General features: G+C 54.4%; 54 protein-coding genes and 2 pseudogenes (1 of these 56 cut by a window edge). 23 read left to right on the top strand and 33 right to left on the bottom strand.

Features of this window, described 5'->3' with window-relative positions; all coding sequences use genetic code 11:
- Positions 1–128 precede the first annotated feature (128 nt).
- Complete coding sequence (locus LH86_RS16090) at positions 129–509, top strand: hypothetical protein (protein WP_231562698.1); 381 nt, start codon at positions 129–131, stop codon at positions 507–509.
- Positions 510–559: 50 nt separating this feature from the next.
- Here LH86_RS16090 and LH86_RS16085 read toward each other — a convergent pair whose 3' ends face one another.
- The 3 genes and pseudogenes from LH86_RS16085 to LH86_RS16075 form a co-directional block, all read right to left on the bottom strand.
- On the bottom strand, positions 560–1,525 hold the full coding sequence (locus LH86_RS16085; RefSeq protein WP_039303342.1) for an acyltransferase: 966 nt from the start codon (positions 1,523–1,525) through the stop codon (positions 560–562).
- Positions 1,522–4,585: pseudogene (locus tag LH86_RS16080) on the bottom strand (efflux RND transporter permease subunit). Before LH86_RS16080 ends, LH86_RS16085 begins: the two are co-directional and overlap by 4 nt.
- A complete protein-coding gene (locus tag LH86_RS16075; RefSeq protein ID WP_071842841.1) occupies positions 4,585–5,670 on the bottom strand; it encodes an efflux RND transporter periplasmic adaptor subunit in 1,086 nt (361 codons plus the stop codon). The pseudogene LH86_RS16080 and the gene LH86_RS16075 overlap by 1 nt, the downstream one beginning before the upstream one ends.
- Positions 5,671–6,143: 473 nt before the next feature.
- Between LH86_RS16075 and LH86_RS16065 the strand changes: the two genes are divergently transcribed.
- The 3 genes from LH86_RS16065 (at position 6,144) to LH86_RS22725 (ending at position 9,970) form a co-directional block, all read left to right on the top strand.
- Complete coding sequence (locus tag LH86_RS16065) at positions 6,144–6,575, top strand: universal stress protein (protein ID WP_039303335.1); 432 nt, start codon at positions 6,144–6,146, stop codon at positions 6,573–6,575.
- A gap of 47 nt (positions 6,576–6,622) precedes the next feature.
- Entirely contained in the window at positions 6,623–9,316 is a 2,694-nt protein-coding gene (locus LH86_RS16060) for a cation-transporting P-type ATPase (protein ID WP_039303332.1), read from the top strand.
- Between the two features lie 108 nt (positions 9,317–9,424).
- On the top strand, positions 9,425–9,970 hold the full coding sequence (locus LH86_RS22725; RefSeq protein ID WP_071842840.1) for a hypothetical protein: 546 nt from the start codon (positions 9,425–9,427) through the stop codon (positions 9,968–9,970).
- Here the strand turns inward: LH86_RS22725 and LH86_RS22615 are convergent.
- From LH86_RS22615 to LH86_RS16030, 5 genes are all read right to left on the bottom strand, one after another.
- Positions 9,898–10,581, bottom strand: a complete 684-nt coding sequence (locus LH86_RS22615; RefSeq protein WP_052045601.1) for a hypothetical protein — start codon at positions 10,579–10,581, stop codon at positions 9,898–9,900. The genes LH86_RS22725 and LH86_RS22615 overlap by 73 nt on opposite strands.
- A 181-nt stretch (positions 10,582–10,762) precedes the next feature.
- Positions 10,763–10,957, bottom strand: a complete 195-nt coding sequence (locus LH86_RS16045) for a hypothetical protein (protein WP_039303328.1) — start codon at positions 10,955–10,957, stop codon at positions 10,763–10,765.
- Positions 10,958–11,271: 314 nt separating this feature from the next.
- A complete protein-coding gene (locus LH86_RS16040; protein ID WP_039306274.1) occupies positions 11,272–11,586 on the bottom strand; it encodes a hypothetical protein in 315 nt (104 codons plus the stop codon).
- 548 nt (positions 11,587–12,134) lie between these two features.
- A complete protein-coding gene (gene metQ, locus LH86_RS16035; protein ID WP_039303324.1) occupies positions 12,135–12,959 on the bottom strand; it encodes a methionine ABC transporter substrate-binding lipoprotein MetQ in 825 nt (274 codons plus the stop codon).
- 174 nt (positions 12,960–13,133) lie between these two features.
- Positions 13,134–13,856: a CDP-diacylglycerol diphosphatase gene (locus LH86_RS16030; protein WP_052045599.1), complete on the bottom strand. Its 723-nt coding sequence runs from the start codon at positions 13,854–13,856 to the stop codon at positions 13,134–13,136.
- Positions 13,857–14,299: 443 nt separating this feature from the next.
- Here LH86_RS16030 and LH86_RS16025 point away from each other — a divergent pair, with 443 nt between their 5' ends.
- Positions 14,300–14,572: a hypothetical protein gene (locus LH86_RS16025; RefSeq protein ID WP_039303319.1), complete on the top strand. Its 273-nt coding sequence runs from the start codon at positions 14,300–14,302 to the stop codon at positions 14,570–14,572.
- Positions 14,573–14,641: 69 nt separating this feature from the next.
- On the opposite strand, the gene LH86_RS16020 is transcribed toward LH86_RS16025, so the two are convergent.
- Genes LH86_RS16020 through leuC form a run of 4 tightly spaced genes read right to left on the bottom strand, consistent with a single transcriptional unit; the run spans position 14,642 to position 18,560 of the window.
- The gene (locus LH86_RS16020) at positions 14,642–15,571 is read right to left on the bottom strand and encodes a LysR substrate-binding domain-containing protein (protein ID WP_039303316.1); all 930 of its coding nucleotides are present in this window, start codon (positions 15,569–15,571) and stop codon (positions 14,642–14,644) included.
- Positions 15,572–15,590: 19 nt separating this feature from the next.
- Positions 15,591–16,514: an alpha/beta fold hydrolase gene (locus LH86_RS16015; protein ID WP_052045598.1), complete on the bottom strand. Its 924-nt coding sequence runs from the start codon at positions 16,512–16,514 to the stop codon at positions 15,591–15,593.
- Positions 16,515–16,520: 6 nt separating this feature from the next.
- Positions 16,521–17,135 carry a 3-isopropylmalate dehydratase small subunit gene (leuD, locus tag LH86_RS16010; RefSeq protein ID WP_039303313.1) on the bottom strand — a complete coding sequence of 205 codons (615 nt, stop codon included), beginning with the start codon at positions 17,133–17,135 and terminating at the stop codon, positions 16,521–16,523.
- Positions 17,136–18,560 (bottom strand): 3-isopropylmalate dehydratase large subunit, encoded by a 1,425-nt coding sequence (leuC, locus tag LH86_RS16005; protein ID WP_039303311.1) that lies wholly within the window; start codon positions 18,558–18,560, stop codon positions 17,136–17,138.
- A gap of 303 nt (positions 18,561–18,863) precedes the next feature.
- On the opposite strand from leuC, the gene LH86_RS16000 reads away from it, so the two are divergent.
- Positions 18,864–20,189 (top strand): glycoside hydrolase family 10 protein, encoded by a 1,326-nt coding sequence (locus LH86_RS16000; RefSeq protein ID WP_156107071.1) that lies wholly within the window; start codon positions 18,864–18,866, stop codon positions 20,187–20,189.
- A 50-nt stretch (positions 20,190–20,239) separates the two neighbouring features.
- Here the strand turns inward: LH86_RS16000 and LH86_RS15995 are convergent, their stop codons facing one another.
- From LH86_RS15995 to LH86_RS15985, 3 genes are all read right to left on the bottom strand, one after another.
- Positions 20,240–20,800: an RNA polymerase sigma factor gene (locus LH86_RS15995; RefSeq protein WP_039306268.1), complete on the bottom strand. Its 561-nt coding sequence runs from the start codon at positions 20,798–20,800 to the stop codon at positions 20,240–20,242.
- Between the two features lie 5 nt (positions 20,801–20,805).
- A complete protein-coding gene (locus tag LH86_RS15990; protein ID WP_039303305.1) occupies positions 20,806–21,270 on the bottom strand; it encodes a hypothetical protein in 465 nt (154 codons plus the stop codon).
- A 90-nt stretch (positions 21,271–21,360) separates the two neighbouring features.
- Positions 21,361–21,915, bottom strand: coding sequence for an NAD(P)H-dependent oxidoreductase (locus tag LH86_RS15985; RefSeq protein WP_039303303.1), 555 nt, complete (start codon positions 21,913–21,915; stop codon positions 21,361–21,363).
- Positions 21,916–22,015: 100 nt separating this feature from the next.
- On the opposite strand from LH86_RS15985, the gene LH86_RS15980 reads away from it, so the two are divergent.
- On the top strand, positions 22,016–22,891 hold the full coding sequence (locus tag LH86_RS15980; protein WP_231562697.1) for a LysR family transcriptional regulator: 876 nt from the start codon (positions 22,016–22,018) through the stop codon (positions 22,889–22,891).
- A 7-nt stretch (positions 22,892–22,898) separates the two neighbouring features.
- Here LH86_RS15980 and LH86_RS15975 read toward each other — a convergent pair whose 3' ends face one another.
- Positions 22,899–23,954 carry an NAD(P)H-dependent flavin oxidoreductase gene (locus tag LH86_RS15975; RefSeq protein WP_039303296.1) on the bottom strand — a complete coding sequence of 352 codons (1,056 nt, stop codon included), beginning with the start codon at positions 23,952–23,954 and terminating at the stop codon, positions 22,899–22,901.
- Between the two features lie 91 nt (positions 23,955–24,045).
- On the opposite strand from LH86_RS15975, the gene LH86_RS15970 reads away from it, so the two are divergent.
- The gene (locus LH86_RS15970; protein WP_039306265.1) at positions 24,046–24,894 is read left to right on the top strand and encodes a LysR family transcriptional regulator; all 849 of its coding nucleotides are present in this window, start codon (positions 24,046–24,048) and stop codon (positions 24,892–24,894) included.
- Here the strand turns inward: LH86_RS15970 and LH86_RS15965 are convergent.
- Together LH86_RS15965 and LH86_RS15960 are read right to left on the bottom strand one after the other, a co-directional pair.
- The gene (locus LH86_RS15965) at positions 24,877–26,052 is read right to left on the bottom strand and encodes a YbfB/YjiJ family MFS transporter (RefSeq protein ID WP_081943022.1); all 1,176 of its coding nucleotides are present in this window, start codon (positions 26,050–26,052) and stop codon (positions 24,877–24,879) included. The genes LH86_RS15970 and LH86_RS15965 overlap by 18 nt on opposite strands.
- A gap of 122 nt (positions 26,053–26,174) precedes the next feature.
- The gene (locus tag LH86_RS15960) at positions 26,175–28,859 is read right to left on the bottom strand and encodes an ATP-binding protein (RefSeq protein ID WP_081943021.1); all 2,685 of its coding nucleotides are present in this window, start codon (positions 28,857–28,859) and stop codon (positions 26,175–26,177) included.
- A gap of 108 nt (positions 28,860–28,967) precedes the next feature.
- On the opposite strand from LH86_RS15960, the gene LH86_RS15955 reads away from it, so the two are divergent.
- Entirely contained in the window at positions 28,968–30,179 is a 1,212-nt protein-coding gene (locus tag LH86_RS15955) for an MFS transporter (RefSeq protein WP_039303286.1), read from the top strand.
- A 48-nt stretch (positions 30,180–30,227) separates the two neighbouring features.
- On the opposite strand, the gene LH86_RS15950 is transcribed toward LH86_RS15955, so the two are convergent.
- Positions 30,228–31,211, bottom strand: a complete 984-nt coding sequence (locus LH86_RS15950) for a Ppx/GppA phosphatase family protein (RefSeq protein WP_039306261.1) — start codon at positions 31,209–31,211, stop codon at positions 30,228–30,230.
- 213 nt (positions 31,212–31,424) lie between these two features.
- On the opposite strand from LH86_RS15950, the gene LH86_RS15945 reads away from it, so the two are divergent.
- The gene (locus LH86_RS15945) at positions 31,425–32,231 is read left to right on the top strand and encodes a 5'-nucleotidase, lipoprotein e(P4) family (protein WP_039306259.1); all 807 of its coding nucleotides are present in this window, start codon (positions 31,425–31,427) and stop codon (positions 32,229–32,231) included.
- Positions 32,232–32,263: 32 nt separating this feature from the next.
- On the opposite strand, the gene LH86_RS15940 is transcribed toward LH86_RS15945, so the two are convergent.
- Positions 32,264–33,169: a LysR family transcriptional regulator gene (locus LH86_RS15940; RefSeq protein WP_039303283.1), complete on the bottom strand. Its 906-nt coding sequence runs from the start codon at positions 33,167–33,169 to the stop codon at positions 32,264–32,266.
- Positions 33,170–33,264: 95 nt separating this feature from the next.
- Between LH86_RS15940 and LH86_RS15935 the strand changes: the two genes are divergently transcribed.
- Positions 33,265–34,161 (top strand): MBL fold metallo-hydrolase, encoded by an 897-nt coding sequence (locus tag LH86_RS15935; RefSeq protein ID WP_039303280.1) that lies wholly within the window; start codon positions 33,265–33,267, stop codon positions 34,159–34,161.
- Positions 34,158–35,111 carry an alpha/beta hydrolase gene (locus tag LH86_RS15930; protein WP_039303277.1) on the top strand — a complete coding sequence of 318 codons (954 nt, stop codon included), beginning with the start codon at positions 34,158–34,160 and terminating at the stop codon, positions 35,109–35,111. The genes LH86_RS15935 and LH86_RS15930 overlap by 4 nt, the downstream gene beginning before the upstream one ends.
- Before the next feature lie 112 nt (positions 35,112–35,223).
- On the opposite strand, the gene LH86_RS15925 is transcribed toward LH86_RS15930, so the two are convergent.
- Positions 35,224–35,859, bottom strand: coding sequence for a DUF421 domain-containing protein (locus tag LH86_RS15925; protein ID WP_039303274.1), 636 nt, complete (start codon positions 35,857–35,859; stop codon positions 35,224–35,226).
- A 9-nt stretch (positions 35,860–35,868) separates the two neighbouring features.
- The gene (locus LH86_RS15920) at positions 35,869–36,315 is read right to left on the bottom strand and encodes a DUF3290 domain-containing protein (protein WP_039303271.1); all 447 of its coding nucleotides are present in this window, start codon (positions 36,313–36,315) and stop codon (positions 35,869–35,871) included.
- 208 nt (positions 36,316–36,523) lie between these two features.
- Between LH86_RS15920 and LH86_RS15915 the strand changes: the two genes are divergently transcribed.
- From LH86_RS15915 to LH86_RS15900, 4 genes are all read left to right on the top strand, one after another.
- On the top strand, positions 36,524–36,913 hold the full coding sequence (locus LH86_RS15915; RefSeq protein WP_039303268.1) for a RidA family protein: 390 nt from the start codon (positions 36,524–36,526) through the stop codon (positions 36,911–36,913).
- Positions 36,914–36,936: 23 nt separating this feature from the next.
- A complete protein-coding gene (locus LH86_RS15910; protein ID WP_039303265.1) occupies positions 36,937–37,911 on the top strand; it encodes a threo-3-hydroxy-L-aspartate ammonia-lyase in 975 nt (324 codons plus the stop codon).
- A 17-nt stretch (positions 37,912–37,928) separates the two neighbouring features.
- The gene (locus tag LH86_RS15905) at positions 37,929–38,576 is read left to right on the top strand and encodes a helix-turn-helix transcriptional regulator (RefSeq protein WP_039303262.1); all 648 of its coding nucleotides are present in this window, start codon (positions 37,929–37,931) and stop codon (positions 38,574–38,576) included.
- 101 nt (positions 38,577–38,677) lie between these two features.
- Positions 38,678–39,553: a dienelactone hydrolase family protein gene (locus LH86_RS15900; protein ID WP_039303259.1), complete on the top strand. Its 876-nt coding sequence runs from the start codon at positions 38,678–38,680 to the stop codon at positions 39,551–39,553.
- Here LH86_RS15900 and LH86_RS15895 read toward each other — a convergent pair.
- Positions 39,514–40,266: a BPL-N domain-containing protein gene (locus tag LH86_RS15895; protein ID WP_052045597.1), complete on the bottom strand. Its 753-nt coding sequence runs from the start codon at positions 40,264–40,266 to the stop codon at positions 39,514–39,516. The two genes, LH86_RS15900 and LH86_RS15895, sit on opposite strands and share 40 nt — an antisense overlap.
- A 96-nt stretch (positions 40,267–40,362) precedes the next feature.
- Positions 40,363–41,277, bottom strand: a complete 915-nt coding sequence (locus tag LH86_RS15890) for a LysR family transcriptional regulator (protein ID WP_039303253.1) — start codon at positions 41,275–41,277, stop codon at positions 40,363–40,365.
- Between the two features lie 121 nt (positions 41,278–41,398).
- Here LH86_RS15890 and LH86_RS15885 point away from each other — a divergent pair, with 121 nt between their 5' ends.
- From LH86_RS15885 to LH86_RS15875, 3 genes are read left to right on the top strand one after another with little or no spacing between them, the layout of a single operon-like run.
- Positions 41,399–42,136: an SDR family oxidoreductase gene (locus tag LH86_RS15885; protein WP_039303250.1), complete on the top strand. Its 738-nt coding sequence runs from the start codon at positions 41,399–41,401 to the stop codon at positions 42,134–42,136.
- Between the two features lie 25 nt (positions 42,137–42,161).
- Positions 42,162–43,058, top strand: coding sequence for an SDR family NAD(P)-dependent oxidoreductase (locus tag LH86_RS15880; protein WP_039303247.1), 897 nt, complete (start codon positions 42,162–42,164; stop codon positions 43,056–43,058).
- 60 nt (positions 43,059–43,118) lie between these two features.
- Positions 43,119–43,379 carry a hypothetical protein gene (locus LH86_RS15875; protein WP_039303243.1) on the top strand — a complete coding sequence of 87 codons (261 nt, stop codon included), beginning with the start codon at positions 43,119–43,121 and terminating at the stop codon, positions 43,377–43,379.
- 8 nt (positions 43,380–43,387) lie between these two features.
- Here LH86_RS15875 and LH86_RS22610 read toward each other — a convergent pair whose 3' ends face one another.
- The 3 genes from LH86_RS22610 to LH86_RS15865 form a co-directional block, all read right to left on the bottom strand.
- The gene (locus LH86_RS22610) at positions 43,388–43,534 is read right to left on the bottom strand and encodes a hypothetical protein (protein ID WP_156107031.1); all 147 of its coding nucleotides are present in this window, start codon (positions 43,532–43,534) and stop codon (positions 43,388–43,390) included.
- A 307-nt stretch (positions 43,535–43,841) separates the two neighbouring features.
- Positions 43,842–44,390, bottom strand: a complete 549-nt coding sequence (locus LH86_RS15870) for a GNAT family N-acetyltransferase (RefSeq protein WP_039303241.1) — start codon at positions 44,388–44,390, stop codon at positions 43,842–43,844.
- 51 nt (positions 44,391–44,441) lie between these two features.
- Positions 44,442–45,350, bottom strand: coding sequence for a LysR family transcriptional regulator (locus LH86_RS15865; RefSeq protein WP_039303239.1), 909 nt, complete (start codon positions 45,348–45,350; stop codon positions 44,442–44,444).
- A 110-nt stretch (positions 45,351–45,460) separates the two neighbouring features.
- On the opposite strand from LH86_RS15865, the gene LH86_RS15860 reads away from it, so the two are divergent.
- Entirely contained in the window at positions 45,461–46,675 is a 1,215-nt protein-coding gene (locus LH86_RS15860) for an MFS transporter (protein ID WP_039303237.1), read from the top strand.
- Positions 46,676–46,681: 6 nt separating this feature from the next.
- Here the strand turns inward: LH86_RS15860 and LH86_RS15855 are convergent, their stop codons facing one another.
- A complete protein-coding gene (locus LH86_RS15855; protein ID WP_039303233.1) occupies positions 46,682–47,050 on the bottom strand; it encodes a VOC family protein in 369 nt (122 codons plus the stop codon).
- A 162-nt stretch (positions 47,051–47,212) separates the two neighbouring features.
- On the opposite strand from LH86_RS15855, the gene LH86_RS15850 reads away from it, so the two are divergent.
- The 3 genes from LH86_RS15850 (at position 47,213) to LH86_RS15840 (ending at position 50,133) form a co-directional block, all read left to right on the top strand.
- Positions 47,213–47,992 (top strand): alpha/beta fold hydrolase, encoded by a 780-nt coding sequence (locus tag LH86_RS15850; RefSeq protein ID WP_039303230.1) that lies wholly within the window; start codon positions 47,213–47,215, stop codon positions 47,990–47,992.
- Positions 47,993–48,067: 75 nt separating this feature from the next.
- Entirely contained in the window at positions 48,068–48,745 is a 678-nt protein-coding gene (locus LH86_RS15845) for a heavy metal response regulator transcription factor (RefSeq protein ID WP_039303227.1), read from the top strand.
- Complete coding sequence (locus LH86_RS15840) at positions 48,742–50,133, top strand: heavy metal sensor histidine kinase (protein ID WP_039303224.1); 1,392 nt, start codon at positions 48,742–48,744, stop codon at positions 50,131–50,133. The genes LH86_RS15845 and LH86_RS15840 overlap by 4 nt, the downstream gene beginning before the upstream one ends.
- A gap of 9 nt (positions 50,134–50,142) precedes the next feature.
- Here LH86_RS15840 and LH86_RS15835 read toward each other — a convergent pair whose 3' ends face one another.
- From LH86_RS15835 to LH86_RS15815, 5 genes and pseudogenes are all read right to left on the bottom strand, one after another.
- A complete protein-coding gene (locus LH86_RS15835; protein ID WP_081943019.1) occupies positions 50,143–50,745 on the bottom strand; it encodes a GNAT family N-acetyltransferase in 603 nt (200 codons plus the stop codon).
- 39 nt (positions 50,746–50,784) lie between these two features.
- A pseudogene (locus LH86_RS15830) lies at positions 50,785–51,793 on the bottom strand (LacI family DNA-binding transcriptional regulator).
- 30 nt (positions 51,794–51,823) lie between these two features.
- Positions 51,824–53,233, bottom strand: a complete 1,410-nt coding sequence (locus LH86_RS15825; RefSeq protein WP_039303221.1) for a sucrose-6-phosphate hydrolase — start codon at positions 53,231–53,233, stop codon at positions 51,824–51,826.
- Complete coding sequence (locus LH86_RS15820; protein WP_039303218.1) at positions 53,230–54,603, bottom strand: sucrose-specific PTS transporter subunit IIBC; 1,374 nt, start codon at positions 54,601–54,603, stop codon at positions 53,230–53,232. Before LH86_RS15820 ends, LH86_RS15825 begins: the two co-directional genes overlap by 4 nt.
- A 63-nt stretch (positions 54,604–54,666) precedes the next feature.
- Positions 54,667–55,666: the 3' portion of a carbohydrate porin gene (locus LH86_RS15815; RefSeq protein ID WP_039303215.1), read on the bottom strand. Its footprint extends 518 nt past the window's final position; the window shows 1,000 of its 1,518 coding nt (coding positions 519–1,518); its start codon lies beyond the right edge, outside the window; its stop codon occupies positions 54,667–54,669.

Below are 55,666 nucleotides of genomic sequence, written 5' to 3'. Positions count from 1 at the left end.
TTGAAGCTGGTTATAAAACATCCGCGGCTCACTAATTTAACTTATGTTGAGCGAGAATTCAGTTCATCAATTCATCAACTTGGTTTGCGCCTTTAAAGCTATCGACATAGCAAGCAGGGAGTGAAGTAATGACCGAATTTCTCGGAAAACTGTTCGACAGTGTTTATGCGGAGAAGGATTTCAGCATTAATGTCGCCATATTTGTCGCCGGACTCGCCGGGATGAGCTGCTATCTGGTCCTTCATGACTCTGTCCTGACGCTGTTTGCATTTATTATTTCGTTTCCGATCGTCAAGATTATTGCCGGAGGATGGCATCAGCGTCTTATGGCCCGGAAAGGAAAGGCCACTGCAGAGCAGCAGTTGGCCGCTCTTTGTGATTCTCTGACGGACAGTGAAAAAGATGTGGTGCAGCACTTTGTGGCACACGGCGGCGCCGTCATGACATGGGGGCAGATGAACCGGCTTGATGATCCGCAAACCGGCGTGGAGTCCCTGTTTCCAAAATAATCCTTTCCAAACCCGCTCCTTATATCAACGGTGATATGTTCTTTATCCTTTCAAAGTGTAATGACCTTTTTTGCCACTGTATTAGAGAGAACCAGCATGGAGAACATAACTGAGGTGACGAAAGTGAGCACAATCAACAGCAGCTTCATGCCGAGAGACGTTACTGGTATCAGCACCGTCAGCAGATGAAACACCGAATAGTGCATAATATATACGCCAGTCATCGTTTTGCTGATGCTGGCCAGAATGGACTCCTTAAATTCGGCATTGCGGCGAAAGCGAACTCCGTTCGCCGCAATCACCAGCGCGATGATCAAAATGTAGATTTGCGAGCCGGTGAGAATAAAGGCGTTTCTGTCAGCCTTGAAGAGGGCAAAAAAGAAGTGGCGCTCGTAAAACCATGTGAAGAGATAAATAAATGGAATGGCGACCGCTGCTGCCTTGACAACATTCCTGCGGCTTATCCACTCGGCGATTTTTGGATCGCAGAAAAGCTGCCCTGTCAGGTAAAACAGTAACCACGTCCACAGGCGATACTGCGGAGAAAGCGAAAGAATATGGGGGGCTGGGTAGAGCGCTGCAAGCAAATCATATCCGTAGGAGAAGAGCAGCAGGCCGGCAATTACGCTGCAGAACAGCGCCCGCCGCTTGCTGAGCCACTCCACTGCCGGATGGAAGGTGTAAATCACAACAAAAGCGAATACAAACCATGGTTGGATCAAATATCCACGCTGATAAGGCTCCCACAGATAATAGATAGTGACCCAGAACAGGAAAACGATCACCAGACTTTTAATTTTATCCAGTTGCCAGCGAGTGTCGTGCCGGGATTGTCCGTCCAGATAGCCTGCAACCACAAAAAACAGAGGTGTGGCAATCGTCGAAATAAAGGTTAAAAAACCGAGGATCCAGTGATAGTCATAATCATAATGATCCCAGGTATTATAGATGGTGTAGAAGGTGACTGCCGTCATACAGCCCAGCGTCTTGATAATGTTCAGCCCTGTCGCATTCATTGTTGTCTGGTTTCGTCCTTACGATGAAAAGACGCATAAATCACGGGGAGTACCAATAGTGTCAGGATCGTGGCAAATCCAAGTCCAAACATAATGACAACGGCCATACTCTGGAAGAAAACATCCAGTAACAGCGGCGCCAGTCCAAGTACCGTAGTAAATGCGGTGAGCAGGATAGGGCGCAGGCGCGAAGTGGCGGCATAAATGATCGCACTGTGCTGGTCCTTTTGCATTTTCTGCTGTTCGATCTCTTCCACCAATACGATACCATTGCGAATCAACATTCCACTCAGGCTGAGCAGGCCAATCAGCGCCATAAAGCCAAAGGGGATGTCGGTAATCAAGAATCCTGGCGTGACGCCAATCAACGCCAGCGGTACGGTCAGCCAGATAGCTACGGCGTTTTTTACTGAGCTGAACATAAGAACCGTTATCACAAACATCACCAGATATCCCAGAGGCAGCGTAGTGAACAGCCCTTGCTGAGCTTCGCTGGAGTTCTCCGCGTCACCTCCCCACTCAATGCTGTAGCCCTGTGGCAAGGTGAGGGCATCAATTTGAGGTTTCACGCGGGCGAGAATATCGCCAGAGGTTTGCTGACTCAGCGGATCCGGGTCGCTCTGAACCGTTAGTACCCGAGAGCGGTCGCGGCGAAGAATGAGCGGATCTTCCCACTCCAGTGAGAAACTGCTGACGACATTACTCAGGGGAATATACTGCTGCCGTGTCTGGCTCCATACCAGCACGTTGTTCAGGTGATTGGCATCCAGCCGTTCGCTCTCCGGGGGACGCACCACCACTGGCAGGAGGTCACTGCCTTCACGATACAATCCCACCCGACTGCCGGAGAAATTCATCTCCAGGGCGTTATCAACATCCTGTTTATCAACGCCAAGCTCACGGCCCAGTGCGGCAATGAATTGCGGGCGGATCACTTTGCTACGGTTTTGCCAGTCGTTCCTGACGCTGCCCGTGGCCGGGTCGCGCGCGAGGATGTCGTCTACCTGGCTGGCAATCAAACGCAGCCGGTCTGGATCGGGCCCTTTAATTCGTACTTCAATGGCACTGTCACCAGAGGGGCCAAACATCACCCGTGTTGTGCTGGCGTTTACCTGGGGATAGTTTCGCGAGATGTACTCATCTACGTGTCGGGTTAAGGCGGATATGTTGCGCTGGTCATCCATTCTCACCATGATCTGCGCATAGTTGCTGTACTGCCGCTGCCCACTGTAGGTCAAAATAAACCTCATGCTCCCCTGACCAATGGTTGAGACGGTGGTTTCCACGCCAGGCTGGTCGTTAATCGTCGTTTCGATATCGCTGGTCATTTTCTCGGTCCACTTGATATTGGTGCCGTAGGGCAACCAGAGGTCGACAAAGAAAATCGGTGTATTGGACGACGGGAAAAAGTTTTGTCGTACGGCGCTGAAACCCCAAATAGACGCTGCCAGCAGTGCAGCCATCACCATGAGTGTCGTCGTTTTATTGTGCAACAATGCATTAAGCAGTTGCTGATAGAGGCGATAGAGACGTTTGTCGTAAGGATCTGACTTGTCTGTTTTTTCAGGTGAATCGTGTTTTTTGAACAACCACCATTTAATCAGCACCGGCGTGATGGTGAGCGCGGAGAACCAGCTCAGCATCAGTGAAATCAGCAGTACCTGGAATAGCGATTTACAGTACTCCCCGGTGGAATCCTGCGACAGCCCGATCGGCGCAAACGCCAGAATGGCGATTACCGTCGCCCCCAGCAGCGGCAGGGCAGAACGACGGATGATGTAGTTGACGGCGGTCAGCAGCGGTGAGCCTTGCTGTCGGGCAATGAGTACTCCTTCAACAATCACGATGGCATTATCTACCAGCATACTAAGGGCGATAATCAGCGCTCCGAGCGAGATGCGCTGCAGTTCAATCCCCCATAGATACATGATCAACAATGTACCCAGCACGTTAAGCGCCAGGGAGAAGGCAATGATGATCCCGCTCCGTACACCCATAAAGATCAGCAGCACGCCGATCACAATCGCCAGCGCCATCAGGAAGTTAATGATAAAACCGTTAACAGAGTGCCCCACTTCGGCGGCCTGATCGTAAAACGTGTCTATGTGTATACCTGCCGGTTTCTCCGCCGACATATGGTTTAGCTTCGCCTCCAGCGCATGGCCCACGTCGATAACGTTCACGCCGGGAATAAATGAGACGCCCATGGTGACGGCTTTTCTGCCGTTAGCATGGTAGATACTGGCTGGCGATTCGTTAAGCCCGCGCGACAGCGTGGCGATATCCCTCAGCCGCGTAGCCGCCCCGGTGCCAGAAGGCGTGATGACGAGATCCGCCAGTTTCGTCAAGGTTTTCGAACTCACCGGAGGGGTGCAGGCGAATAGATTCGGTGCCGGAAGTCATTTCTCCGGCGCTGGAAACGACGTTAAGCCGGCTGAGCTGAGTGGAAAGCGTATTCAGTGTAATACCGCGCGCGGCCATCTTGACCAGAGAGATATCAATATTGATCTGCTGGCCGATGGCCCCACCGATGGCGACCTTAGCGACTCCGGGTACAAGAATCAATTCGCGACGCAACTGCTCGGCGTAGCGAACGAGTTCGGGGTTACTGAATTCATCACCGGAAATCGAGAAGAAAAAGCCGAATACATCACCGAAATCGTCATTCACAAAAGGGGGAACGACGCCCGGCGGGAATTGACGCGAGGCATCCCCCACGCGACGGCGTAGTTCATCCCAGATCTGCGGCAGTTCGTTCGAGTGATAGCGTGAGGCAATGTTAACGGTGATTTGTGACAGGCCATTTGAAGAGATGGAGTTGACATTGTCCAGATAAGGCAACTGCTGAAGGGCATTCTCTAATGGCAGGGTGACCTCTTCTTCTACCTGCTGAGCAGATGCGCCGGGATAGTGTGTTATCACCACTGCCGTTTTAATGGTAAAGGCGGGATCTTCCAGTCTGCCGATATTCAAAAGTGCAAAAATACCCCCGATCCCGAGCAGCAGAATTGTTAGCCAGACGCGAATAGGGTTATTGATAAATTGACGAGAGATATCCATCACAGCCCCCGTTCACGCGTCCAGATGCGCACCGGCTGGTTAGCATGTAGCTCCCCAACGCCTGCGGCCACCACGCGTTCACCGACTTTAAGCCCACTGGTGATTATCACGCCGTCGGTGCTCACTTGCCCCACGCTGACCTTGCGGTCTTCAAGGTGGAGCGCGTCGCCTTCACCCGTGACGACCCAGACATGCGGCTCATTGCGCGGACTATTATTCGGATTAAAGACCGCCTCAATCGGTATGACCACCCCATGTGCGCCAGTGCCAGCAGGGAGGTTGGTTAAATTAATCGTCACCGTACCGCTTATGCCACCGACGGCGGGAAAATCATCTGGCCGCGGCATGGTAAGTATCACCTGCCAGGTCAGGGTATTGTTGTCGCTGCTGCCCGAGTGCTCCTTATAGACAGCGGTAAATTCCCGATTCGGGATAGCGTTAATTCTGACCACGGGGCGATACTGCGCGTTACGGATATCAAACGTTTTGAACAGGTTCTCAGGAATACTAAACACCACGTCCAACTGGTCGGTTCGGGTCAAGGTTGCAATGGGCTGACCGGCAGACACCACCTGGTGGTTTCGTACATGAACGCTGGCTGCCGTCCCGCTGAAGGGGGCGACAAGCGTCATCTGATTCAGCTCTTCACGGGCAATTTGTAGTGCCGCATTCGCCGAATCTCGATTCGCACGCTGAACATCCATTTCTGCTTTCGAGATAGCCTGGCGTCCCGCCAGCGTCTGGAAGCGCGCGAATTGCCGCTGGGCCAATGTTGCCGCAGTTTGCCTATCGTTAACCCGCTGCTCGGCTTCTCGGGCGTTCAATCTGGCAAGCTGTTGCCCCTGCTTGATGGCTGCGCCCTGGCGAATATCGAGCGCGTCAATTTGACCTGCGCGCTTGAAGGAAAGGTCTGTGGCATCACCCGATTCAATGCGGGCGGGAAAAACGCGCTGCTGGGCGTGACCGGGGACAGTAACCTCCGCCACTTTTACCATTCGCGGCAGGGAGAGGGCTTGTTCAGATTTCGGGTCGCACGCCGTAAGCGTTAACATAACGAACGGTAAAAGAGAGATGTAGCGGTTCACTGTATTCCCCTAATAAATAGCCTTTTTATTTATTTCGCAACAGAAAATGGGGTGAAGCTATTCTGCCAGAACAGTGACAACTATATAGGTAAATAAACCAATTGCAGTGCTACCAATAACAGCAAAAGCAATAAACATACCAAGTCGGATTAGGTTTACACCATACATAAATTCCTCCATAAGCCGGACGCCGGCGACAGGAATAGTAATATCAAGCGTGTCGTGTGACAGACTATGAGCATAGTCGCTGAATAAATAAATGTTAAATAACAATTATCAGGAACCTGTTGCACAATGACAAAAGGTTAGCGACATCACCGCGCAGCTTCTTAATAACATCCTGATATTCCTGTGCTACGTTTAATAGCACCCGTCTTTTCTTTCCGTGACAGGAATTAAATCGCAAACCTGATTTTTATGCGGTCTCTCCTGACTCACTCATTCTCGTTTAGGTTATGAAAAGGATACACGTTATGTATAAAAACATTCTGGTTCCGGTAGATGTATACGAGACCGGCCTGGCTGACAAGGCGTTGCAGCACGCAAAGTTTTTGGCGCAAAGTGCTTCGGGTGAGATTCATTTGCTGCATGTCATGCCAACATTTTCAACTGAACTGACACGTGGTTTTATTTCAGATGCGCGAAAGATGGATGAATATATGATTAATAATTCGAAAGAAAAATTGTCTGCCCTGATCAAAAAATTGAATCAGCCTGAAGGGCATGTTCATCTTCATGTACGTAGCGGGAATGTCCGCGATGAAGTTATTAAGCTGGCGGATGAAATTGCTGCCGGTGCGATTATTGTTGGCTCACGAAATCCAAATATTCAAACCCATTTGTTAGGGTCTGAGGCGGCAAGTATTGTTCGTTACGCACATGTTCCTGTTTTCGTTATTCGTTAATGACATGAAAGCAAGGTGATTTCTGAAAAGATCCTGAGGAATGAACGATGAAAACAGGAAAACCTGAACGTCCGTATTATCAACAAACTGTTGACGAAACCCTGTCGGGTATCGACTCTACCCCGGAGGGACTGAGCGGTATTGAGGCGTCAGCCCGTCTCCAGCAATACGGTGAGAATGCGTTACCACAAAAAAAGGGCAAGCCTGCCTGGCTTCGCTTCCTGGCCCATTTTAATGATGTGTTGATTTACGTTCTGCTGGTAGCCGCCCTGCTTAAGCTCTTCATGGGCCATTGGGTTGATATGTTTGTGATCCTCGGCGTGGCCATCATCAACGCCCTGATTGGCCATATTCAGGAAAGCAACGCTGAAAAATCGCTGCAAAGTATTCGCAATATGCTCTCCAGCGAAGTTGTGGTAGTTCGACAGGGTAATCATGAAACCATCCCCACCACGGCACTGGTCCCTGGCGACATTGTGGTGATTCGTGCCGGGGATCGTATTCCCGCGGACCTGCGTGTGATAGAAGCGCATAACCTTCGCGTGGAGGAGGCCATCCTGACCGGTGAATCCACCGTGGTTGAGAAAAACAGCGACGCGTTAAGCGGAGAACTGCCTTTAGGCGATCGATATAACCTGCTCTATTCAGGTACTACAGTCAGCTCCGGCGGTGGGAAAGGTGTGGTGGTCGCGACCGGTGGAGAGACCGAGCTTGGCCATATCAATCAGATGATGTCTGATATCGAAAAACACCGTACACCCCTGATGGTGCAGATGGATAAGCTCGGTAAAACTATCTTCATCACTATCCTGGTGATGATGCTGGCCCTGTTTGTCTTCAGTATCCTGTTCAGAGATATGCCGGTTTCAGAGCTGGTATTGTCACTTATCAGCCTCGCTGTTGCAGCGGTACCGGAAGGGTTGCCGGCCATTATTTCCATCATTCTTTCGCTTGGCGTACAGGCCATGGCTCGTCGCAAGGCCATCATTCGTAAGCTGCCCACGGTTGAAACGCTAGGGGCGATGACGGTCATCTGCTCGGATAAAACTGGCACCCTGACCATGAATGAAATGACGGTCAAAGCGGTGATTACCGCTGACACGATCTATCGCGTGGAGGGAGACAGCTACGAGCCAGTGGGGAATATTCATCCCATAGACGACCCGACGCCCGTCAGCATTACGCAGGGTTCTCTGCTGGAACGCTATCTGCGCACCATTGACCTCTGTAATGACAGTCAACTGATCAAAGACGAGCAGGGGTTGTGGAAAATTACTGGGGGACCAACCGAGGGTGCGCTGAAGGTGCTGGCGGCGAAAACTCCGCTTCCGCCGCTCGATACCCAAATGCGCAGTAAAATTCCGTTTGATTCGCAGTATAAATACATGTCCACGCTTTATCGTCTTGGTGATGAAGAGGTTATTTTGATTACCGGCGCACCGGACGTCCTGTTCCGCCTCTGCCAGTTCCAGCAGACGAATGACGGGCTGCAGCCGTTCGCGCAGTCTTACTGGGAAGGTAAGATTGAAGAGTACGCCCGCGAAGGGTTGCGCATGGTGGCTGCGGCCTGGAAACCGGCTGGCGAAGGGCAACGAGAGCTGGATCATTCGGATCTGAGTGATGGGGTGATCCTGCTTGGCATTGCCGGCATGATGGATCCGCCGCGTCCGGAAGCCATCACCGCCATTGCCGACTGCCTCCAGGCGGGGATCCGCGTGAAAATGATCACCGGCGACCATCCGCAAACGGCGATGAGTATAGGGCAAATGTTAGGTATTGGTAATGCTGCAAGTGCCATAACTGGCCGCGAACTTGAGGCGATGGACGATCGTCAGCTTAGTGATGCCGCACAGCAATACGATATTTTTGCACGAACCAGTCCGGAGGATAAGTTCCGCCTTGTTCAGGCATTACAAAGCAAGCTGGAAGTCGTAGGAATGACCGGGGATGGCGTGAACGATGCCCCGGCGCTCAAGCGGGCCGATGTGGGTATTGCTATGGGGATTAAGGGGACTGAAGTCACCAAAGAAGCCGCCGACATGGTTTTAACGGACGACAACTTTTCCACTATTGCCAGCGCGGTACACGAGGGGCGTCGGGTTTACGATAACCTGAAAAAGACTATTCTGTTCGTGATCCCCAGCAACATTGCCCAGGCTTTGCTGATTATAATCGCGCTACTGGCAGGAAACCTGATTCCGTTGACGCCGGTACTGATTCTGTGGATGAACATGGCGACGTCGGCAACGCTGTCATTTGGTCTGGCGTTTGAAGCGGGTGAGAAGGGCATTATGAACCGTCCACCGCGTAAGGCGGATCTGCATGTGATGGACGGCTATGCCATCTGGCGAGTGGTGTTTGTCGGCCTGATGATTGCCATTAGCGCCTTTGTGCTGGAGGCCTGGTTGCAGCCGCGTGGTTACTCGGCGGAATTTATCCGCACCGTGCTGTTGCAAACGCTGGTGACCGCCCAATGGTTTTACATGCTCAACTGCCGCGTTAATGACGGCTTCTCACTGAGCAAAGGGCTGCTGGCAAATAAAGGGATTTGGATTGTGAGTGGCGTACTGTTGGCACTGCAGCTTCTCATCATTTACGCACCGTTCATGCAGATGTTGTTTGGCACCGAAGCGCTACCGTTCCGTTACTGGGTTATAACTTTCAGCATTGGATTCGTAATGTTTCTAATTGTTGAATTAGAAAAAGTTTTAACAAAAAGATGGCGGAATAAACAACCCTGAAATAGGCTTATAGTTCAGCAAGTGGATGTGGAAACATTGCATCCACTTGCTGTCGAAAAGATGGCTTAAATTTAAAATTCTAAAGCTTAACTTCATAAGAGCTTAATCATGAACTCGAAATATGAAAATAGAACCAAATCAGGGTTGTATTGTTTTTTATATGCGTGCGTAGTATTTGTCTTATCTTTCTCTTGTCAAGCAGAAGAGGTGAGTCTTTATTCCATAAATACAGGATCTTATGTGTATCATCTCACCCATAACCATGGGCAGTATACAGAGCACTTTGATAACAAATTTTTCTCGGTGGAAAGAAAATTTTCAGAACAGTCAGAGTATAGTTTCATTCTTGGAACGATGAATAATAGCTTTAATGATAGATGCCTGGCGGCTGGCGTTAGAAAAGATTGGGTGAATCTTAGCGATGGATTGGTTTTTAAAGGAATATATGGGTATGTAGGCGAATTTTTCTTTGACACTTTTAGTGATTGTGGGGATCACGGTTCTTATCATGATTTTAAGAAAGTTACTGGCATTGGTTTTTCACCATATATTTACCATGGATTACAGTATAATTTCACATCCTACTTTGGGGTAGATGTCGGCATCATAATACCCTCAGTTTTTGTTATTTCCGCACAGTGGAGTTTTAAATAAGGCTCAACGAAAAACCTCTCTTCAAATGGTCTGGAAGGGGATTTCCCTGCATCTGCAATTTTTCCACTGCTTGACCCATCTCCTTGTGGCTTACCATAAATCTCCGGGTGTTGATCCATAAACTTACCGATTTGCGCCCATGAATCAGTTGTGCCTCCATCCACTTTTCCGCCCCCGTTAAAGGATAAACCTCCAGTATCCGCTGTCACATTATCAAGTGCCTGAAGACCCATGTTATTGGCTAACTGACTTCCCATGGTATTTCCAAGCTGATTATAACTGCTGGAAGCGTTATTTCCGCTGATCGATGCAGGGAGTTGTGCGAACGTCCCCGGCATGGCTGGTGCTTGTAAGCCGTTGCATAAACCACCGTGAAAGGCATTCATAGAATCGCCTGTCGCAGACTGAGGACTAAATGGCGAGATTTGGCCGTTGATGCCCATCTGTTGCATAACTTGCGGAAACGTAGATGACTGCGTGGATTCGGAACGTAAAGACAAGCGATCAATGAGAAAGAGAAGTGGAAACAGAAGCGGTAAGTTAGTAGTGGTATCAACCAATGTCCAAATCCGCCGGTTTGGAGCAACACTCAACTGTTCGAGTATATACATCTGAGACATCCTCAGAGAAGTTCGTGGATATGAAGAAAATAGCTCTTAAACATAATGCCAGCTAACGAAAGATTAAGGGGAGTCTTAACCCTATGATTTTATGCGAACCATCTTGGTTCATGAAGTAAGTTAACAATCAACATGATTTAACATAATATACATTATGCGCACCTAAATGTGATTACACAGGATCTGGCGTTTTGTGGGCATCGTTGACCTGGTTGCTGATGGCCTTTGAAAGCTCTTTCTCCAGCGCTGATACCATCACGCTGGCCATCTGATAGTTGGACTTGCCACCGCGACTGTTTTTCCAGGCATCTCGTTCGCGGCGTGCTCGTTCCAGATCGTACTCAATTTTTTCAATCGCTCGTGTCATCTGTCTTCCTCACATTTGCGCATGCGCAAAATCACTTAAACTCGATTTTGTGGCAGAACTTTCGCGACGCCGATTTTGAATAGCGTGATTTCAGCGCCGGTTGATAACTAAGCTGGCCCCGGACAACCGATACGACCTGTTCATCGTAGGCTTGATGAAGCCGACGTTTCGCATCAGCTGGGATTCTGGTTCATCATTCTGCTTATTATCAATTTTCATCGTTACCTCCGAGGTCTGGCCCATTTGCGCATGCGCAAAATCCAGTGAGTATCAGCAGTAACTCGCCTACTTTGAACAGTGCATATTTACAAAAGTTAGGCCGATTGTTCAAAGTAACGCGCCAGAGCTGTATAAATCAGTCGATTTAACGGTTGTTGATCGTCTGAGGCCTGCTGTTTCGCTCGTTTGATCGTATCCGGATGAAACCAGATCCCTCGGTAATCTGAGCCTTTCGGACTGGAGAAGTACCGAATGTGTACATGTCCTGCTTTTCGTTGGTTCAGATACCACTCAATAATTTCGCTGGCTATATCGGCCTTTAACTCATCCCGAATGCCTGCCAGATTATTGACCGGCTGGATTAACTCATCTTCGATTTTCAGTCGGATAAATTTCAACTTTGTAGTCATGAATTCCCCATAAGCAATGACGAGAAATTTGCGCATGCGCAAATTACGTTTTTCTTGAGATACCTGCAACGGTATAAACTTTCGAGCCTGATGCAGTAGAATTTAGATAACCTGAAATGCCTTTTAGTGTTCCATAATATCGCGGATCATTCGCCGAAAAACCACGTTGTGAAACCGGCAGTTAAAAACTGAGATGCTTTTTTGACAAAGCTATCTAATTTTTTGCCATACACAGGTGCAGCTTGAGCGTTTCTCCGGGCTTTATTGACCCGATATTGATAATGACCCGGCAAAGTAAGCGACATGACGCTATCAAGGTGGTGATGTTATGTTTAAAAAAGCTTTTTATTGCCTGTTTTTACTCGGTGCTCTCGCCCTTCTCAGCGGCTGCGTTTCCCTTTTCTGAATGGCGGAGATCCCGATGAGAATAGCTTATTCACTGATGGTTATTACCTGCGTATTGTTGCTCAGCGGCTGTTTGTCCGTGGGCACCCATCTTTTCACGAGGTAGATTTTCCCGGATCCCGCCAGGCGGGATCCGGCCTATGTTACCAGCCTTTGACGGCATCGCCGTGGTAAACGGCATCCGCAGCGGCGGCCACTTCATCCGTCTGGTAGGCCTTCACCAAATTCTTCACATTTTCGCTGTCCTTATTATCTTCCCGGGCAACAATAATGTTCACGTACGGCGAATTTTTATCTTCAACAAACAGACCGTTTTTGGCGGGGGTCAGTCCTATCTGACTGGAATAGTTGGTGTTGATGATCGCGAGGTCGATTTTGTCGTCATCAATAGCGCGAGTCAGCTGCGCGGCCTCCACTTCAACAATTTTCAGTTTCTTAGGATTCTCTACAATATCCAGAGATGTTGGCAGCAGACCTACGTTATCTTTCAGTTTTATCAAGCCTTGGGTTTGCAGCAGCAGCAGTGAACGGCCAAGATTTGTGGGGTCATTGGGCACAGCTACCTGAGCGCCGTCCTTCAGTTCAGACACTGATTTAATTTTTCGGGAATAACCGGCAATGGGATAAACAAATGTATTGCCCACCTCGGCTAACTTATAGCCACGTTCTTTAATTTGCTTATCCAGATATGGGCCGTGCTGGAAGGAGTTGGCATCAATATCACCGCTGCTCAAAGCGGAATTGGGTAAGACATAGTCAGTGAAGGTCACCACTTCTACGTCAAGATTGTATTTTTCTTTGGCGACCTTTTTGACGGTATCCCAAAGCGGCTGATCGATGCCTGCGCTGATACCCACCTTAATATGGTTTGCGTCCTGTTTAGGACCACAGCCGGTAAGCAACATGGCTCCAGCCAGTGAAACGGTCAGCAGAGAAAATTTTACGGTATGTTTTATTGCCAGGCGCATAAATAACGTCTTCCTTAAACCAATAACAACAGCAAATTTGAAATTACCCACCATTCGGGTACGGTCGGGAGAGTTTTTCAAACTGTTAGGATCCTGGCAAATAAGAAAAAGACATAACCTATGTGTAAAAAAATCTGATGCTGCTTATCTCGTCAAATTCATCTGAGGCCTTCTTCAAAGGGGCGCTTTGGGTGACAAGATCGCACACTCTTTATCCAGTAGCGCTTCCACCGAGGCCCGATTATTCCGGTCCCAGCCACGTTTAGTGGTCAGTAAGATAAACCCTTTTTGATCGCCGTAAGCGGTTGGAATGACGGCCACACCCCACTCTGCCAGCTGTTCCGGTGATAAATGAAAATAGCTGGCGACGCTGTGAATGGGGTCAATTCCCATCACCGTCGGCTGCATCACCCGCCGCGCGTACCAGGTGTAACGCAGGAGTTTATCGGGCAAGGGTCGCCATTCTTCCGTTATAAAGGGACGTTCTGCCAGCATCTGACGCCTGACGTCTTCCCGCAGGCAGGTCAGGTGAATATGCAGCTGGTTTTGGCTGCGGCCATAAGCCGAGTTAAGCGCCAGGCCAAGCTTATCTTCGGGTATCGGGGCACCATACTGCCAGTCTAAAAGACGGCGCATGAGCCAGGCATAGCCGAAATAGTCCGTGCGCCCTTCCGCTGCCAGCGCCGGGCTTTCGATACCGGTCATCTTCGCCGTGGGAACCAAAATAAAATGATAGGGGTAACGTGGGTTCTGGATAACGCTAAAGCCGTGAGCCTTCCCTTCAGGCATATAGATCTGCTGGCACGGTGCTGGACTGCTCGTTTGCTGATAGTTAGTCATGCACACCTTATCGACCACGCCCCACAGTACATCGGAGCGGGCGCAGCCCACCAGCATAAAGATCCCTGCCAGGAGTAACGCTCGCCTGACGCTGGCAGATACCAGCGCGGCTTTTCCATTTACACGCATCATCTTTGTCCCGCTCTCCACTAGCCTCGAATTGCACCGGCGGGGAATTATAACGTTTGATTGCTATCAAAACAGCTATTATATTTTTTATATTGTGTATTAAATAACATTCGGATTTATTTATTAGCAAGGTCATTAATAAAATAGTAGAGCATTTTAAATGCTGAATGTTTTTTATTTTTGGTTGAGTGCTTTGGTAGTTTAGGAAAGGAAAGTGTTAAATTGTATAATGCCAATATTACTTGCAGAAAAGACATCAGGCAGCCATAGATTAACATGATCAAATGGATTCCAGAAACCAATATAAAATATATGGGGCGGCATCCGAAAAGCCAAACGAGTAGGAAATATTTCACTTTTGAGGTATCACTATGTCGGAACAACAAACGCTGCAGGTTGGCGGCTGGACTGCCTATCATCCGCTGACTGCTCAGGACCGAAAAGTGTTCGAAGAGGCGCTCAACGGGCATCTTGGCGTTGATTACGAGCCGCAAAAGGTTAAAACCCAGGTTGTGGCCGGGACAAACTACCGCTTCCTTTGCGCCGCTTCGGTGCCACCTTCAACGGCCGTGTGGGAAGCTATAGTTGAAATTTATAAGCCATTACAGGGCGCCCCGCATATTACCGGGATTATCAGAATTTAGTGTCTAACTTTCTACACTCAGCCTGAGGACATCAGCCTGTTTAACCTGGCAGGTTGATGTCGAATATATTTACGCCACCGGTGGAAAACGCTGGAAATAATCCACCAGAAAATCAATGCAGACCTTTAACTTCGCAGAGCCGCTGGTGCGATTGGAATAAACCGCCCAAATATTGGCGGCCTGATACCAGTCGGGCAGAATCTGCACCAGCTCGCCGCGGGCGATATAGCGCTGCACTTCCCATTGGGAACGTAAAATAATGCCGTGGCCTTTCAGCGCCCAGCTTAATACCACGCTGCCGTTGTTGGAGGAAAGCTGGCTGCTGACGTGAGTCTGTACGCTTTCCTCGCCGTTGGTTAACGGCCACACACCGAACTGCGCGCTGCGTTCCTGAATAACAAGGCATTTGTGGGCTTTAAGATCGGTTATGTTTTCTGGCGTCCCGTTTTTTGCCAGATAATCCGGGGCGGCGCAGAGTATGCGGTTGTTCGTGGAGAGCTGCCGGGTGATATACAGGTCTTTGATGTCGTCGCCAACGCGAATTTCTATATCGACGCCCTCTTCTATCAAATCCACGACTCTGTCCGTCAGCGTTAGTTTGATATTCAGCGCCGGATAGCGCTCCGCCAGCGCCGAAAGCGCATCCGGCATATACGTTGAGCCAAAACCAAACGAACAGCTCATCTGAATATTGCCTTCGAGCGTATCCCGCCAGGCGGCAAGCCCTGAGACAAAATCGCCCATGCTCTCCAGAACCGAAAGCGCGCCGCTCAGCGCCTTATGGCCGTCGGCCGTTAAGTGAATCGCGCGGGCGCTACGATGGAACAGCCGCATCCCCAGGCTTTTTTCCAGCAGCGCAATGCGTTTACTGACATAAGACGGAGACAGCCCCAGCTCCGCCGCCGCGTTGGCAAAGCTTTCTTTGCGCACCACGGTGACAAAGACATTCAAATCTTCAACAAGCGGCCAGCTGGCGCGGGGAGTTTCATTGGGGCTCATCGGTATGCCATCTTCGAAATCAGGTTAAGAAAGGCATAATAGCGCTCAGCAGCACATCAGGACACTCCTCTTGTGGACTGTGCCCGCAGGGCATAGCTCGCCCACGCACGTCCAGCGCTTTTTCCTGCCAGGTCGCGGGGACATCATACAGCTGGCCCACGGTGCCTTTCTCTCCCCATAACACCAGCAAAGGGCTGGTAACGCGCAGATGCTTGTCGGCTTCATCATCCTCAAGGTCGATGGTGGCCGAGGCGCGGTAATCTTCGCAGATGGCCCGCAGCGTATTCGGATCCTGGTAACAGCGCAGGTACTCGGCAAACACTTCAGGTTCCGTTGCGCCGGGGGTTTTAAGCTGGCCATCAATATGTTTACGCAGGAAAAACGCCGGATCGGCGGCGATCATCTTTTCCGGCATCGGCGAAGGCTGGATCAGGAAGAACCACCAGAAATAGCGAGTGGCAAAGGTTTTGTCTGTCAGCGCATACATAGTTGCCGTGGGCGCGATATCAATAAAAATGCTGCGCTTAACCTGCGCCGGGTAATCCAGCGCCAGGCGATGCCCGACGCGCGCCCCACGATCGTGCCCCATAAAAGCAAAGCCGTCATCAAACCCCAGCCGCTCCACCAGCAGGACAATATCCTTCGCCATTTCTCGCTTGGAATAGCTGCGGTGATCTGCGTCGCTGGCGGGTTTAGCGCTGTCGCCATAGCCGCGGATGTCCGGCATGACGACGGTGAAATGCTCTGCCAGAACCGGAGCAATTTTACGCCAGGTCACGTGGTTCTGCGGGTGGCCATGCAGTAACACCAATGGTTCACCCTGTCCTCCCACGGCGGTTCGCAGGGTAATCCCGTTTTCCAGCGCCACGTCCATAAGCTGAAAACCAGGAATAAAAGGCGACTCGCCCCTGCCGCGAATAAAGTCAGCGTTCTCTTTCATCATTGAATATTAATCCTGAGTCAGTAGCCACGGATGCGCGGCAAAATGGCGCTGTTCGAACTCGCGAATCTCCTGCTGAAACTGCAGCGTGTAGCTGATGGCATCGTGGCCTTCTAACAGCATATGCTTTTTCAGCTCGTCGACCGTGAAGGTAATATCCTTGCCCTCCACGCTTATCAACTGCCGGGCGAGATCGACGGTAATACAGTTCGCTTCTGGCGTGTTTGCCGCCTGCGCCAGCCGCTCTATATCCTCCGCTGGCAGCGTCAGGGTCAGCACGCCGTTACGCTGGCAGTTGTCGTTGAATATCCCGGCGAAGCTGGTACCGATCAGCGCCCGTATGCCAAGCTGACGTAGCCCCCAAACCGCGTGTTCACGGCTGGAGCCGCAGCCAAAGTTAGGGCCGACGATAAGAAACTGCGCGTCCTGCCATGCAGGCTTGTTGAGGATAAACTCAGGATTCGGTGAGCCGTCGGCCAGAAAACGCTGATCGAAGAAAACGCCTCTGTCCAGATTGCTGCGATCGATACCTTTCAGAAACTGTTTCGGCATGATGACGTCGGTATCTATGTTGGCTGCCATCATCGGGGCAGCCACGCCGGTAACACGTTTAAAGGGTTCCATTTACGCCTCCCCCTGCTGTAAATACGGACGGACATCCGTCAGATGACCTGCCACTGCCGCCGCCGCGACCATGGCAGGGCTCATTAAGTGCGTTCTTGCCCCGGCGCCCTGGCGGCCAGCGAAATTACGGTTGGTGCTGGAGGCGCAGCGGTCGCCCGGCTGCAGCACATCTTCGTTCATCGCCAGGCACATGGAGCAGCCTGACTGCCGCCATTCGAACCCGGCATCGATAAAGATTTTGGCTAAGCCTTCTTGCTCAGCTCGGGCGCGAACCTGCGTTGAGCCCGGCACAATAATTCCCCTTACGCCCGGCGCAATTTTTCTGTCTCGCAGCACTTCGGCAACCGCCCTGAGATCTTCAATGCGGCCGTTGGTGCAGGAGCCAATAAACGCATGGGTAATCGGGATCTGGCTCAGCGGCGTGCCGGGCGTGAGGCCCATATATCTCAGCGCATTTTCAATGTCGCGACGTTTGGTCGCATTAGACTCACTGGCAGGATCGGGCACACGTTCCGTGATGCCGCCGCCCTGGTCCGGGCTGGTGCCCCACGTCACGCGCGGCGTTAAACTGGCGCAGTCGAGCACAACTTCTTTATCAAACACCGCGTCAGCATCGCTGTAGAGCGTGCGCCAGTATTTCAGCGCCTGCTCCCACATCTCGCCTTTGGGCACGCGTGGCGCCGGTTTGATATAGGCATAAACCTTTTCATCCGGAGCCATAAAAGCGCCGCGAGCCCCGGCTTCGACCGCCATATTACAAATGGTCATCCGCCCTTCCACGCTAAGCGCATCAATGGCGCTGCCGCAGAACTCGATGGCATAACCAGTTGCGCCGTCGGCGCCAATTTCGGCGATCAGCAGCATGACGATATCTTTTGCCGTCGAGGCAAACGGCAGCTCACCGTTCACCGTCACGCGCAGCGTTTTTAGCTTTTTGTAGGCTAACGTCTGCGTCGCCAGCATATGCTCAATTTCAGAGGTGCCGATGCCAAAACCAAATGCGCCAAACGCACCGTAAGTGGTGGTATGACTATCCCCTGCGGCAATCACCATGCCCGGCAGCACGATCCCCTGTTCATGGGCGACGACGTGTTCAATGCCCTGGCGTGGATCCATCACGTCGAACAGCTCAAGGCCAAAATCACGGCTGTTGGATTCAAAATAGCGAACCTGCAGCTCGCCGCCCGGGTCGGTCATTTCAGGCGTGCGCTCTGGCCGCGTCGGGTTAACGTGATCCACGTTGAGCAGGATACTGTTTGGCTGCCAGACCTTGCGGTTAGCGTCCCGCAGGCCGCTAAATGCCTGCGGGCTGGTGTATTCGTTGAGGATGGAACGGTCGATATACAGCAGGACATTGCCCTGATCGTCCAGAGGGCGGATGACATGGCTATCGATGAGTTTATCGTACAGCGTTTGAGGCTTCATAACGGGTCACCTTGTTGCTCTCACAGCATAAAATAACGGCGTGCTTGCACGCAGATAAAAAATGAACAATTTCTGATGGGATAGTAGCAACCGGGTGATTAGGCTGTCAGTAAAGGCATGATGCACAAGCGTAATAGGATAAAACACGAAATGTGTTCTTTTTATTGTGATGATAAATAAGGATTTTGATCGTAAGCAAGGTTAGTCGGCATCTGCTTTACTTAACGGCGTTAGAGATTGACTTGATGTCGAATAGTATGAAAATGCTTGTTGTCCACCGACTGGCAAAATCTGGAGTACATCATCGCAACTTCACGTCGCTTCCTTACTGCCGTCAGGGTTAAACAACCTTGTGCGGTACTTGCCGCCGCGCTGTTTCTGGCGAGCTGTGCTTCTAAACCGCCGGTTTCTCTCGTCACGCCCTTGCCGGGCACAAAACCGAATGTGACGACCCCTTCACAACATCATGAGCCGATGCGTGGCGTCTGGCTGGCAACGGTTTCCCGCCTGGACTGGCCGCCGGTTTCTTCCGTTAACGGCAGCAGCGCCGCCGTGCGCATCAGCCAGCAGCAGCAGGCGCTAAAAGACAAGCTGGATAAGCTGAAGTCATTGGGCATCAACACGGTGTTTTTCCAGGTGAAACCCGACGCTACTGCCCTGTGGCCTTCGAAGATTTTACCGTGGTCAGATATGCTGACGGGCAAAATTGGCGAAGAACCCGGCTACGATCCGCTGCAGTTTATGCTCGATGAGGCGCATAAACGCGACATGAAGGTACACGCCTGGTTTAACCCCTACCGGGTTTCTACCAACATCACGCCAGGCACAGTTGCCGCCCTGAACCGCACGCTTTCTCTGCAGCCAGCCAGCGTGTTTGTGTTACACCGCGACTGGATAAGAACCTCCGGCGACCGCTTCGTGCTTGACCCTGGCATCCCGGAAGTCCGTGACTGGATAACCAGTATCGTCGCCGAAGTTGTTTCACACTACGCCATCGACGGCGTGCAGTTTGATGATTACTTCTATACCGAATCGCCAGGCTCTACCCTCAACGACAGCCAGACTTACAGAACCTACGGCCAGGGGTACGCGTCCAAAGCCGACTGGCGGCGGCACAATACTGAGCAACTTATCGAGCAAGTCTCACGCACCATCAAGCAGCTTAAGCCCGGCGTTGAGTTTGGCGTGAGTCCGGCGGGTGTCTGGCGCAATATCTCCCACGATCCGGCCGGGTCTGAAACGCGCGGCGCGGCAGCCTATGACGAGTCTTATGCCGACACGCGCCTCTGGGTGCAAAAAGGCTTACTGGACTATATTGCCCCGCAGATCTACTGGCCTTTCTCCCGCAGTGCCGCCCGCTACGACGTACTGGCAAAATGGTGGGCTAACGTTGTGAAGCCGACTAACACGCGTCTTTATATTGGGATTGCGCTGTATAAAGTCGGGGAGCCTTCGAAGAATGAGCCTGACTGGACGGTGAGCGGCGGCGTGCCGGAGCTGAAAAAACAGCTCGATTTGAACGACGCCGTGCCGCAAATCAACGGCACCATTTTGTTCCGGGAAAATTATCTCAACCAGCCCCAGACCCAGCAGGCCGTGAATTATATCAAGGAACGTTGGGGAGAATGATGGGCAAAAAAAACCGGATCGCCCTTCCCTGGGCAGATCCGGGGGCTGTCTTACTGACCAGCCAGGTCGTCATACACATTGCGCAGCCGGGTGCGCAGATACAGAACGGCTTTGTGTTTGCGGGAGAGCAGCGCCTGCACGGTGTCGCCGCTCTCGGCCGCAAGTTCCTTCACGCTGTAGTCTTGCAGCTCGGTTTTGATAAATACCTCACGCTGCGGTGCAGGCAGCTCTGACAGGGCTGTCTCCAGTTCCTCCCAAAGCAGCTGCTTCAGGTACTCGTCCTCTGGCGTTTGCGGAGTACCGAACAGCGTTTCGGCTAACTCATCTTCCGGGTAATCGTCCTCGTCATCACCGCCAAACCAGCTTGCTAATGGCAGCTCGCGTTTTTTCCTCGCCCGGTCGGTCATTTCATTCCGGGCGGCGCGGAACAGCCAGGCGGCGACGTTCTCCACCGGCTGTTCAACCTTCATTAACTGGTAGCTGACTTCCTGCAGGATATCGTCGGCGTCTTCACGCCCGGCGGTTCTCCCACGAATAAACGCTTTCAGTCGGGCACGGCAGCCGGCCAGCGCTGCCATCAGCAGAGATTCCCCCACTATTCCGGCTTTCATCGTCGTCACTCAGCGTCCGGTTTTTTAGCGCTGTTTTCATCTGGCTGGACTGGTTGCACCGGCGGCTGAGGACGTGGATCCATTTTATCATCCCAGCGGGAATGCCAGCCGCAGCGGTCGCGGTGACCAAAGCCAAATTTCTCGCGGCGATGCTGCATAAACTCTTCGCGCTGCTCCGGCGTCATTTGCATCCAGCGTTCGTGCATGCGGCGACGGGCTTTGCCAAACATGCCCGGGCGGAAGCCCAGGCCGCCGAACAGAATGCGGCACAGCGCCAGCAGGCCTAAAGATTGCCAGAAGCCAATTTCTTTCACGCCCAGCAGGCCAGGCAGCACCGCATTCCACAGCGTCATCACGATCAGGCCGAGCGCGACAAACAACACCACACACAGCAAAATCGGTTTCCCAATGCGGTGACCACAGAATCCACGGCGGCGGTGTTCATGTCGGTGCATATCAAAATCTCTCATTATGTTTACCTCAGCAAAGTCAGTGCTAATCACTTGTGATGAGGTAGACGAATCAGCGCGAGAAATATTGCTAAAAAAAAGAAAAAAACTTCAAAGTTTGTTTTCCCGCCACCGGGTAAGCGCCTGCGCATAGGCTTCTGCCTGCGTTTTCAGCCCCGCAGCGTCAAGCTTATCGGCAGTGTAGACCACAAACGGGGTATTCCATGAAAGGCTACAGCGGTTGGCCGTGGCCCTAAGGGGGGCTAGCAGAGATTCGATGGTAAAAAGATTACGGCCACTCGGCCGATAAGCCTCTTCCACGTTACCGGCGGTGACCGCCACGAACAGCGGTGTCCCCTCCAGCTTTTGCCCTTCCTCCTCGTAATTCAGGTAGAACATCCGGGTCAGCACCGCATCCTGCCACTGGCGCATAATGGCCGGCATGGAGTACCAGTGAATCGGGAACTGCAGCACAATGCGGTCGGCGGCAAGTAACCGGGCGGCTTCACGCTCGCCGTCGCGGTAAATATCGATCCCGTCAGGGTAAAGCGTCTGGATATCGACCAGCTCAACGTGTTCCAGTTTTGCGGCTTCTTGCGCCAGCGCGGCATTGGCGCTGGAACGGGACAAATCCGGGTGGAAAAGTAAAATCAGGGTTTTGCTCACGGGGCGTCTCCTTGGGTTGATGAGACGATAATGGCGAGGCCGTGAAAATTACTCCAACAGATAATAAAGATAATCTATTATCTGTCGTATGAATTTAAGAATGCTTGATCTCAACCTGCTGGTGATGCTGGACGCCCTGCTTGACGAGGCGCATGTCACCCGTGCCGCAGACAGACTTTGCCTGTCACAATCTGCTACGTCTGCGGCTCTTGCCCGCTGTCGCGATCTTTTTCACGACGAACTGCTGGAGCGTGGCAGAGGCACCATGCGGCTGACGCCTTTTGCTCAGTCCCTTCGTGCCCCGCTGAAATCCGTCCTGGGTGACATTACTGAACTTATCGACCCGCCGGTGATCCCGCTGCATCAAATTAAGCAAAAACTGCGGATCACCATGGCGGATTTCCCGGCGCTGTTCGTGCTGGTGCCGCTGATGCAAAACCTTCAGCAGTCGGCCCCGGGGATTGACCTCATCGTTCAGGGTTGGGCTGGAGCGGAAGAGGCCGAAGCCGCATTACTTAACGGCACCACGGACATTGCGATCTCGGTCTTTCCTCAGCCTGCTGCAGGCATCCACAGCGAGCTATTGATGGATGAGCATTATGTCGTGGCGATGCGCGAAGGCCATCCAGCCGCGGCCGGGTTCAGTCTTGAGCGCTGGCTTGCCTCGCCGCACATCATCACCTCCGGCAAAGGGGAGAGCGTTACCCCAGTGGATGCGGCACTTTCGAGGTTGGGATTACGCCGCCGCGTCGGTCTGGTCTTGCCGAATTTCCAGATGGTGCCGCAGTTGCTGCTGGCGTCGGATATGTTGGCCCTGCTGCCTTCCCGCGTCAGCCCTTTTACTGAAGGGCTGGTAGCCTTCCCCGCCCCTGTCACGTTACCGGGGTTCTCGCTCCACCTGGCCTGGCACAAACGCCGAAGCCAGGATATTGCCCTGCAGCACGTCGCCGCTATTTTGATGGCATTGTTGAAGTAACTCTGTTTTACAGCCCGGCTTCACGCACGAGCGTTTGCAGGAGTTCAGCCGCCGGCATTTCACGGATCAGATTCACCCCCTGCCCGGCCCAGTGGGCGCTATAGCCTTGATGTCCCTGTTTCTTGGCGAGGTTTGCAAGGGCTTTACCAATATCGTAGGCCACAGGATAAGCCGGCACGGCGTGCTGGCCAGCCGTCCGCCCGTGGCGGCAGTAATCGTTCTCCAGGCTTCTCGCCGCTCTGCCAGAAATGGCATGGGTCATCTCCGTCTGGTGTGACTGACTTGACTGAAGCCGCTTTCGGTAGCCATCGTCGGCGGCGGACTCGGGGCAAAGCAGAAACGCGGTGCCCAGCTGCACCGCATCCGCCCCGATGCTTAGCATGGCGTGAATTCCGGCCCCGTCCATAATCCCCCCGGCGGCAACAACCGGCAGCGTGACCTGTTTTTTCAGCAGCTGCACCAGCGCAAAGGTGCTGAGCTGAGTATCGTGAGCCTTTTCGTCGAACATCCCGCGATGTCCGCCGGCTTCAAAGCCCTGAGCCACTATCACATCCACGCCGCTGGCCTCAATCAGCGAAGCCTCTTCGGGCCGGGTGGCGGTGGCAAGTGTCACAATGCCTTTGTTGCTAAAAGACTGAACAACGTCGCGCTCAGGCACGCCAAAATGGAAGCTGACCGCTGCCGGAGTCGTTTCCAGCAGCATCTCCAGCATCGCTTCATGGCCGATAAAACTTTGGTAAATTTCACTGAGCACTTCTGGCGGCGTGCCGCCAAATTTAGCAAACAGCGGGTGCAGACTGTCAATCCATGCTCGCTCCAGCGCCTCATCTCGTTTTGCCGGCTGATGGCAAAAGAGATTCACATTGAACGGGCGTGAGGTTAGCGCCTGCGTTTTCAGAATCGCGGCCCTGGCCTGCCCGACGCTGCTTGCGCCCACACCCAGCGAACCAAGTCCACCGGCATTGCTAACCGCCGCCGCCAGTTCCGGGGTCGAGACGCCCGCCATAGGCGCCTGTATGATGGGATGGTCTATCGCGAGCAGTTGGGTAAGGCTACGAAACATGAAGGCACCTCAGGAAATGAGAGATTGAAGGCTTAACATCTTATTTGAAGATGTTAAGATCAAGATCATTGTCATATTGAGAATGAAAAATATGAACCACACCACACTGCAGATGTTTAAAATCGTCGCTGAAGAACAAAGCGTGACGAAAGCCGCCCAAAGGCTTGGCCGCGTACAGTCGAACATCACTACCCGCATTCAGCAGCTGGAAGAAGATCTTGGCGTCGCTTTGTTCGTGCGTGACAGCAAGAAAATGATCCTGTCGCCGGAGGGCGAAAGTTTTCTTTCCTACACAAAAAAAATACTTAGCCTGGCGGAAGAAGCCCGGCAGGCGCTGCATCCGGGGAAACCCGCGGGTGCACTGAATATGGGTTCAATGGAAGCTACAGCCGTCAGCCGCCTGATGCCGGTGTTCCAGCAGTTCCATCGCCGGTACCCTGATGTCGCACTGGCCCTAACCACCCAGCCCACGCAGCAACTTCTGGAGCAGGTTCGCCACGCTTCGCTGGACTGTGCCCTGGTGAGCCTGTTGCCGGATGCCGGGGGGCACATTCAGTGTCCGGAAGATCTTGAGTCCATGGATGTGTTCACTGAACGCCTGGTGTTGCTCGTACCTGAAACCGCCAGCGGCAATAATCCTCGCCTTGCCGCTTTTCCTCGAGGGTGTTCTTACCGGGCGCGGGGTGAGGCTTTGCTCAACGCACAAACCCTTGTGGAGGTGCAGGACGTCAGCTCTTATCACTCGATGATCGCTTCCGTTGCCGCCGGACGATGCAGCGGCGTGCTGCCGGAAAGCGTCGCGGCGACGCTGACTCTGCCGGAGGGAACACAGCAACAGTTTGTGGCTGAAGCTCTGACACAGCTTGTCTGGCGCAAGGGCTATCGTTCCACTGCACTTGAGGCGATGAAGCAGATTCTGGCCTCAGCCAGCAACCTTTGAACGTCCCATCAGCACCAGCCCACCGGCCAGCAGCAATGCGCCGGTGGCGGCGGCTAATGACCCGTTAAAACTGCCCGTTATACCGTAAAGTTCCCCGGCAACCAGCGGCCCAATAATCTGCCCGATGCCATAAATAGCGGTCATCGCCGCGATCATATTAAATCGCACCAAATGCGCCAGCCTCCTGGCTTCCGGTAAGGCTATCGTCACCGTGCCGGTGAACGTAAAGCCCACCAGTACCGCACTTAACAGGCAAAAAAGCAGTGAGTGGCTAAAGGCCGGAAGTACGACGCCCGCGGCCTGAACCAGTAGATTGGCGGCAAAAGCGCGGCGATAGCCATACTTTGAGACGATTTGATGCCAGATAAAACAGGACGGTATCGCGGCCAGGCCAAAGAGAGCCCAAAGCTGCACCGGATCCAGCGTACTAAGTGACCCGGAAAGAAAAAGCGGTAAATAGGTGGCCGTAATGATATACCCGAACCCGGCCAGGCCGTAGATAACCAGGAGTTTCCACGCCGCTTTAGCTCCCCCTGCTTCCGACGGAGCCTGACTGGACGCCTGCGTTTGGTAGTCGATGAGATAATTCGGTGGGCTAAGCAGCAATTTGAACACCAGCGCAAACAATAGCAGCGCAGTCAGCCCACACAGCAGCCAGATTTGCTGGCTGGTATAGCCATAAGCTTTACCCAGCGCGATAAATTCCGCAGATAAAAAGATCCCCAGCCCAACCCCGGCATAAAGCACCGGCGCCCCGGTATGGTGTTTCATGTGCTGCAGTAGCCACAGTGAAGCCGCAATCAGCGACACCGCGCTCAATAGCCCGGCAAAACCCCGAACCGCCACCACCGCCCACGGCGATTTCGTCCATGCCAACAGAAGCAGGCAACCAATGGTTAACCCGACGGAGGCCATGTTTAACCGCCGCGCGTCGGCAGGCTTAGCTTTCGCCAGCAGTAAGGCACCAATGAGATAACCTGCGTAGTTAGCCGATGCGGCGAGGTTACCCTGATGCAGCGACAGCAGCCCTTCTTTCAGCATCACGGGCAGAATGCCGGTATAGGAAAAGCGCCCGTAGCCCATACCTATCGCCAGCACCACCGCACCCGCAAGCGCCAGCAGCAGCGCACGAATTTCTGGCCTGAAATGCATTGTCATGATCCTCACCGATTAAATCTCTAAATATGAATATTATTTTTATTTAAATCTTATTTTGAGATTAATGTCAGCGAAGGCAACAAGCAAGCGGCTTTTCTGCCGCTTTGCATGTCACCGGAAGATCAAAGCTGATGCAGATCGGTTTCTATGCGTTGCATCCAGCCTTTGGCCGTCTGGGTTTTCGCCAGCAGCAGCGCAGACTGCAGCGCCATGCTGAGTTCCAGGCCATATTCTGGTTGGCCGCCATAGCGAATGTGCGCCTGAACCCGCATCAGCTCGGGCAGGTTCCACAGCGACTGGTTGACGTCCAGCGCGGACAGCCGCTCCGCGATCAGCACCTCGGCTATCTCTGGCTGGCCTTTTTGCGCCAGCGCTGCGGCGAAATCAGAGAGAAAAAGTGAATAAGCAGGATCAAAACCATTGGCCTGCAGCCTGGCAAGCATGGCGAGGATCTGCTGGGGAAGTACCGTTTCAGGCTGCTGGCGAAGCCTGCCCCAGAAGGTAAATGCGGCCGCATAAAGCCGCCAGAAGCCCAGGCCGTGTTCCAGGGCGATGGCCTCAATCTGCGCAGCTACCTGCAGCACTCCAGCGATATCTCCGGTTAAGGCCGCCAGCGTGCAGGTGCCTTCCGCGAGGGCGGCACACAGCGAACAGGCGTGATCCAGCGCCCGGGCTTCTTCCACCGCCAGCTGCGCCGCTCTTCTGGCTTTGGCTATATCGCCGGTCACCCACAGCGCCCGCACCAGGAAAGCCCAGCCCGCCACGCGCTGATCCAACCCAAAGCGGAAAGGCGCCCTCTGGCTGTCATCATCCACTGTGCGATCCAGCAAAGCCTGAATTTCGCTGAGCGCGGCCTGCTGCTCGCCGGAAAAATGCAGCGCGGTGCCCACAAGGCGACGGGCGGTTAATAGCGCGCCGTAATCCCCGCTTTGTGTCGCCAGTTCAGCCATTTTTTTGCCGTTCTCTGCGGCTTCGGCGTAACGGCCACTGCGCAGGTGATACAGCCACAGCCCGTACTCGGCCTGTAACTGCATTTCCACGTCGCCAAGAGCGCTGGCAAGCTCCCCGGTTCGCCGCCAGGCCTGGCCATTTTCTTCGATGGGTCCCTGCGCCCAGCCCAGCGCCGAGCCTAAGGCCGCCTGCATCAGCATCTCTTCGCGCGGCGTGGCCTGACCATTGTGCGAATCGTTAATTGCGGCGGTAATCCGCTGGCGGCACTCGCCGTGCAGCGAAAGCTGGATCCAGAACGGCGTGGCGTTAGCGAGAATACTTCGTCCCAGCGGGGCATTTTGACCCACGCCAAAACACCAGTCTGCCGCTGCCCGAAGATCGTCAATTAAATAACCATACTGACGGCGCCACTGCGGACTGGACTCTTCGGCCCAGGCAACTCTTGCCTGCACCATGCTGTCGGCCACAAGTTGCGCATGACGAAGAAAGAGTTGGGCGCTGTTTTCGGCCAGCATCTGGCGAGCGTACGTGCGCACAATGTTGAGATAGCGATACCTGGCCGGGCGCGTGCCCGCCTGCAAAACCAGCAGGGATTTCGCCACCATGCTGGCCACAACGTCGCTGAGATCTCCCTGGTTTAACAATCCTTTCGCGGCGGCAAGGTCAAATTCACCGGGAAACACCGCCAGGGCATGAAACACTCGCTGTTCCTCAGCCGTAAGCAATTGGTAACTCCAGTCCAGCGCCTCGGTGAGCGTTCTGTGTCGGGAAGTCGTAAGTCCTGGCGTTTCGGGTAATGTTTCCCGCCCGCTCAGGTCGGCCAGCACGGCATCAGGACCCAGGCTGGCAACGCGAGCCGCCACAATTTCCAACGCCAGCGGTACGGCATCCAGCAACCGACAGAGCCCCAGGATCGGCCCGGTGTTCTCTTCGCTCAGGCGGAACGTGTAATCCACTGCCTGAATACGCTGTACCAGAAACTCAACCGCGCTAAAACTTTGCGCCTCGCTGGCGGCCAGTAGCGCTGGGGGCAAAGTTAGCGGCCCGACGCGGTATACCTGCTCTCCTTCAAGCCCCAGCGGAGACTGGCTGGTCAGCAAAATGCTCAGTAATTCGTTTCTCTGTAGCTGGTGCTCTATTTCCCGTGCACAGGCAACCGACAGATGCTCACAGTTATCAATTACCAGCAGCGCGGGGCGAGACTGTAACTGCCCCGCCCCACGAATACCGGCCAGCGCAGCACGCAGCACAGGTGCCGGATCTGCCCCGGCATTCAGGCTGGACAAATCAGCAAAAAATACACCATCGGGATAAAGGCTGGCCGACTCGCGCGCCACTTCCAGCAGCAGTCGGGTTTTGCCGATGCCCGCCGGGCCAGCCAGCGTACAAATAGTATGCTCGATCAGCCGTTTTCTGATTTCGCCCAGCTCCCTTTCGCGCCCTATCAGCGGCGAACGGGGACGAGGTAAAACCGCTGAAGGGGCAGCTACGGGCAGCGATGACGTGGCCGCCTGCAGTTTATTCACCGTGGCGGTAAAGCAGTAACCCCGGCCAAACACCGTGGTGATGAGATTGCGGTCGGGACCAAAAATTTTGCGTAAGGCGGAGATTTGCGCCTGCAGGTTATTCTCTTCGACGATCTCTTTCGGCCAGACGGTAGCCAGCAGCGTCTCTTTGGTCACTACCTGCCCCGCTTCACTGACCAGCAGCCGGAGCACCGCCATCGCCCGCTCTCCCGGCTCCAGCTGAACGCCGTCCCTTAGCAGCAGCCCCAAATCGGGAAACAGCTGATAACGGCCAAAGACCACCATATCGTCATCTCTTTCTGAGCGGGGTTGCGTCTCGTCGGCAGGCATAGGCTTGGTCGCTTTTCAGGTGATTTCAGAAGTCTGAAATTCTAGGGCAAAGATTGCGGGCGAACAATCGTTCAGCATCAGGGCTCGTCCTCTCCAGAGAGAAAAATCATGTCGGATAATCCGCTGAGCGTCACCCTGAACCGCCCGCCCGAGGCGGAGAAAAATTCGCCTTTAACCTCCACTCTGCTGCTGATCATGGCGGTGGCCTGCGGGGTGTTTGTCGCCAATGTCTACTACAACCAGCCGCTGCTGGAACTGCTTCAGCAGGCGTTTCCGGGGCAGCTCGCGCTGGTCAGCCTTGCGCCGACGGCAACGCAGCTTGGGTTTGCCTTTGGTTTGTTTTTGCTTGTGCCGCTGGGTGACAAGATTAACCGCCGCACGCTGATCCTTTGCCAGTCCGCCGGGCTGGCGGTCGCGCTGGCGTGCCTCGCCTTAGCGCCCAATGTAGTCACGATTGTTATTGCCTCTGCTGCGGTGGGTGTGACGGGTTCCGTTGCCCAACAAATTGTGCCGTTTGCCGCCGAGCTGGCTAAACCTGAACGCCGTGGGCAGGTCGTAGGCACGGTAATGAGTGGCGTGCTGTGCGGCATATTGCTTGGGCGAGCCGTGGGCGGTTTCAGCGGCGATCACTGGGGATGGCGGGCGACTTTCTGGTTAGGCTGCGTGGCCACAGCCTTCGGCTGGCTGATGCTGTTCTTTACCCTGCCGCATCACACGTCGGGCAATAAACAGATCTACATGACCCTGATGCGCTCGCTGGTTTCTCTGTGGCGCGAAGAACCGCTGCTGCGCCGGGCGACCTTAATACAGGCAGCGCTGTTTGGCTCGTTCATCGGCCTGTGGACCATTCTGGCATTACAGCTGCACGCCGCTTTTCATCTTGGCGCTGACATCGCCGGTATGATGGGCATTGTAGGCGCCGTAGGCATCCTGATTGCGCCGCTTGCCGGACGGATTGCCGACCGCCGCGGGCCGTATGCCGTGATCGGACTTGGGGCGCTGGTCATGGTTATCTCTTTTGCGGTGCTGGGGCTGTGGACCTCTCTCACCGGGCTGGTGATTGGCATCATCCTGATGGATCTGGGCGAGCAGTCGGCGCTGATCTCTAACCAGCATGTGATTTACGCCCTGAGGCCGGAAGCTCGCAGCCGTATTAATACAGTTTTTATGAGCGGCATGTTTATCGGCGGCGCGCTGGGATCCTGGGCCGCGAGTCTGATGTGGCGGCTGGGGGGCTGGGAACTGGCATCGCTGCTGGGCGGTGGGCTTAGCCTTCTCGGACTCATCATTCATCTGATCGGACTGCGAAAACGCGGTTAGTACCACATGCGGCGGCACGAAAATCGCCGCCGCCTGAAGCATAAGACGTTACTGAATCAGCACGCCCTGGACGAGGTTGGCCTTCACCACGGTTACCTGAGGAATTTTCAGCGCTTCCATATAGCCCTGAACCAGCAGCAGGTTGCTGACGTCCGTGGCCCGGTAATCACCACGCAGCTCGGAATCTCCTTTCCACACCTGGCTGGCGGAAGCTTTTTGCAGATCGGCGAGGGTGTAGACCTTTTCATTGAGCTGCTTGCTGACGGAGAAGTCATGCACTCCGCCGATGCCCACGACCGTACGCTTAGCCAGCGCCTGTTTCATCTCCGGGCTGACGTGAGTAGTGGCATAGAAGCGAACAAACCGCAGCACGCCGTCGCGCAGGGAACCAATCGGATTTGGCGAGCTAACCTCATGCAAATCTTTGTTTTTCACCACGTCGATGATGTAGCTCTTCAGCGTGACGGAGGCCAGTTTGCCCTGGTAAATCTCCGGCTGCCATTTGTCGTGTTTTTGCAGCCATGTCGTCATTTGCATCGACCCGCCGCCAATGTCCCAGACCACCATCTGGTCGTCTGCCAGCGGCACGGGCATCGAGGCTTTGGCGGACAGGAAGCCCAGCTCGGCTTCTTGTTCCTGAGTAATGATTTTTAGATTCACCGGCGCAGCCCGGTTAAAGGCATCGATCGTCTGCTGGGCGTTAGACGCGCTGCGGAAAACAGCGGTTGCCACGCCGTTAAAGCGGACAGGATGATAGCGGGCAGCCTCTGCAGTTAGCTCACGCAGTGCCGCCTGCCCCTGCTGTTGAATGGCCGGGCTAAGCGTATTGTCGGCGGATTTGGATAAATCTTCGTTAAAAGCAATCGGGCGCTGATCCTCGAACAGCACTTTGTTGATGCGCTGCTTGCAGGTGTCCACTTTGGCGACCACCAGCTTGGTGGTGCCGGAGCCCATATCGATGCCCGCCCGGGTCTCCTCACAGCCTGCGGCGTGGGCCGCGAAGCTGATACCGGGTAAGGCCGCCATCACCATCAGGGGAAAAAAATTGCGTCGAAATATTTTTGTCATATTGAGTATCCAGTGTCGATCCATTAAAAAGCTATTGATAACGTAGCTTTAATATTCGGTAAAACAGTTTTTAATAATACCTGCTGATTTTGTTAAAGAAAGTCCCCGCATTGTTCAGTGCCGGGGCTGGCAGGTATCAATGGCGTTAATGATAAAAGCAAGGGTAAGGATAAAAAGATGAAGAAAAGTTTATTGGGTGGCGCGGTAGCGCTGGTGCTGGTCAGCCTGACAGGGTGCGCTAATCAGCAACAGGCGGCGGATCAGAAGCTGGCCAGCCAGACGGTGATGGCGGTGGACTGGTTCCAGCAATCCGGCGAATACCGTGCGCTGGCGTACCAGTCATTCAACAGTGCTCGTGCCGCGTGGGATCAATCCGCTAAACAGGGCAACGCTAAGCGTGCCGTGATTGTGGATCTGGATGAAACCATGCTCGACAACAGCGCCTACAGCGCGTGGCAGGCGAAAAACAACAAAGCGTTTGACGACAAAACCTGGTCCCAGTGGACTCAGGCTCGCCAGGCGCTGGCCGTCCCGGGCGCGGTGGATTTTGCTAACTACGTGAACAGCCATGGCGGCACGATGTTCTATGTGTCCAACCGCGACAGCAAAGACTTCGACGCCACCGTTGCCAACATGAAAGCCCTGGGCTTCACCGGCGTGAGCGATAAAACCGTGCGCCTGAAAACCGACAGCTCCAACAAGCAGGCCCGTTTTGATGCGATCAAAGCCGAAGGCTATGACGTGATAATGTACATCGGCGACAACCTGAACGACTTCGGCAAAGCGACTTACCACAAGGATCAGTCCCAGCGTCAGCAGTTCGCCAGCGACAACCGCAACAAGTTCGGCACCCAGTTTATTGTGCTGCCGAACCCAATGTACGGCGACTGGGAAGGCGCTTTAGCGCCAAACTATTACAAGCTCAATACCGCCCAGCAGGCCGAAGCGCGTGAAAATGCGCTGCGTACCTGGTCCGGGAAATAAGCTGTCTTACCCCACCCGTGCGGTGGGGTTTTTTATGCCGCCACGCTGGCCTGAAGCTGCGCTCTAAGCCAGCGGTGGGCTGCATCATCGTCAAACCGGCGGTTCCAGGTGGCATACAGGCTGAAATGGCGAACGTCAAACGGCAACGGGAATGCATCAAGCACTTCGTGATAGCGAGACAGAAAACGGGCCGGTAGCGTGCAGACCAGGTCGCTGTTCTGCAAAATCAGCGGCACCAGACTGTAAAACTGCACGGAAACGCCCACCCGGCGTGCCAGGCCCTGGTCAGCCAGCAAATCGTCAATAAATCCCCGAAACCCGCCTCCCTGGCCGGACACTAAAATGTGCTCAAGACTGGCATAACTTTCCAGCGTCAGCGGCACATTTCCTCTCGGATGGCCTTTTCTCTGCGCCAGTTGGAACGCCTCATCGACCAGCGGCAGTTGCTGCGCACCCGGCACGGCATCCCGTGAGGTTAAAGCAATATCGATTTCACCCGTTTCCAATTGGCTCTGAAGCCGGTTCGGCTGCGGGGCAATAAACGCAAAGCGAATATGATGCCAGCCGGCGTCGCGGGTAAGTTTAATCAAGCGAGGGGCAATAATCGCGGCGGCATTGTCGTTTGCCCCCAGGGTAAACGTGCGGTGCGCGCGGGCGGGATCGAATTCCGGCTGCTGCGCCACCACTTCTTCAAGCGTTTGCAGCGCCCGGCGCAAAGGTTCACGCAAATGCGCCCCCAACGGCGTCCGTACCATTCCTCTGCCCGACTGTGCGGGGATCAGGAGCTGATCCTCAAACAGATCCCGTAGCCTCGCCAGTTGAGCAGACAGTGCAGGTTGGCTGATATTCAACTTTTCCGCCGCGCGGGTGACGTTGCACTCCTCCAGCAGAGTATTCAATGAGGCAAGCAATGCAAGATTGTGACCGGAGAGATTCATGTAGCTTATACCTGGCATCCTGATTATCGATTTCACGGTACTGACTTATCTCATTAGCATCAACCGCAAGTTTAAACCTGATGAGATAACCTGCCGTGTTGAAATTCCAGCTCCATGATATTTCCGTTACCCGCGTGGTTGAACAACGCGGACCAGGGTTTACCCCTGATTTTCTTTACCCTGATTGGGATCCGGCTTTATTGGAGGAGCATCGTGGGCTGATGGTGCCCGAGTGCTTCGATGTGGTCTCCCGGCGTTTTATCGCCAGCATTCATAGCTGGGTGGTGCGCACCCGGCATCACACTATTCTGATTGATACCTGTGCAGGCAACCACAAAGAGCGCCCTTCACTGCCCCGCTTCCACCAGCTTGATTTGCCGTTTCTGAACCGGCTGTCGGAGGCTGGCGTGACGCCAGAGAGCGTGGATTACGTGATGTGCACTCATCTGCACGCCGATCACTGTGGCTGGAATACGCAGCTCATTGATGGCCGCTGGGAACCGACATTCCCCAACGCCCGCTACGTGTTTTCTCGCAAAGAATACGATTACTGGCTGACGCATCAGGATGATGAGGGTTTCAACGCCAACGTCTTCAACGACAGCGTCAGGCCAATTCTTGAGCGCAACCAGGCCCTTATTGTGGAAGGCACCACGGCCATTGCCGATGCGCTTCTTATTCACCCGACACCGGGGCACAGCCCTGGGCACATCACTTTTGAATTACTGAATAACGGGCATCGCCAGCGGGGCGGACTTTTCTGCGGCGACATCATGCACCAGCCGCTACAGGTTTATCGGCCGGCCTGGAACAGTCGGTTTTGCGCTGATCAGCAGCAGGCTCGTGAGTCGCGCCGCTGGCTTCTTGAACATGCTGCCGAGCATCAGAGCACCCTTTTTACCGCCCATTTTGCCAGCACCTCAGCCGGGCGCGTCACGCGCAGTGGGGACAACTTTGACTGGCATTTTATTCACCCGGAGGACGTGAAATGACACATGAAATTCTACGTAACGACTTTTATATTCCCACTACAACGCCAGGCATTGAGCTATATGTCCGTAACAAGAAACGTGGCGATTTCACCGCGATCCCTGGTGACCGCACGGTACTGTTTGTCGCCGGATCGACCTACCCGGCGTCGACCTCGTTTGATTTAGCCCTGGACGGCAGTTCGTGGATGGATAACCTGGCTCACGCGGGTTACGACGTCTGGCTGGTGGATGTACGTGGCTACGGCCAGTCATCAAAACCTGCAGAAATGGCCGAGCCGCCGGAGCAAAATGCGCCCGTGGTACGAACGCCGGTGGCCGTTAGCGATGTGGCTTCGGCAGTGGACTTTATTCGACGGCAGACGGGGCATGCAGCGATCAATCTGATTGGCTGGTCCTGGGGAGCGGCGCTGATGGCAACCTACACTACCGCGCACACTGGCGCAGTGAATAAGCTGGTGCTGCTTGCTCCGCAGTGGATCCGCGATACCCCCAGCGCTTCGGATACCGGCGGAGAGCTTGGCGCCTATCGGGTGGTCAAACGCAGTTCGGCCAAAGCCCGCTGGCTGAATGGTGTACCTGAAAGTGAGCGGGAAAGTGTGCTGCCGCAAGCCTGGTTTGACGCCTGGGCGGATGCGACGTTTGGACCCACCGAAGATGCGGCCATCAAAGCCCCTAATGGCACGGTGCAGGATAGCCGCGAAATCTGGTCGGCAGGTCGTGCGCTGTATGATGCCGCGCAGATCCGTGTTCCGGTGCTTATCGTTCATGCCGACTGGGACAGAGACTGCCCGCTTGAGTTGTCAAAAACGCTATTTTCGCAGCTAACCCAGGCTCCCTATCGCCGTTGGGTTGAAATTGGTGAAGGGACACATTCGGTCTTTATGGAGAAAAACCGCTGGCAGGTGTTTACCGCTGTCCAGCATTTCCTCGACGAGAATGCCCCTGGTTAAGGCACAAATCTGGGGGGAGACCGCGAGGCTCCCCTGGAAACGGACATACAAGGGATTAAGTGCATGCGTTTTTTATCTATACCCTAATAGGTCAAGCACTTAGTTTTAGATTTTATCTTTCATATCCGTATAAATTAATTCTGCCCGAGAGGTACTCGCCTAAATATACTTCGCTGATTTTATTGAAGCCTTGCTTGATAACTTCATTTTCTAACCAGTCGTTGTCCTTGTTAAGGATTTCGAGCAAATCATGGTTAGCTAAACCATCAACTATAATTGGGTAACGTATATTCTCATCACCACTTTGTATAATGGTTAATTGTCCATTTTGCTCAAGAACGACGCGTTTCAATTGTTCTATTTCATAAATGCCATTCGCCCTTAACTTGAACATCAAATCATTTGCAGAAACACCATTGCGTAAACACTCCTTAACATTAACACTGCCATTATGCACCAGGGTGATAGGCTTGCCATCAATAATTCTTTTGATCAGTCGATTGTTCTCTTTTAAAAATTTAAGGACAAAGACGAGGAAGGTCCATATAATTAACACCAAAACAAACTGTAGCACTGTTATCGATTCATTATAAATTACGCCACCGATAATCCCCCCGAGCACATAGTTCTGAACCTGGTCCATTGCGGATGAAGGCGCCAGGTTGCCCTTCCCCATGAGATTTATTTGAATAATCAGACACAGTATCCCCAGGCCCAATTTTATCATGATCGGCGTGTAAATTATCATTTCTGCTCCTCAGTTTTTTATGATTTCTATGCCTGGGTTTACTAACGACACCTCAACTAAACTATATGTTTTTTGATCCGGACTTAAATTGACGCGATAATAAAGATCATTGATTTTAACGATAATGCCATCCGAGAGTTGTACTGAATTTGAAAATATAGAATCCATATCTACTTCTTTTTCTTTTGATAACAACTTAACAAAGCTCACCATTTGTGATGATTGAGAATGTATATTTTGACTGTCGGTATAATCTGCATACTGAACACCAGAAATAAAGAGTAAAAATAAAAATACGATGATTGTTAAGTCTCGATATTTAGTTTGTAAGCGATGACGCATGTACAGACTAAAAAAAACGATCAGAGTAAATAAAGCGCTAAATATAATGATGTATTTTAAATAATCATTAATATTAGACTGCGTTTGTAGATAATCGATGCCATAAAATCTCATATAGTTATAATCCCTAACCCCTTAAGACCCCGTTTTATTATAGTAACATATTGCCATTTTCCGCTCTAACGGCTGCGATCCGCACTTTCTCCGTCCTTCCAGTTCACCACACTCTCCCTTGCGGCTTGCCATGTTGAAAATCACTTGATCAACATTTAGTCCAGATATAGATTGTTTGTCTAACTATGAGCTGAGCTTGAGAGGATTCATGGCCCCGGACATTACGCTGCGCAATATCGAACAGGTTCCTGCCCCCGTGGGGCACTATTCCCATACCGCCACCGCAGGCGGTTTGGTGTTTATTTCCGGCCAGCTTCCCGTGGCTGCGGCCGGCACGCCTCGCTGCGAAGCGCCCTTCGAAGAACAGGCGCAGCTGGTGCTGCAGAATATTGAGTCTTGCCTGGCCTGCGCGGGGGTGACGAAACAACATCTTGTCTCCGTGCGGGTGTACATCACGGACATCAATCTCTGGCCGTTGTTTAACAGCCTCTATGCGGCGTGGATCGGCGAACATCGCCCTTCCCGTGCGGTGGCTGGCGTAGCACAACTCCATTACGGCGCGGCGCTCGAAATTGAAGCCGTGGCGCTCTCTGAATAAGACAACCGTTTAAAGGTGGCAAAATGAGTGAATTAGTTCTCCCCGTTTATGAAGATGTGGTCGCAGCAGCAAAACGCATTGAGGGCCATGCCAACCGCACCCCGGTCATGACATCCCGAACCGTGAATGAAGAGTTTGGCGCCGAAGTCTTTTTCAAATGTGAAAACTATCAGCGGATGGGTGCGTTTAAGTTCCGTGGGGCCATGAACGCCCTCGCTCAGTTCACGCCGGAGCAGAAAGAAGCTGGCGTGGTGGCCTTCTCCTCAGGGAACCACGCCCAGGCGATTGCGCTCGCCGCAAGGCTGCTGGGGATCCCGGCCACCATCGTGATGCCGGAAGATGCCCCGGCAGCCAAAATTGCCGCCACGCGTGAATACGGCGGCAAAGTCATTCTCTATAACCGCTACACCGAAGACCGCCAGCAGATTGGCAAAGATCTGGCGGAAAAATATGGCCTGACGCTGATCCCGCCTTACGACCATCCACACGTCATTGCCGGCCAGGGCACGGCAGCGAAAGAGCTGTTCGACGAGGTTGGCGAGCTGGACGCGCTGTTTGTCTGCCTGGGCGGCGGCGGCCTGATTTCCGGCTGTTCGCTGGCGGCGCGTCACCTCTCCCCCAACTGTAAAGTCTACGGCGTGGAGCCGGAAGCCGGGAACGATGCCCAGCAGTCGCTCCGGCATCGGCAAATTGTACGTATCGATACGCCAAAAACCATCGCCGACGGTGCGCAAACCACCTTCCTGGGGGACTACACCTTCCAGATGATTTGCCAGAACGTGGACGACATTTTCACCGCCACTGATGAAGAGCTGATCGACTCAATGAAGTTTTTCGCCGAGCGGATGAAAATGGTGGTCGAGCCGACGGGCTGCCTTGGTTTTGCTGCGGCGCACGGAATGAAAGAGAGCCTGCGCGGGAAGCGAATCGGGATTATCATCAGCGGCGGCAACGTCGATATCAGCCGCTACGCTGAGTACCTCGCCGGCCCGCGTTAATTAACAGGAGAAATAGAGTGTCAAAATCAGAAAACAGTGCCCTGCTCGACCAGCTCGAAACCATCGCCCAGGGGTTGAGTGAAACCTTCGCCCCTTTTTGTGAGGTGGTGGTGCACGACCTGACGCAGCCCGAGCACTCTATTCTCTCCATCCACAACAACCTGTCCGGCCGCGAGGTTGGTCAGGGTGCTACTGAAATGGGGCTGGCGCGCATCGCCTCCCCTGATTTCCCGGCGGTGATCGCCAATTATGCTAACCAGTTTGCCGACGGACGCCCGGTAAAAAGTACCTCTATCGGGCTGAAAGATGACGCCGGGAACTATGTTGCCGCCCTTTGCCTTAACCTGGATATGACCTTGTTCAGAGGGATGCAAAGTGCACTCGCCCGCTTCACCGACACCAGCCCTGGCCCGGTGGAAGAACATATTGAACCCGCAGGCTCCGAAGCCATCCGGCTGAGAATCGATCGCTATGCGGCTGGCATAAGCACGACGCCGCGCGCGCTGAAAACTTCAGAAAGAATTGAGCTGTTGCAGACGCTAAAAAAAGAAGGATTACTGGATATCCGTAAGTCGATGGAAACCGTGGCGCAGCATCTGGGCGTTTCCCGGGCATCGGTTTATTTGTATGCAAAACAACAGCCGTCCGTAGACGACACGGCATAATTCAACCGCAGTAACTTTGCCAGGGCAGATAAATGGGTTCTTTGAAGTGGCGGATTTCGCCTCTATGTCAGGAGCCACAGCGCTCCGGTTCTTTCCTTCGCATGCTCACCAGGCTGCCGGTTGCGGCGCTTCTTCTCAGCGCCAGCGGCTGTAGCTCCCCCAGTAACAACGCTTCCTCATCCCTGAGGCTGGAAAGGCAGCTCAACGAACAGATTGTGATGTTGCCCGTGCAGATAGCGGGCCGAACCGTTGAGCTGGAAACCACCCTGTATAAGCCTCCAGGCAATGGCCCTTTTCCCCTTTTGTTAATGAACCACGGTAAAAATCCGGGCAATGCGCGCACGCAGCCACGTTCCCGCCATCTTCAAATCGCTTCGGTATTTGTTCACCGGGGGTTTGTGGTCGCGGTCCCGATGCGGGAAGGCTTTGCGGCCTCTGGAGGCGAGTATCCGAAAGACGGCTGCGATGTGCGCCGCCACGCGCTTGATGAAGCAGATGGTGTGGCTGCCGCCCTCAATGAACTGGTCAAACTGCCCTACGTAGACCGTTCGCGCATAGTGATTGCCGGGCAGTCGGACGGCGGGCTGGTGACAATGGCGCTTAGTACTCGTCAGCTTCCGGGCGTGCTGGGCGTGATCAATTTCTCGGGTGGTCTGCGCCAGCCAAAATGTGAAGGCTGGCAGCAAAATCTGGTACGCACCTATGGCGCGATAGGCAAACAGGCGCGCTATCCCTCGCTTTGGTTCTACGGTGATAACGATCAGCTCTGGCCGCAGCCGATGCCGCAGCAAATGTTCAGCGCCTACACCCACCAGGCCACCGGGGCAGCAAGCCGCGCCCGAATGGTTGATATTGGCACCTTCGGCCAAAACTCCCATGACTTTGCCGACAGCAAAGCAGGCGTCAGGCTTTGGTACCCACAAGTTAAAACCTTTGTTCAGTCGCTTGGAGTGCCGTTCGACCCCGTGTCGAAATAGCTAAGCAGCCGGGCCATTTTACTCTGAGGCGAAGTATGCCCGGCGACGCTGTTGTCAAACCAGCTGCCATCCGCCTCCGGGTGTGGCCCGGTCAGCACCACATTTCCTTTACCGTAGCGGAAGGTCGCTATTGCCACATCGCCATTGCTGTACCAGGCCACGGGCGTAAAGCCGCTGTTTTTCGATCCGGGAGTAAAATAAGGGCCGTCCTGATAATAAAAAGGCTCTTTTTTATTCCCCCAGCGGATATTCAGCGTGTAGTCACCTTCATCAGAGACGCCGGACCCAGACCGCCCAACCTCAGACTCAAGGGGCGTGTCGATAAGCCCTATCCAGTCTTTGTCCGCCAGATAAGCCCCCATGCACAGACCAAGATAACCTTTCCCGTGTCTCACAAACTCTCTGATAGCCCGCGCGCCGTCATCGCCAATGGCATCATACGCGGCCGGAATATCCTGCCCGCCGCCGGGTTGCACGTAGAGATCAAATTGACTCAGATTTTGCCCGGTGAGCTTGAGCTTTTCATTTTCACCGATGTAGGAAATGGCGATATTTTTCCCGCTATTCTGCAGGGATTTTGCCACCATTTCAGAACAGCCTTCGCAGCCCGCGGCTCCCCGGTATATGGCGATGTTTAAGGGGCCGGTGTTGGCTGCATGCGTAGCGAATGGGGATAATATAAAAGCGCAGAGCGCTAAGCGGAATATGTTCATCCGGGCATCCTGTCTCAAAAGCACTTTAGAGGAAGCCAGTATGGATGCCGAAGCCTTTTAAAAACCAGTCAAATCGCGGCGAGGTTTAGCAGGTGTTTAAGCCATCCCTTCGGCAGGAAACCGCGCGCTGTAAATCTCCTTCAGCCAGTCGATAAACACCCGCACGCGCGGTGAAAGCTGTCTGTTTTGGGTGTACACCGCAGAAACAGCGATGGTCGGGCTTTGCCAGCCCACCATCACTTCTACCAGCCGACCTTCGCTCAGCGCCTGTTCGACGTGATAGCGCGGGAGCTGAACCAGGCCGCAGCCACGCAGCGCGCAGATGACATAGTTTTCCGCTTCGTTGACCGTCACCCAGCCTTTAGGCGAGAAAGCCCGGCGCTCGTTATCAATAATGAACTCAAGGGGGTAATTCACGCCGCCCGTTGTCGAGAAAAAGTTAACGCACTGATGATGCTCGAGATCGTCCGGGTGCATGGGCACGCCAAATGCCGCCAGATAATCCGGGCTGGCGCACACCGTTTGAGGCAAGTCCGCGAGGTGACGGGCAACCAGCGAAGAGTCCTGTAATTTACCGGCACGCACCACGCAATCTATCCCTTCGCGCACCAAATCAACCAGCCTGTCGCCGCTGCTGATAATCAGTTCAATATCGGGATAGCGGCGGTGAAATTCATCCAGTTGAGGCAGGACGATGTGTGATGCATGCGTCCCCTGCAGATCGATTCGCAAAATGCCTCGAGGTCGCGCCACAACAGGACGCAGCGCGGCTTCGGCATCATTCAACTCCGCAAGAATGTATACACAGCGCTGGTAATACGCTTTGCCATCCTGGGAGACTCGCACATGCCGGGTGGTGCGCTCCAGCAAGCGACAGCCCAGCTGGCTCTCCAGCTCTTTAATGGCATTGCTTGCCGTGGCTCTCGGGATGCCGAGCTGATCGGCGGCCTGGCTGAAACTGCCCAGCTCAACAATGCGGGTGAACAGCTGCAGCGTGTCGAATTTGTCCATCTATTATTAACCATAACGGAATTATCTAATCAAATTAGCATCGTTTATCCCGAATACAAAAACATTAACAATGCACCCACGCCCACTCGGGGCGATCCATTCACAGCATCTGGAGAACAGCATGACAACTGCAAAGAAAACTGCCCTGGTGACCGGCGCTTCCCGTGGGATTGGCCGGGCTATTGCTGAAAGACTGGCCCGCGACGGCTTCACCGTCGTCGTCAACTATGCCGGGAATAAAGCCAGCGCCGATGAAACGGTCCAGGTGATTAAAAACAGCGGTGGGAACGCCGTGGCGATTCAGGCGGATGTCTCCTCTGAAAGCGACGTCACCCGTCTGTTTGCCGAAGCGAAAGCCATCCACAACCAGCTGGACGTGGTGGTACACAGCGCAGGCGTTATGCCGATGGTGAAAATCACTCCGGCAGGCCTCGCGGAATTCGACAAAATCATCAATACAAACCTTCGCGGGGCATTTATGGTGCTGGCAAATGCCGCTGAGTCGCTGCAGGAAGGTGGCCGCATTATCGCCCTTTCAACCAGCGTTATTGCCAAATCATTCCCGGCCTACGGCCCTTATATCGCCTCCAAAGCCGGGGTTGAAGGCCTGGTGCACGTCCTCGCCAACGAACTGCGTGGCCGCAATATCACCGTTAACGCCGTTGCACCTGGGCCAACCGGCACTGACCTGTTCCTGAACGGTAAAACCGAAGAGCAAATTCAAACCATCGCCAACCTCGCGCCGCTCGGGCGCATCGGCAAACCAGACGAAATCGCCAGCATTGTGGCCACGCTGGCGGGTCCGGACGGTAGCTGGGTGAACTCTCAGGTGATCCGCGTAAACGGCGGCTTTGCATAAGATCGGCGACGAACAGGAGAAAATTATGCAACAAGTTATTCTGATAACCGGCGCATCCAGCGGCTTTGGTGCTTTATCCGCACGCGCCCTCGCCCATGCCGGGCACACCGTTTACGCCAGTATGCGGGACATCACGGGCCGCAATGCGCCTCAGGTTGACAGCCTGAAGGATTACGCGTGGCATCACAGCGTTGATCTTCGGGCTATCGAGCTGGACGTGCAATCCGAGACTTCGGCGAAGGAGGCAGTTGCACAAATTATCGCGGAACAAGGGAGGCTGGACGTCGTGGTGCACAATGCCGGACACATGTCCTACGGCCCCGCCGAAGCATTTCTGCCGGAACAGTTCAGCCAGCTTTTCGATATTAACGTGCTGGGGACGCAGCGGGTTAACCGGGCGGCGCTGCCTTATCTGCGCGAGCAAAGAAAAGGCCTGGTGTTGTGGGTTGGCAGCAGCAGTACGCGAGGCGGTACCCCGCCTTATCTGGCACCCTATTTTGCCGCCAAAGCCGCGATGGACGCCGTGGCCGTCAGCTATGCCGCCGAACTTAGCCGCTGGGGGATTGAAAGCTCGATTCTGGTACCGGGCGCTTTTACCAAAGGTACCAATCACTTTCTGCATTCCGGCAAGCCTGCGGACAGAGAACGTGAGCTGGCCTGGACCCAAACTGGCCCGACGGCCGGGCTGGAAGATGAAGCGCTGAAAGGTCTGGCGGCCTGTGAGCCAGAGGATGCCGATGTTGCCGATGTCGCGGCAGCGATGGTGGATATTGTGAATGCGCCGTATGGCAAACGTCCGTTCCGCGTGCACGTTGATCCCTCTGACGACGGTGCCGAAGTGGTCAACGCCGTAGCTGACCGCATCCGCAAAGAGTTTTTGCAGCGCATTGGTTTAGGCGATCTGTTAACTCCCCGACAGTAAATCCCCAGCCTGCGGCTTATCTCGCAAAGTTAATCCGCAGGCCATTTCCTGGAGTATTTTATGCGCACGTTGTTATTTCTGCTGAGCGGCTTTTTGCTTGCCAGCAGCTGTTACCTGCTTATCCGGCTGTTTGCCCCGGACTATCCACCAGCCCAGGCCGTGATCGCCCGAGGCTTTGCTGTGCTGTGGTGCCTGATTGCTGCGGCAAATATGCTGATCGGGGTGATTAAAGCAGGCTACGGCTGGGGCGAGGAGCTGGCCATTTTTGCGGCGATCTTTGCCCTGCCGGTTGTGCCGTTCTTGTGGATTGTTGAGCGCTAATAGGGAGATTACTCGTCAGACGCTTCGATAGTTTGCATTAATGCCAGAAACGTCCGGCGACTGTAGGTTTCGTGGCTGCACAGCACTTCATACAAATTGTCATGAATATACTGTTGCTGGCCCGTTTCGTGAAAGCCGTTTCGCAGTTCAAACACTTTCCGTTTTATTCGCTGCTGAATGTTCCCCGCATCGTTATTCAGTGGCTCGATACAAAGCGTCAGATCAGCCTTGAGCTGCCTTAGAGCCCCGCAGCCGTAGCCAAGCGAGCGATACTGCTGATCGATGGCGAATCAATCCCTCTTACATATCATGTTCTAAGGTAGTGATACCCGCTGCGCCATCAAAGTATTGTTATATTTTGCTCGCAAAGATGGTTCTTCAACTTCCGCTTCTGGCACAAAGCGGACAGCCTTGTTGGGCTAAATCCGCTATGAGCGGAAAGCAGATATTCCATAACTAACATTAATCAACCTGACGAGCGTTCCATTCGTCGCGCGTGATTTCCCAGAGTTCGGAATCCAGCAGGCCGCTGACATACTCTTTCTTTTCAGTCCTGATAAGCCGCATGCCGCTACTGTCTGAAATACGTCTGGAACGGCTATTGAGAGCCGCTTTCGGCGCACGCAATACTGCCTTATTTAACGTATTAAACCAGTAATCCGTCGCGACATTACTGGCCTCACGCATAAAACCCTGCCCCTGATATTCCGGTGCTAACCAAAATCCACGGTTATTATCCTCAACGTCATAAAGGCAGATTAAACCCATGAGTTTGTCAGGGGTCTGACGGTGTCTGATAGTCCAGAACCAGGCAATCCCTTTTTCCATATCAGGCAGGGCAACGTTATTGACGTAATTTTCAGCCCCGTTATCCGGATAGGGCCATGGTACTGAGGAGACCATATAGCGAACGATCTCCCAACGTGGATAAAGCACCTGAATCTGTGAGGCATCTTCGGCGGCTAATGGCTTTAACAGCAAGCGTTCTGTATAGAGTTCTGGTATTTGCATATGCACTTTTCCTTTCCGACGAAATATCTATTTCGGTTTTGCCTGAGAACGTTACCCTACCAGCCCGCTAACAAAATCCAGTAACGCCCTAGTTTTCGCTGGCACATGATGCCGGGATGGATAGTACGCATAGAGCGGGAAACGGTGATCTGACCATTCGGGAAACAGCGGCACCAGCCGCCCGGAAGCAACATATTCCTCGCTGCCCAGTTCAAAGATCTGAGCTACGCCAAGGCCCGCAAGACAGGTACTGAACGCCGTTTCCGCATCGTTGACCGTCAACATTCCCCTGGGCTGGATCATCACCTTTTTTTTCCCCTGGTGAAACTCCCAGGCAAACGGTTTTCCCGTCAGCGGCTCCCGGAACAATATGCAGCGGTGTGGCGGCTGCTCCAGCTCCTGGGGCGTTTGAGGATAACCAAAGCGGCGTAAATACTCGGGAGAGGCCATATCAAAAACGCGGGTGTCGAACAGCTTTCTGGCTATCATCGACGAGGACTGAGGGTGGCCAAAACGCAGCGCCAGGTCGAAGCCGTCAGAAATAAGATCGCCCAGTTCATCCCGGCTGCGTAGCTCGATCTCAAGCTCCGGGTGTTTGTCCATAAACGTGCCGAGGCGTGGCCCTAAAACCTGGCTGGCAAACAGCGGGTCAACGTTCACCCGCAGCTTGCCCCGCAGGGTTTGGCCGTCCCCTGCCGCACCGCCGGTGACTTCGGCCAGGGCGCCAATCAGGGGCATAACCTGCTCGTAGAACTCCCGCCCCTCATCGGTCAGCCGTACTGAACGCGTGGTTCGGTCAAAAACACGGATGCCAAGCCGCTTTTCCAGGCGTGCAATCGCCCGGCTGACGCCCGACTGCGACATATCGAGCATTTCGGCAGCTGCGCCAAAGCTCAGGGTGTCCACCACCGCCGCCATCACGTCCACGCCTTCGAGCAACTGCGAACTTAAGGCTCTCATTGTTGATTCTCAGTCATAAGTGATATGCCTTTCATGCTATCGCATTCTGCCCTGCGCAGCGCCACAATTTGCTCGTCATCTCGACCTGTTCACATTTTCAGGATGGTTTTATGCATTCAAGCAGTACAAATATCGCTGCGCCGCAGGGCGCACATGTGTCCCGGGCCCGCAGCATTGCGGCGGTGCTGGCGCTAAGCCTGGGCTGTTTCACTTTTGTCAGTACCGAACTGATGCCGGTAGGTGTGCTTCCGGGCATGGCCGCCGGGCTAAACGTTTCTCTGGGCGTGGCAGGATATCTGGTTACAATATTTGCTTTTATGGTGGCGCTCACCGCTGCTCCGCTGACCGGACTGCTGGGGCACATCAACCGCAAAGCGTTAATGTCTGGCCTGCTGGCAGCCTGTTTTGCGGGCAACCTGATTACCTGGCTGGCGTCGGATTATTTTGTTGTCTTTGTGGGCCGTATTCTGGTGGCCGCCGCTATCGGGGTGTTCTGGTCTACCGCCGTGGTGACCGCCGTGCATCTGGTGGCTTCCCGTAACGCAGTGCGGGCAACGTCCGTCGTGTTTGGCGGCGTTTCTCTGGCAACGGTTCTCGGCGTGCCTGCCGGCACTATGCTGGGCGATTTTTACGGCTGGCGGGCGGTGTTTGCCGCGCTTTGCCTTCTTTGTCTGGCCGTATTCACGCTTATTGTCTGGTCCGTTCCGGCGGTGAGGATCGCCCGGTCCGCTAAGCGCGGGGCGATTTCCGCCGTGTTTAAAAACGGCGCATTGCTGGCTATTTTTGGCATCACCGCGCTGGTCGTTTCCGGTAACTTCCTGGCTTACACCTATATCACGCCGTTCCTCGAGCAAGTCGCAGGTCAAAGCAGTGGGCAAATCAGTATGTTGCTGCTGGTTTATGGTGCGGCGGGCGTCGTGACCAATTTTGCCGTGGGGCCTTTTGCCGCCCGTGCACCGCGCACAAGTCTGGGGATCGTCGCCGCGTTGTTTACCGCCAGCCTTGCCTGCCTGAATGTGGCTGCTGTAAGCCATACATCGATCTTCATCGCTATTGCGCTGTGGGGCGCGGCTTACGGTGCGCTGCCGGTGCTGCTGCAAACGCTGGTGTTCAAAGAAGCCTCTCGCCTCGAAGGCGGTGCGGATGCTGCTACCTCGGTGAACGTGTCGGTATTTAATGCGGCGATTGGTTTAGGCTCTTTGATCGGCGGGGTGTTGATAAACCTGACCGGCCCACGCCCTATTCCTTACGTAGCCGCTGCTTTTGCGCTGGCCGGGCTTTTGGCGGTGATTGTTACTCGTGAAAGCAAAGCCCGTGGTGGCTGATGGCTTTTACAACACCTGGCCAAGCATGATTTTATGGCCTTCTGGCGTAGCGACGAGAAATTCGCGCATCCCGTGTGGACGGCTGGCGGGGGGGTGTAAAATGATGGCACCGCGCTGCACAAACTCGGCGTAGAGCGCATCCACGTCATCAACATGCAGATAGCCGAAATAACTGTGATCCCCAAGGGAAGCTGGGGCCAGCGCCTGCGGGCAATGGCCCAGCATCACCTTCACTGTTCCTCGTACCGCTAATTGCCAGCCGTTCGTGCCAGGCCATTCAAGGGTAAAGCCTAACGTATCGCGGAAATAACCCGCAGTGTCATCAAGGTTGTTTACCGCCAGCACGAAGGCAAAAGGCGTAATATTATTAGGCATTTACAATCTCTTTCAGGCTGAAAAAAATCAGTGTAGAGCCCTTCATCATGAACCGCAAGAATGCCCCGTTTGTCATTTTTTTGTCATTTCCACGTCAGCACTTTGTTGGCGCCCGAGAGATAAATTGGCCCTGACCCCTTTGTTGAACCTTGAGGATAGATCATGAAATTACGCCATCTCTCTGCGCTTGCCACCCTTATGCTGGCCGCTTTTGGTACCACGGCTGCCCGTGCCGACACCACGCCTGCTCCGCAGGAAGTGAAAAACATCGTGCTGGTGCACGGCCTGTTTGCCGATGGCTCAAGCTGGGGCAAAGTTATTCCCCTGCTACAGGCCAAAGGGCTGCACGTCACGGCGGTCCAGAACCCGACAACGTCATTAGATAACGATGTTGCCGCGGTAAAACGCGCGCTGGCGCAGCAAAACGGCCCGGTGATTCTGGTGGCGCACTCCTACGGCGGGATGGTAATTAGCCAGGCGGGCGATGAGCCAGAAGTCAAAGGCCTGGTGTATATCGCCGCTCGTGCCCCGGAAGCCGGTGAAGACTACCCGGCACTAACCAAAAAATACCCTGCGGCACCGGCTTCCGCGGGCCTGAAATGGAATGACGATGGCTACGGCGCGCTGAGCGAGTCGGCATTTATCCACGATTTCGCCGGCGACCTGCCAGAAAGCGAAGCTAAAGCCTATTACGCCGTGCAGCAGCCGATCGGCAAAGCCATTACTATGGCGAAAACCACTGTTGCCGCCTGGCATGACAAACCAACCTGGTACGCGGTATCTACCGAAGACCGCACGATCAACCCGGATCTGGAACGGTTTATGGCGAAGCGCATGCACGCACAAACCATCGAGCTTAAATCCAGCCACGTTTCACTGATTTCACAGCCTGAAGCGGTGGCCAACCTGATCATGAAAGCTGCGCACGTGCCTGGCTACTGAGGTTCACGCATCTTATAATGACGAGACTGGGGCGGTCTCCACGCCCTTTTCTCTCCTTTTGACAGGATCCGTCGCTTGAAAATCCTCATTATCGAAGACGAAGCGAAAACCGCCGCCTACCTGGTGAGCGGGCTGAACGAAGCGGGTTATACCGCAGACTGGGCGGCCAACGGCATTGACGGCCTGCATCTGGCGCGGGAAGAGAGCTATGACCTGATCCTGCTGGACGTAATGCTGCCGGAAATGAACGGCTGGACGGTAATGGAACGTTTACGCGCCCACAGCCAGACGCCGGTGCTGTTTCTTAGCGCGCGAGGCACGCTGGAAGACCGCTTACGCGGGCTTGGGTTGGGTGCCGACGAATACCTCGTCAAGCCTTTCTCCTTTGCCGAACTGCTGGCAAGGATCCGCATTATTTTACGCCGCGGCCAGCCGCAGGCCGAAGCCGAAGAAGTGCTAACACTGGCGGATCTGGTGGTGGACGTCGCCAAGTTTCGCTGCGAGCGCGAAGGCAAACGCATCACGCTGACCAACAAAGAGTTCAAGCTGCTGGTGTGCTTTCTCCAGCATCCGGGGCAAGTCCTGTCGCGGACGTTTCTGGCTTCCCGCGTGTGGGATATGAATTTCGACAGCGACACTAATGTGGTGGATGTCGCAGTACGCAGGCTGCGGCAAAAAGTGGACGATCCTTTCCCTGTCCGACTCATTCATACCGTGCATGGCGTGGGCTACCGCTGCGAGCCTGAGTTATGAAGCGGACTTCGCTAACCTTCCGCCTTGCCGTGTTGCTGGCCGCCTTCTCCTTTGTGGCGTTTACCGTCATGGGCAGCGCGCTCTATTACGCCCTGCGCCAGCAGCTTTCTATACGCGATGATGCCGCACTGGTTTCTCGCGTGGACCAGATCAGTACGCTGCTGCGGGATCTGGATGCAAGGCAACTGATCCGCGACAAACCCCATTTGTTTGCCAATATGCTGGGCAATACGGAATCCCTGCTTGTCATTCGCTATGTCGGCGGCGCTACCTTGCTGGAAGTTAACCCTATGCAGCGCGCTATTCCCGCCGTGACGCCGGTTGCCGCCAACCAGCGGCTAACGCTTGAGGCCGTGCATCACGCTAACAATGCGGACGGCACGCCAATGGTTTACATGGCCGCCATTAGTCCTTCAGCCAATAATTTACCGCCGCTGGAGATTGTGTCGGCGCGGGTGCTGAGCGACAGAACCCATATTCTCGAAGAGTACCGTAACAAAATTATTCTCTTTGCCTCGATGATGGCGGCCATCTCGGTTGTGCTGGCGGTGATCTTTGCCCGCCGCGGAATTTCGCCTTTACGTCGTCTGGCCGATCGCACGGCCACGATTGGCACCAAAACGCTGTCATCAAGGCTGGATAAGCTGGATGTGCCGACTGAGCTTGATGCGCTGATTGATCAAATCAACGCGATGCTTGAACGCCTGGAGCGCGGATTCCAGCAGTTAAAACAGGTCAGCGCCGATATGGCCCACGATCTGCGCACGCCCATCACCACCCTGCTTGGCCAGACGGAAGTTGGTCTCGGCGCGACGCGGGACAACGCCTATTACCAGCGCCTGCTTGGCTCGAACTTTGAAGAGCTGCAGCGTATGTCGCGAATGATAGACAACATGCTGTTTCTGGCCCAGGCGGAACAGCCGGATCAGGAGATCCAGCGGCGCGATATTGACGTTGCCGAAGAGATTAATCGCCTCGGTGAGTATTTCGAGGATCTTGCGGCCGACCGTGAGGTCACGATTCAGACTCGCGCCAGCGGCACGGTCAGTGCGGATGCCCTGCTGCTGCGCCGTGCACTGGCTAACCTGCTGTCTAACGCGGTGCGCTATGCCGAACCTGGCAGTGAGATTGACATTGAGGCCAGCGCCGAAGCAGAAGGTATGTCCATCGTCGTGATAAACCGTGGAGAGTCGATTTCCCCGGCGCACCAGGAAAGGATTTTCGACCGGTTTTACCGGGCAGATCCCTCTCGCAACGACTCGGCGCACTCCAGCGGGCTTGGTTTATCCATTGTGAACTCCATCATGCTGCTGCATCAGGGGCGCTGCTGGGTGGAAAGTCAGGGCGGCGTCACCCGCTTTGGTTTGTGGTTTCCTGACCGGCGCTAGACAAAAACTTCAGGCTTTTTTTTCTGCCGCCAGCAGGCCGAACAGCGCTGAGTCAGAAATCACGCCGTTGATTTCCCAGCGCTGCCGCAACAGCCCTTCCTGAGCAAAGCCCAGTTTTTGCAGGGCGGCGGCAGAAGCCCGGTTGTCAGGATCAATTTCAGCTTCGATACGGCGCAGATTAAGCACTTTAAAAGCATAGGCGATCAGTGCATCGGCGGCTTCGTTAACCAGTCCCTTCCCCCAATGCTCGCGCCCCAGACAAAACCCGATCTCGGCGCGGCGGGAATGAACGTCAAAGTTGAAAAGCATACATTTTCCCGCCAGTTGGCCCGACTGTTTATCCCGAATGCACAGCGTCAGTGCCGAACGCTCCTGCATATCTGCCGTTCTACGGTCGATAAAACGCAGAGCATCGTCAAGTGAGCGCCAGGGGGCGGTGTTCCAGTATTTCATCACCTGTGGTTCGGAAAAAATGCTGAGCAGTGCCGGAGCATCGTCCCGAGAAGGTGGAGACAGTATCAGCCGTGGGGTATCAATCACCACATTGAACGGCGAAACCTGACCTTCTTCATCAGCGTGTAGCGTTCCATTCGGGTAGCAAAAAGTTTGCATGACGTTATTTCCCTGTAGCGATAATGGCAGGTTTTTCCGTTATGAATGCCGACGTAATATTTTTGCCGGAAGGTAGCGCTGCATCGGCGTGGGCGACTGCCCGTCAATCAGTTTGCTGATCAGCTCATAGCAATGAAAAGCCAGCTGGCGGTTATCCTGCTGAATGGTGTCGATGCGCACCGACAGCGAGTCGTAGAGATAGTGATCGTCAAAACTGGCCAGGTGAATGTCGCTCTCCAGCAGGTTGTGCTGGCTCATGTAGCGCAGCACGCCTTCAAGCAGGCCGCAGGCGGCGGTGAACAGCGCTTTGGGCGGGCGGCCAAGCTGCGCGCAAAGCGCGGCAAAGGATTCATAGCCCGAGCTGGGGTGATAGTTACCGTGAATGATCCACTCCGGGCGCAGCGTGACGCCCGCCTGAGCCAGCCCCTGGGTAAAACCTTCCAGCCGATCCCGAGTGGGAGAAAGCCTCGGCTGGCCGCCTAAGAAGTAGAATTCATCCGCATGTTGGCGGGCAATCGGGGGCGATCAGCTCGGCGGTAGGCTGCACAGAGTCGGTGGCAACCAGCGGCAGCTCAGTGTCGTTCATGTGCCGGTCGAACAGCACCACCGGCAGTTGCTCACTCAGCTTGTGGTAATCCCCGGCGGTTAACATGCTGGAGGCCACAATCAGGCCGTCGACCTGGCGCGCAATCATGTTGCTGACCACCATGTTTTCCTGACCTGGATTTTCGTCGGTGCAGGAGATAAGCAGCTGAACGCCCGCTTCGCGGCAGAGCATTTCCAGTTCATGGGAGAAGACGGCGAACCCGTAGTTGGTGATCTCCGGGACCACAAGCCCAATGGTATGGCTGCGGTCATCCCGCAGCGAGCGAGCGTGAATGCTCGGCTGATAGTGCTGCTGTTGCGCAATGGTCATGATGCGTTCGCGAGTGGCCTGGGCCACCCTCAGCTCTTTACCCCGGCCATTGAGGACCAGGCTGGCGGTCGCCTTTGAGACGCCCGCCAGTTCAGCAATATCTTTAATCGTGACGCGTTTGGTTTTTTTCACAGCGCAACCGTGGCAATGAGTCGAAAACCTTCATTCTATCATGCAGGAACGCAGCGACCAGTAGCGCAACGTGACCTCCGACTCACCGTTGAAAGAGAGCCGCTCCGAAGGATGTGGAAAATAGCGGCTGCTCATCACGCCTTCCCCCTGATTGATGAAAATCTCGACGCTTGAGCTGTCGCAAAGGATCTGCAGGGAAGAAACCTTGCCGTGCCAGTAACGCAAATGCGGTTCGCCGGACGCAAGGCCTGGACGCTGAAGCGTAATGCCCCGCCCGGTAACGTCCAGCGTCAGGCCGCCGCCAAAGCGGAGACTGAAGTTACCCGTGGCCTCTATCTGGAGTTCCAGCCGTTTTGCATCCAGCGCCGGAGCCTGGCTGGCCTGTCCTTGCCAGCGCTGTTCTTCTTCACGCAGTGAAGCCAGTTCCGCTATCGGATTCTGATAAAGCTTGCCGTTGTTAAGCGTAAGCTCCCGCAGGCAGGTCATCTGGTGGATCCAGCCCTGCTCGCGGGTTGGCTGCAGCATCTCCTCGCCATCCGGCACGCCCATCCAGCCGACGAGCAAACGCCGCCCGTCCGGCGCCAGCGCTGTTTGCGGCGCATAGAATTCAAAGCCGGCATCCAGCTCGTTCAAGTCGCCGTGGCTAAATGTCGCTGTTGCGTAATTAAAATCGCCGATCAGATACGCTGCAGGGTAAACATTCAGAAAGCGTTCATTTTGACGGACCAGCCCCTGCGGGCAACAGAGCAGCACGTGTTTACCGTCCAGAGGGAAGAGATCGGGACATTCCCACATATAGCCTGCGTCAGTCAGCCCATGGACGCCGTTCCCGGCGATTTCGCCCCTGTTTTCCCAGTCACGCATATTCGGCGAAGAAAACAGTAGCACCTTGCCCTGCTTGCGAAGATCCTGCGCGCCCAGCACCATGTACCAGACACCTTCGTGTTGCCAGACCTTCGGGTCACGCACATGCCCGGTGTAGCCCGCAGGCAGTGGTAAAACCGGCCCTGTTTTGTCAAAACCACCTGAGCTGTTTTCCACCGCCAGGCATTGCCAGGCCGTGCGGCTACCATCGTCGAACTTAACGTTGCCGGTGTAACACAGCGTCAGCCTACCTTCGAGGTCAACGGCGCTGCCGGAGTAGCAGCCGCTGCGGTCGTATTCTTCATCCGGCATCAGCGCCAGCGGTTCGTGCCGCCACTGCATTAAATCAGCCGAACTCCAGTGGCCCCAGCACTTGTATTTATGGTCCGCCGCCAGCGGGTTCCACTGATAAAACAGGTGCCAGCGCCCGGCAAACCAGGTAAACCCGTTCGGATCGTTCATCAACCCGGTCACCGGGGCGTGATGCCACTGCGGATAGTGCTTATCCCGCAGGGCGTTGGGCTGGCCTGTCATCACGGCCTGCAAAATGGCCGGTAAACGGGAAGCAAGCGTCATGCTTCAGACTCCGCTTTGTATTTCAGCAACAGAGAGAGGATGAACGCCACGCCAAAGGCGATAACCATCCCGATGATGTAGTTCACCAGCGAACTGGCCTGCACAATCGCCATGCCCGGCAGCGCGGTTAAGCCTACCGCCGTCATGTACACATGCACGGAAACCACCCATGCGCCGCCGGCCGCGCCGCCAATCAACGCTGCGATAAAGGGTTTAACAAACCTGAGGTTGATCCCGAAAATCGCCGCTTCGGTAATGCCCAGCATGGCTGAAAACGCCGAAGGCAGCGTGATCGCCTTGATTTTTGCATCCCGTGTTTTAAACCAGACAGCCAGACAAGCGCCGCCCTGCGCGACGTTTGCCATGGCCCAGATCGGCAGCAGGAAATTGACGCCGATGGCAGGATTGCCGAGCAGCCCGGCCTCAATAGCGTGGAAGCTGTGGTGAATACCAGTGATTACAATAACGGAATACAGCCCGCCAAAAAGCAGACCGGCGAGCCAGCCCGCGTGTGCGATAAGCGTGCTGAGCACTAACGAGATACCGTCCCCCAGCGCGCGCCCTGCCGGGCCGATGATCAACAGCGCGATAAAGCCGGAAATGATGACCGTCAGGAATGGCGTCAGGATGAGATCCAGCGCATCCGGGATAACCTTGCGCAGCTGTTTCTCCACCAGACTCATAAACCACACCGCCAGCAGCACCGGGAAAACCGTGCCCTGGTAGCCAATCATCGCCACTTCCAGCCCAAAGAAATTCATGGTGTGGAACCCGGCCGCCACGCCCCAGGCATTGGTTAACGCCGGATGGGTTAAAATTCCGCCCAGCGTTGCGCCCAGGTAAGGGTTACCGCCGAACTCGCGGGCGGCGGTGAAACCAATCAGAATGGGCAGGATAATAAACGCCGCGGAGCTGCACATATCGAGCATGATATAGAGCGCGTTATCCGGGCTTACCCATCCGTAGGTTTTCACCATCCCGAGCAGCCCCATCAGCAAACCTGAGGCCACAATGGCAGGAATGATTGGCACAAAGATGTTCGACAGCAGACGGGCAATGCGCTGGAAAGGGTTCAGCTTTTTCGCTGCAAGATCGGCCGCTTCGGACTTGCTAGACTCTGCAATGCCTGCGGCCTGAATAAAGGCGGCATACACCTTATTCACTACGCCGGTGCCAAAGATTATTTGCATCTGCCCTGCGTTGCGAAAACACCCTTTCACGCCGTCTACTTTGCCAATCGCCTGTTGGTCTGCCAGCGCATCATCCACCAGAACCAGACGTAGCCTCGTTGCGCAGTGGGCCGCGCTGGCGATATTTTCTTTGCCACCCAGCAGAGGAATCAGCTCGTGGGCAATGTGATTGAAATCCATAGTCACCTCTAAACGCTTTCTTGTTATGTTATGGCACTCCCGCCGTAGCGGGAGGCAAATTCGTTAAAACCAGGTTTCCATCTGCACGCCAAAGTTCCATTCCCCACCGGCGTTAAAGCCGCTGCTGCCGAAGGCGTCATTGCTGGCGTATTTGTCCAGCTTGCTGCTCCAGTCCATCCAGGTGGCAAACAGGCGCAGTTCCGGGCGGCTGAAGAAGTCGCCGATGCTGCCGGCCTTCAACGTCGGGGCAAAGGTCAGTTTGTAGAAGCTGCCGTTGACCGCATTACGGTCTTTATAGCCTTCTGGTCGCAGATCCATGTACTGATAGCTGCCCTCAAACGCCAGAGCAAAGTTCTGGGTGACTTCTTTGATAAGCCGCGCGTTGACCGTGGCCCATTCATAGCTGTCTCCCTTCACATAGCGATCTTTGCTGCTTTGCGCCAATACCGCCGGAGCAATATGCCAGCCGCCACCAATCGGCGTCACGCCAAAGCTGGCGAAGCGCCAGGTATTCGCCTCCGACAGCAATGCACCATCGGATCCGATCCCTTTCACTTCGGCTCCAAGACCCTGGCCGTAGAGCAGCGCAGTTTTGGCGCTCCCTTCGCGCAGGCCGTAGAAGCTGTCATTATGCAGCCCCACCAAAGTATGCACGCCGGTATTGGCGGCCTCTTTTTGAATCAGATCGCCATTCGTATCTTTGCGGTCGTCGTTATCCTTCGCGCGCAGCCCGGTAACCATGAGCTGGAACGGCCCGGCAAAGTGATTCATGGTCAGCATGTAGTTTTGGACGGTGTTACCGGTGTCTTCGAGATTGCCAAAATTGCGGCCATAGACCGCAAAGTTGCTGCGCAGCTCGTCATTCCATTTGACGTCATACACGCCGCCGCCGGTGCCAGCGAGAAACACCACGTCGGAGTCCAGCCAGTGAATGTCGAAATTGTCGCGATCAAAGCGCTTGCCTGCCCACCAGGTACTGCCTTTGAGCGGGCCATCAAAGCCGGGGAGATTGCCCAGTTCAGCGAAAGCCTGGCGAATATTCAGATCGCTGGTGTCCGCCGAC

The sequence above is a fragment of the Cedecea neteri genome, from assembly GCF_000758325.1.
Taxonomy (GTDB): Bacteria; Pseudomonadota; Gammaproteobacteria; order Enterobacterales; family Enterobacteriaceae; genus Cedecea; species Cedecea neteri_B.
Note: the sequence above shows the minus strand (reverse complement) of the source record. Positions and strands in the feature narration are given on the sequence as shown.

What these genes read in the sequence shown, in the direction of transcription:
- LH86_RS15835 (WP_081943019.1), bottom strand. Translation starts at nt 50,745, where the DNA reads ATGCAAACTTTTTGCTACCCGAATGGAACGCTACACGCTGATGAAGAA.
- LH86_RS15880 (WP_039303247.1), top strand. Translation starts at nt 42,162, where the DNA reads ATGCAACAAGTTATTCTGATAACCGGCGCATCCAGCGGCTTTGGTGCT.
- LH86_RS15960 (WP_081943021.1), bottom strand. Translation starts at nt 28,859, where the DNA reads ATGCCTGCCGACGAGACGCAACCCCGCTCAGAAAGAGATGACGATATG.
- LH86_RS15910 (WP_039303265.1), top strand. Translation starts at nt 36,937, where the DNA reads ATGAGTGAATTAGTTCTCCCCGTTTATGAAGATGTGGTCGCAGCAGCA.
- leuC (WP_039303311.1), bottom strand. Translation starts at nt 18,560, where the DNA reads ATGAAGCCTCAAACGCTGTACGATAAACTCATCGATAGCCATGTCATC.
- LH86_RS15955 (WP_039303286.1), top strand. Translation starts at nt 28,968, where the DNA reads ATGTCGGATAATCCGCTGAGCGTCACCCTGAACCGCCCGCCCGAGGCG.
- LH86_RS15900 (WP_039303259.1), top strand. Translation starts at nt 38,678, where the DNA reads ATGCTCACCAGGCTGCCGGTTGCGGCGCTTCTTCTCAGCGCCAGCGGC.
- LH86_RS16045 (WP_039303328.1), bottom strand. Translation starts at nt 10,957, where the DNA reads ATGACACGAGCGATTGAAAAAATTGAGTACGATCTGGAACGAGCACGC.
- LH86_RS16025 (WP_039303319.1), top strand. Translation starts at nt 14,300, where the DNA reads ATGTCGGAACAACAAACGCTGCAGGTTGGCGGCTGGACTGCCTATCAT.
- LH86_RS15860 (WP_039303237.1), top strand. Translation starts at nt 45,461, where the DNA reads ATGCATTCAAGCAGTACAAATATCGCTGCGCCGCAGGGCGCACATGTG.
- LH86_RS15980 (WP_231562697.1), top strand. Translation starts at nt 22,016, where the DNA reads ATGCTTGATCTCAACCTGCTGGTGATGCTGGACGCCCTGCTTGACGAG.
- LH86_RS15945 (WP_039306259.1), top strand. Translation starts at nt 31,425, where the DNA reads ATGAAGAAAAGTTTATTGGGTGGCGCGGTAGCGCTGGTGCTGGTCAGC.
- LH86_RS15855 (WP_039303233.1), bottom strand. Translation starts at nt 47,050, where the DNA reads ATGCCTAATAATATTACGCCTTTTGCCTTCGTGCTGGCGGTAAACAAC.
- LH86_RS16030 (WP_052045599.1), bottom strand. Translation starts at nt 13,856, where the DNA reads ATGCTGGTGGGCTGCGCCCGCTCCGATGTACTGTGGGGCGTGGTCGAT.
- LH86_RS15930 (WP_039303277.1), top strand. Translation starts at nt 34,158, where the DNA reads ATGACACATGAAATTCTACGTAACGACTTTTATATTCCCACTACAACG.
- LH86_RS15870 (WP_039303241.1), bottom strand. Translation starts at nt 44,390, where the DNA reads ATGCAAATACCAGAACTCTATACAGAACGCTTGCTGTTAAAGCCATTA.
- LH86_RS16090 (WP_231562698.1), top strand. Translation starts at nt 129, where the DNA reads ATGACCGAATTTCTCGGAAAACTGTTCGACAGTGTTTATGCGGAGAAG.
- LH86_RS15885 (WP_039303250.1), top strand. Translation starts at nt 41,399, where the DNA reads ATGACAACTGCAAAGAAAACTGCCCTGGTGACCGGCGCTTCCCGTGGG.
- LH86_RS15940 (WP_039303283.1), bottom strand. Translation starts at nt 33,169, where the DNA reads ATGAATCTCTCCGGTCACAATCTTGCATTGCTTGCCTCATTGAATACT.
- LH86_RS16015 (WP_052045598.1), bottom strand. Translation starts at nt 16,514, where the DNA reads ATGATGAAAGAGAACGCTGACTTTATTCGCGGCAGGGGCGAGTCGCCT.
- LH86_RS15820 (WP_039303218.1), bottom strand. Translation starts at nt 54,603, where the DNA reads ATGGATTTCAATCACATTGCCCACGAGCTGATTCCTCTGCTGGGTGGC.
- LH86_RS22725 (WP_071842840.1), top strand. Translation starts at nt 9,425, where the DNA reads ATGAACTCGAAATATGAAAATAGAACCAAATCAGGGTTGTATTGTTTT.
- LH86_RS15925 (WP_039303274.1), bottom strand. Translation starts at nt 35,859, where the DNA reads ATGATAATTTACACGCCGATCATGATAAAATTGGGCCTGGGGATACTG.
- LH86_RS15975 (WP_039303296.1), bottom strand. Translation starts at nt 23,954, where the DNA reads ATGTTTCGTAGCCTTACCCAACTGCTCGCGATAGACCATCCCATCATA.
- LH86_RS16065 (WP_039303335.1), top strand. Translation starts at nt 6,144, where the DNA reads ATGTATAAAAACATTCTGGTTCCGGTAGATGTATACGAGACCGGCCTG.
- LH86_RS15990 (WP_039303305.1), bottom strand. Translation starts at nt 21,270, where the DNA reads ATGAGAGATTTTGATATGCACCGACATGAACACCGCCGCCGTGGATTC.
- metQ (WP_039303324.1), bottom strand. Translation starts at nt 12,959, where the DNA reads ATGCGCCTGGCAATAAAACATACCGTAAAATTTTCTCTGCTGACCGTT.
- LH86_RS15850 (WP_039303230.1), top strand. Translation starts at nt 47,213, where the DNA reads ATGAAATTACGCCATCTCTCTGCGCTTGCCACCCTTATGCTGGCCGCT.
- LH86_RS15840 (WP_039303224.1), top strand. Translation starts at nt 48,742, where the DNA reads ATGAAGCGGACTTCGCTAACCTTCCGCCTTGCCGTGTTGCTGGCCGCC.
- LH86_RS15915 (WP_039303268.1), top strand. Translation starts at nt 36,524, where the DNA reads ATGGCCCCGGACATTACGCTGCGCAATATCGAACAGGTTCCTGCCCCC.
- LH86_RS15920 (WP_039303271.1), bottom strand. Translation starts at nt 36,315, where the DNA reads ATGAGATTTTATGGCATCGATTATCTACAAACGCAGTCTAATATTAAT.
- LH86_RS15995 (WP_039306268.1), bottom strand. Translation starts at nt 20,800, where the DNA reads ATGAAAGCCGGAATAGTGGGGGAATCTCTGCTGATGGCAGCGCTGGCC.
- LH86_RS15965 (WP_081943022.1), bottom strand. Translation starts at nt 26,052, where the DNA reads ATGACAATGCATTTCAGGCCAGAAATTCGTGCGCTGCTGCTGGCGCTT.
- LH86_RS16040 (WP_039306274.1), bottom strand. Translation starts at nt 11,586, where the DNA reads ATGACTACAAAGTTGAAATTTATCCGACTGAAAATCGAAGATGAGTTA.
- LH86_RS22615 (WP_052045601.1), bottom strand. Translation starts at nt 10,581, where the DNA reads ATGTATATACTCGAACAGTTGAGTGTTGCTCCAAACCGGCGGATTTGG.
- LH86_RS16085 (WP_039303342.1), bottom strand. Translation starts at nt 1,525, where the DNA reads ATGAATGCGACAGGGCTGAACATTATCAAGACGCTGGGCTGTATGACG.
- LH86_RS15825 (WP_039303221.1), bottom strand. Translation starts at nt 53,233, where the DNA reads ATGACGCTTGCTTCCCGTTTACCGGCCATTTTGCAGGCCGTGATGACA.
- LH86_RS15970 (WP_039306265.1), top strand. Translation starts at nt 24,046, where the DNA reads ATGAACCACACCACACTGCAGATGTTTAAAATCGTCGCTGAAGAACAA.
- leuD (WP_039303313.1), bottom strand. Translation starts at nt 17,135, where the DNA reads ATGGAACCCTTTAAACGTGTTACCGGCGTGGCTGCCCCGATGATGGCA.
- LH86_RS15895 (WP_052045597.1), bottom strand. Translation starts at nt 40,266, where the DNA reads ATGAACATATTCCGCTTAGCGCTCTGCGCTTTTATATTATCCCCATTC.
- LH86_RS15875 (WP_039303243.1), top strand. Translation starts at nt 43,119, where the DNA reads ATGCGCACGTTGTTATTTCTGCTGAGCGGCTTTTTGCTTGCCAGCAGC.
- LH86_RS16020 (WP_039303316.1), bottom strand. Translation starts at nt 15,571, where the DNA reads ATGAGCCCCAATGAAACTCCCCGCGCCAGCTGGCCGCTTGTTGAAGAT.
- LH86_RS15865 (WP_039303239.1), bottom strand. Translation starts at nt 45,350, where the DNA reads ATGAGAGCCTTAAGTTCGCAGTTGCTCGAAGGCGTGGACGTGATGGCG.
- LH86_RS16060 (WP_039303332.1), top strand. Translation starts at nt 6,623, where the DNA reads ATGAAAACAGGAAAACCTGAACGTCCGTATTATCAACAAACTGTTGAC.
- LH86_RS15950 (WP_039306261.1), bottom strand. Translation starts at nt 31,211, where the DNA reads ATGGTGATGGCGGCCTTACCCGGTATCAGCTTCGCGGCCCACGCCGCA.
- LH86_RS15890 (WP_039303253.1), bottom strand. Translation starts at nt 41,277, where the DNA reads ATGGACAAATTCGACACGCTGCAGCTGTTCACCCGCATTGTTGAGCTG.